This window comes from Rhizobium sp. WYCCWR 11146 (assembly GCF_013591995.1).
Lineage (GTDB): Bacteria > Pseudomonadota > Alphaproteobacteria > Rhizobiales > Rhizobiaceae > Rhizobium > Rhizobium indicum.
The window spans coordinates 1-54,104 of sequence record NZ_JACCEY010000024.1 but is presented as its reverse complement, the minus strand read 5'-3'; the positions used below and the strand labels follow the sequence as shown (position 1 = coordinate 54,104).

The window sequence follows — 54,104 nt, the reverse complement described above, 5'->3', positions numbered from 1 at the left end:
GTCGGCATCAACACCGGCGAATGCATCGTCGGCAATATGGGCTCGACCCGCCGCTTCGACTATTCCTGCCTCGGCGACAGCGTCAACCTCGCCTCGCGCCTCGAAGGCGCCTCGAAGAATTATGGCGTGGCGCTGCTGCTCGGCGAGGAGACAGCAAGGCTGGTCGCCGGCACCTATATCGTCGTCGAGCTCGACCGCATCATCGTCAAGGGCCGCACCGTGCCCTCGCCTGTCTATACCGTCGTGCATGATGCCGACGCCGAAGCCCTTGCCGCCCATCGGGCCTTCCTCGAGGCGAAATACGCCGGCACGCTTGCGCCATCCGATCCCGCCTTTGACAGGCTGGCCGCCGATATCTCTGAGCTTGCCGGCTATTACGCGATCGTCCGCGAGGCGCTGGCCGAGGCGGGCGAGGAATGACCGAGCAGAATGCAGGCAACGTAAATCGATACTATTCCGGGCGCGCTTCCAGCGGCGCGTTCTGCCTGTACCCCTCGAAATAGCGGCCGCCATGCAGGGCAAGCTCCCGATCGGCCAAAGCCATAAATCGGGCGCCGTCGCCCGCTGCCGCCAGTCTGAACGCCGCGTCGAACTCGGCTGCCAGTTGCGCATCGAGCTTCTTCATGAGGCGCGGCGCCCATTTTCCGCGGCCGGTCCATGCACCGCGTCCGAGCAGAATCAGGTCGGCCAGCTTCTGGTAGAGCAGCGCGGCGATGGCGGCGATCTCTTCGGGCGGGCGGGTACCGCGCAGATCATCGGCCAAATCGGTGACCTGGTAGCGCAGCATGTCGTAGTCCGCCCCGGCAAGAGGTTTCGGTCCTGCCGCCAGCATACTTGCCGCCTTTGCCTGGATGACACCTGCGCTGTCGATATCCGGTCCCAAAATGCTGCTTGTCGCCACCATGTTGACCATGATGGGATAGCCGCTGTCTGCGTCCTGATGAAGGTAGTGCGCCAGCGTCTGTGGATCGTGGACGAAGGCCTCGACCGGGAAACCATCCGCGGTGAACGACTCCCGCCAGGCTCTGTCGAGCGACGGGAATACGACAACCAGATCGATATCCGAAAAGACGGTGCCTTCGCCGCGCATGATGGAGCCGGCGACATAGGCGAATGCGGCCCCGGCATAGCGGCTGGCGATGCAGTGGCGGGCGACGGCCAGCGCCCGCTCCGCAAGAAGATATTTCTGGATATCGTCCACGATCTCGTCCTCGAATACGGGAAACGAGCGGGAACAAAAAACCCGCTCGTTTCCGGCGGGTTGGTCTTAGCAGCAATGAACGGAATTCAGTTCACGCGTCTACCACCCACCGCGATGCGGTGGTCGTAGACGTCGTCGAAACTGCAAAAGTCCTGCTCATGGCGGTAACGATACCGCTGGATAGTGATAGCGTCAATGCGCCGGCCAAGGAAGCTTCCCCGACGCGCCGATTTCCGTCTAAGATGACCCGCAAAGCAAGACTCGAAACAGGAAGAACCCGCCAATGCCCCATCCCGCCACCGTCATTCCGCGTCCAGCACCGGTACTGCTGCCGGTGGACGGCAGCGCCGAGCGTTTTCCGGTGCGCCGCGTCTATTGCGTCGGGCGCAACTATGCCGACCATGCGATCGAGATGGGCCATGATCCCAGTCGCGAGCCGCCCTTCTTCTTCCAGAAGAATGCCGACAACCTGCTGCCGGCGGGCAAGGCCTTTCCCTATCCGTCGCTGTCGAACGACGTGCATTACGAGGTCGAATGCGTGCTGGCGCTGAAATCAGGCGGCGCAAACATCGAGGCCGCGGACGCGCTCGACTGCGTCTATGGCTACGCTGTCGGCATCGATTTCACCCGCCGCGACCTCCAGGGCGAGGCAAAGAAGCTTGGTCGTCCCTGGGAGGTTGGCAAGGCCTTCGAACATTCCGCCCCTATCTCCCTAATCGTTCCGGCAAGCCGCCTCGGCCACCCCGCTGAAGGCAAGATCTGGCTGGAACAGAACGGCAAGCGCGTGCAGGACGGCGATCTCAACCAGATGATCTGGAAGGTGCCGGAGATCATCGCCGAACTGTCAAAGCTCTTCACTCTCGCACCCGGCGATATCATCATGACCGGCACGCCCGCCGGCGTCGGCGCGGTGGCCAGGGGCGATCGCATCAATTGCGGCATCGACGGCGTCGCCACCCTATCGGTCGAGGTCGTCTGAGGAGAGAGCAATGCCTGTCTACGCGCTTGGCGGATCGACGCCGAACCTGCCCGCCGCCGGCCTCTATTGGATCGCCCCGGATGCCAACATCATCGGCCAGATCGAACTCGGCGAGAATGTCGGCATCTGGTTCGGCGCCGTGCTGCGCGGCGACAACGAGCCGATCAGCGTCGGCGAAGGCACCAACATCCAGGAAGGCGTGATGGCCCATACGGACATGGGCTTCCCGCTGACGATCGGAAACGGCTGCACCATCGGTCATCACGCCATCCTTCACGGCTGCACCATCGGCGACAACACGCTGATCGGCATGGGCGCCACCATCCTCAATGGTGCGAAGATCGGCAACAACTGCCTCGTCGGCGCCAATGCGCTGGTGACCGAAGGCAAGGAATTCCCCGATAATTCGCTGATCGTCGGAGCACCGGCCCGGGTCGTGCGCACGCTCGACGATGCGGCAGTCGCGGCCATCCGCCGCTCGGCCGAAAGCTACATCACCAACTGGCAACGCTTCGCCAGGGATCTCAGGCAGATCGGGTGATTGGGTAACTCAGCGGCGGGTGGCGAAGCACCCTCTCCGCTCACCAGACTCCCGGAATCCAGCGCCAGCGCACACGCGCCGTATACTCCGCATAGCCTTCGAGGCCCTTGCGCAGTTCGGCTTCCTCGCCGAGCGTGCGGCCGAAGAGGACGACGACGAGCAGGCCGGCGGGGATCAGCGCGTAGAGCGATCCAAGCGACAGCGCCATGCCGGCGCTGAGCACGATGGCGGTTGCGTATCCGGGATGGCGGATTACGGCGTAGGGTCCAGTGTCGATCACCTTGTGGTCGCGGTCGGTCTGAATGCGCACCGTCGGCTCGAAATGCCGGTTGACCGATTGCGCCCAGGTCAAGCCGAGATAACCTGATGTCATCAGGAGATAGCCGATAAACACGACCCAATCGGGCTGCGGTGCCCAGTGGAAACGTCCGTCGTCGAATGCGCCGACCGGAAGAATGGCGGCAAAGAGAATGATCGTCAGCGTCGCCACCACGGCGTCCCAGGATTTGGTACCTTTCTGGTATCGGCTGCGCGCCGCAAACAGCTCCGGATTCGTCCGCCAGATCCAGATGATTGCGACAGCAGTCAGCACAAGGAACAGGCCGAGAAAAATCCACCCGCGCGGCCAGTCGAGCGTACCCGCCGGCCAGAACAGCGCTACAAACATGACGGCAATGGTGATGGCGAGCGATCCGAGCGATGGCGCCGCGGCGAATGAGTGACCGGGCCGAATGTCCCGCTGCGTCATGATCGCTCTCCGTTCCATTACAGCGCCGCGCGTCCTTTTAGGCGCGCAGAAGGACGCTGCACATGGCGGATTTCATTGAAAAAATCGCCTTACTCGGCGGCTTCGAGAAACTGGCTGTTTCGTGAAGAGGAGGCAAGAGCCTGAACCCTGGCTTCCGCCTTGGCGATCAGCTGATAGAATTCGTCCTGCGCTTCGACATCCAGCTGAATGACGGCATTGACGTCGTCGGGCGTATCGCAAACGCAGGCGACCGCAGAAATGGGACAGATACCGCCGGGATAACGTCTGCCGGTGCCCGTATAGGCACGACGTCCCCAACGCTCGGAATAGACCGTCTCTTCCCGCTCAAGCTGCAGGATCGTTCCCTTGCAGGCAGTCACGATAGCCGCCTTGCCGTAGGCGAACCAGTGATAGTTCAGCCTCCGGAGAATATATTTGCCGGTGATATCTTCGCCAGCCAGTTCGGCAGGGTTTTCAATCATTCTAATCATGACGGCTTCCTCAACGTTTAAACAATATCCGTCATGTCTTCGCGCGCAGCAAGTCAAAAAACGCTGCTTTTGGAGACACTTAGTCACAAAGTGTTTCCGATTCTTACATTAACCACGCGCCGAGCACCCCCTTGTGCACACAATTCTTCGTCGAATTTCCCGCAACCTGCTACCGATTTCGTCATTGTCCCGAGGTGGCAGTCACGTCAATGTCCCCTTGTGTTTTTCGGCGCGGGCTCGATATGTCCCCCTAATTGGTCCGAACACCGCGCCGTTTTTCACCCCACGAAACGGCCGGCTGTTTCGCCAGTTGGTCACCGCAGGAGAATTTCATGGTCGACGCGATCAACCCCATCTCCGCCACCGCCGCGTCCGAACCCACCAAGGTCGGCACCAGCACCTCGATCGGCTCCGAACCAGACAATGCCTGGGTCGCCGCCCGCCAGTCGCAGATCACCGCCGATCAGCTGGCAGCGAAGAAGGCCGTGGAGAAGGAAGCCGCAAGCGGTCTCATCCCGCACGCGGATCTGATCGTCAACGACGAGGAGCATCCGCAAAAGCGGCACGGGCATGCGGCATCGGACGACGGGGAAGAGGCCGGCGAACAGGCGGAACAGCCGGTCTTGTCAGGCGAAAGCGATCGGATCGGCACCCGGAATTTCGACGACGATACGCCCTTCGGCGAGCGTGTCGCCATCATCTGATCAAGAGCGCACCAAAATCGCGCCTCCACATCACATTGATGGCATTCATCCTCAACTTGGTCCGAGAAGACGATCAGCAAAAGCGCTGCCAGACGCTATGAATGCAAGCGCTGCAGCGCTTCACGGGCCAACGCGTCCACCCCTTCCAACTGGTCCGTCTTGCTCGGTCGATCTACCAGCCTCTGGAGGTCGTTCTCAAGTGCTCGAAGAACTTCGACCGACAGTTTTTCGACAATCAATTGAAAGCAGAAATACTTTTGAGAGGAGTCCGTTCCTCGGAGAACGCGCAACAGCGGATCAACAATTGGCGTTCCAAGTGTGACTAGAAAGCGAGCCAGGGGTTGCGCAATCGGCCAGTTGCCGTCCGCAGTCCACGCCAGCAAGTCATCCAGGATCGGAGCGATCGCAGGATAACCAGCGCTCTCGATACCAGAAAGAGCGGCAATGTCGTGCTTGTCACGAGGGACAAGGCTCTCTGCATCGAACACGCCAATCACTCCATCTCGTTGGGCCTCTGCCCACCTTGAAGCTGGGCTTCGATTGCCACTTTATCGATAACCGACCAGACCTCGACGATCTTGCCGCCGCGAAATTCGTAGATGACGTTCTCGGTGAAGGAAAGGCGCCTGCCGTTCACATCGAGGCCGAGGAATTTTGCCTTCGGCCTGCAATCGAAGCCGAGCCTGCAGGCGATATATGGCGGATCGCAAAGCAGCGTCAGCACCTTGAAATAGAGATCGGGAATCTCATCGAAGTCCCGCTCAAGCATGGCGACGTAACCCGGCAGCCCGAGCCGCCGGCCGTTATGAACTGCACCGTCGCCCACAAACTGCCCGAGATTGGGCCAGTCCTGCCTGTTCAGGCAGGCGATGTAGCCGCGGTATATCTCCGCGAGTTCTGTTTTCGTCACGCGATCGCCCCTGGCTTGGATTCTCAGGCAAAGATAGCGGAATGCAATATCGTAAGAACTGGAAGAAGCCGAAGAAAAGGCGGAACAACCAAATCGGCACCCACGACTTTGATGACGACACTCCTTTCGGTGAGCGCGAGGCGATCGTCTAGCGAATGCGAGGAAGCTTACGCCGCGCAGGCCTCGCACAATCCGCGGATCTCGATCGTCGTCTTTTCAGGCTTGAACTTCTGCCCGCGCACCCATTCCATCAGCCGGTGGTCGACCTCGTGGTCGTGGAACTCCGTCACCTGGCCGCAGCTTTCGCAGATCGCGAAGGCGACGATGCCGTGGCTGTGGCAGTCGTCGCCCGGATGGGCGCAGGCGACGAAGGAGTTGATGCTTTCGAGCCGGTGCACCACGCCATATTCGAGCAGCTTCTCCAGCGCCCGGTAGACCTGCAGCGGCGCGCGAAAACCGTGGTCGCGCAGCTTGTCGAGGATGGTATAGGCGCTGAGCGGCCCTTCGGCCTTTTCGAGCACGTCGAAGACCAGCGACTGGTTCTTGGTCAATTGCGGTGTCGTCATGAGCCTTGTCCTTGCATGACCGCGCGGTGGCGCCTGACGGGAAGCAGGCTGAGAATGAAGAGGATCAGTGCCGCGACCACGATCGAGGGGCCGGAGGGCGTGTCGTAGGTGAGCGAGCCGAACAGCCCGCCGACGACGGCCGCCGCCCCGATCAGCGAGGCGAGCACCGCCATGATCTCCGGCGTCGGCGAGAAGCGCCGGGCCGCAGCCGCCGGAATGATCAGCAGCGAGGTGATCAGCATGATGCCGACGATCTTCATAGCTATGGCGATGACGACGGCCATCAGCAGCATGAAGAACAGCCGCGCCCGCTCCGGCTTCAGCCCCTCGGCCTCGGCGAGCTCGGCATTGACGGTCGCAGCCAAGAGCGGCCGCCAGAGCCAGGCCATTGCCACGAGCACGAACAGCCCGCCGCCCCAGATCAGCGCGATATCGGTGGTGGAAACGGCAAGGATATCGCCGAACAGGAAGGCGATGAGATCGATCCGCACCCAGCTCATGAAGGCGACCATGACGAGGCCGATCGCAAGTGTGGCATGCGAGAGAATGCCGAGCAGCGCATCGGCCGACAGCGCCTGGCGTTTCTGCAGGAAGAGCAGCAGCACCGACACGAGGGCGGCGACGGCGAAGACAGCCAGTGTCAGGTTGAGTTCGAAGAGCAGCGACAATGCGACGCCGAGCAGCGCTGAATGGGCGATCGTATCGCCGAAATAGGCCATGCGCCGCCAGATGATGAAGCAGCCGAGCGGCCCCGTCGTCAGCGCCAGGCCGACGCCGGCAAGGATGGCGCGCACGAAGAAATCGTCAAGCATGGCGCTCTCCCGCTTCATGCGCGTGCGGATGGGCATGGTCAGGATGATCGTGATCATGTTCATGACCGGCATGCCCATGCTCATGCGCGTGCGCATGGCTGCCGTCATGCGCGTGATGGCCGTCGTCGGGGTGGCAATGATCGGTTACCGTGCCGTCGGCATGCTGCACGCGCCCATCAGGCAGATGTGTGTGATCGTGATGATGGCTGTAGACGGCCAGCGTCTGCGCCGCCCGGCTGCCGAACAGGCGCACATATTCCGGGCTGCGGCTGACGGATTCAGGCGTGCCGCGACAGCAGACATGGCCGTTAAGGCAGATGACCGTATCGGTTTCGGCCATGACGACATGCAGGTCGTGCGAGATTAGCAGGATGCCGCAGCCCGTCGCATTGCGGATCGACTTGATGAGGTCGTAGAGGGCGATCTCGCCGGAAAAATCGACCCCTTGCACCGGCTCGTCGAGGACCAGCAGATCGGGCTTGCGGGCAATCGCCCGGGCCATCAGCGCCCGCTGGAATTCGCCGCCGGAGAGGTGCTGGACCTCGGCATCGAGCATATGGGCAATGCCGGCGGATTCGAGCGCCGAGAGCATATCGCGCTCCGGCAGCGGTCCTGTCAGCGTCATCAGCCGGCGCACCGAAAGCGGCAGCGTCCAGTCGATCGACAGCTTCTGCGGGACATAGCCGACCTTGAGGCCGGCTTTGCGCTCCACCCTGCCCTCGTCGGGCTTCAACACACCGATCGCCGCCTTGGCGCTGGTCGATTTGCCCGAGCCGTTCGGCCCGATCAGCGTAACGATCTCGCCGCGCGATACGGAAAAATCGACACCGCGCACCAGCCAGCGACCGTTGCGCAGAATGCCGACATCTTCAAGCGAAACCAGCGGTTCGGCCCTGATACCGGCGGGGGTCTTTGCGGGAGAGAGCATCAAATTTTCCGAAAGTGCTGTTGCGTCCTGCTATTGCACACGTTATAGCATAACGCAATTGATGTAATAACATAACAATTGCAATTCAAGGGAAGCATATTGATGAAACGCGCCTTGGGGCCTGCCCTTAAAATCTTGGCCCTCCGAATGCCGGCCTTCACAATCCCGGCCCTGGCGATCCCCGCCCTACTCTTTGCTGGAACGATGCGGGCAGCCGATGCGCCTGTCGTCGTCACCTCGATCAAACCGATCCATTCGCTGGTTTCGGCGATCATGCAGGGAGTCGGCGAACCCGAATTGATCGTCGATGGCGCCGCCTCCCCGCATACCTACAATCTGAAGCCATCGAATGCTCGCGCCCTCCAGGACGCCAAGGTGATCTTCTGGGTCGGCCCCGGCCTCGAGGCCTTCCTCGAAAAGCCGCTGCAGGCGCTGGGCCGGGATGCCAGCATCGCGGCTCTCGACGACGCGCCCGGCCTCGTCAAGCTCCCCTTCCGAGAAGGCGGTGCCTTCGAGCCGCATGATGACGCCCCGGAGCACGAGAGTGCTTCCGATCAGCATGATGAGGCTGACGCCGCACATCATGTTGATCCCGGGCACGCCGGTGAACATCACCATGATCACGACCACGATACATTCGACACCCATCTCTGGCTCGACCCGATGAACGCCAAGGCCATGGCGGCCATGATCACCACGACGTTGGTCGCCGCCGATCCCGCCAATGCTCTGACCTATCAGGGCAACGCCAAGACGCTGGACGACAGGCTGGATGCGCTCGATACCGAGATCAAGGGCATGGTTGCTCCCGTCAAGGACAAGCCCTTCATCGTCTTCCACGACGCCTACCAATATTTCGAGCACCGCTACGGCATCCGCGTCGCCGGCTCGATCACCGTCAGCCCGGAAACCATTCCCGGTGCCGAGCGTGTTTCGGAAATCCACCGCAAGGTCGGCGAACTCGGAGCCACCTGCGTCTTTGCCGAACCGCAGTTCGAGCCGCGCCTCGTCAATGTCGTCATCGAAGGCACGCGCGCCAAGTCAGGCGTGCTCGATCCCGAAGCGGCAACACTGAAGGCCGGTCCCGATCTCTACTTCAACCTCATGCGCGGCATCGCCAACAGCATGAAGGACTGCCTCTCCAGCGCATGAATCTCATGCGCCGCTCCGCGCGTCCTGCCGGACACGCGACGCTCCAGGAGAGCTGAGGCGGAAAAAGGCGGACAACCCCGTTCCGCCTTTTTTCGGCGCGTTAAATGTAATGATATAACATTAAATACGAATCTGATGAGGTTCCCATGGACAATAGACTTCCCGTCACGGTGCTTTCAGGCTTCCTCGGCGCCGGCAAGACGACGCTGCTCAACCACGTGCTGACCAATCGCGAAGGCTTACGCGTCGCGGTTATCGTCAACGATATGAGTGAGGTGAATATCGATGCCGCCCTGGTGCGCGACGGCGGCGCCAATCTCTCCCGCACCGAGGAACAGCTCGTCGAGATGACCAATGGCTGCATCTGCTGCACGCTGCGCGACGATCTGCTGAAGGAGGTGCGCCAGCTCGCCGATCAGGGCCGCTTCGATTACCTCTTGATCGAATCGACCGGCATCGCCGAGCCCTTGCCCGTCGCCACCACCTTCGAATTTCGTGACGAGAATGGCCAAAGCCTTTCCGACGTCGCAAGGCTCGACACCATGGTGACCGTCGTCGACGCCGCCAATCTGCTTGCCGATTATGCCTCGGCCGATTTCCTCGCCGACCGCGGAGAAACGGCCGGCGACGGCGACAACAGAACCATTGTCGACCTGCTGGTCGAGCAGATCGAATTTGCCGACGTCGTGGTGCTGAACAAGATCGGCACGGCAACCAATGAAGAGCGCGACGCCGCGCGCAAGATCATCACCGGCCTCAACCCGGATGCAAAGCTGATCGAGGCGGATTTCGGCAAGGTCGCCCTGCAAGACGTGCTCGGCACCGGCCGCTTCGATATCGACAAGGCCGAGACCCATCCGCTTTGGTACAAGGAACTGCACGGTTTCCGCGACCACGTGCCGGAGACCGAGGAATATGGCATTCGCTCCTTCGTTTATCGCGAGAAGCGGCCCTTCCATCCGGCAAAGCTGCAGGCCTTCCTCGATCGGGCATGGCCAGGCGTGGTGCGCGCCAAGGGCTTCTTCTGGCTGGCGACGCGCCCGCACCATGTCGGCGAGATCAGCCAGGCGGGCGCGATCGTGCGCACCGGCAAGATGGGCCTCTGGTGGGCGGCCGTACCCCGCGAACAATGGCCTGAGGAACCGGCCTTCATGCGCGCCATCGGCCCCTATCTCGACCCCGTCTGGGGCGACCGCCGCCAGGAAATCGTCTTCATCGGCGCCGATCCGATGGACGAAGCCTGGATCAGGAAGGAACTCGACGCCTGTCTTATCGGGACAGACGCCTTTGCGCCCGAGCACTGGCGCGACCTGCCCGATCCTTTCGCCAGTTGGAACAGGCGGGCGGCATGAAGGCGCAGGCAATCAAACGCACTCTCTGCGTCTGTACCGAATGCGAACCGCTGCCGCCGATCGAAGGACTTCATCCGCTTACGCACGAGGAGGGTACCGACGCTGAAGTCGGAAGACCAAGAGGTTTTCTCGGCATCATTGCTGAAAGGGTCATGCCGTCGCGCAGGCAATCCTGAAGCGGGTCATAGCCGCCGCCAGCTGAAGAAGAGGAGGAAGGGCGCGAAACTGCTACACGCCCTCCCAGAATCAAAAAGGCGGCCGAAGCCGCCCTTTCCTGATCTACCGACCGATCAGCGACCGGCAATAATGCTGGAGATGATGCCGCTGGTGACGCCGATCAGCAGGTAGTCGTTATCGGCCCGCACCCAGCGATAGCCGCGGGGCGGGGGCGCCAGCCGGTAGCGGCGGTAGTCGTTGACATCAGAGAACCGGCGACGCTCGCTGGCATTGACGCGGTATCCCCTCTTCCAATGCGACCGGACGACCGTCTTTTTGACGACCACCTTCTTCTGCACGACGATCGGCGGACGGCGATGATCGTCGGCGCTGGCCTGGGAAACAACCATCGGGGACAGAAGAAAGGAGGCGGAAAGAAGAGCTGCAAAAATCTTTTTCATGTGGGTCCTCATGTTGGGCACGTGACCAAACTAGGGCCGAAAAGATGAACCGAAACTGAAATAAAAATTAAACTTTTGTAATGAAATCCGATAGCTACGGGTCTGAGTTTATATTTTAGATTAAACTTATACACGACGGCGAATATTCTATCGCCACAGATGGGGCATCGGCGCGGCCGGCCAGTTCGTCCTTGGAAGCCCTTGGCAGCGCATCGGGGCGGGATTGAAGAAAAGATAGTTGCGGGCATCCGAGGATGAGGCTAGGCGCGGCGCGCCCTTCCTGTGCCCATCGCCTGGAAGACGCCGCCGTGGAGGGTTGCTGCTGATGGCGGCCGGCGGGCGGCATGCCCTCCATTCGATATCATATCTATCGCCCAGAGGTGCTCGCGATTTGGCATAACGAGATGCATAAACTTGAAACGGGCGCATAATCGAATTCGAAGCGACGCATTTTAGGAACAGGAGAATTCTGCATGTCCCGCGAGGGGACGATCAGATCAAGACAACGAAGACCACAATGGAGGAAAACATGCCCGGTATCAGCATGCGCTACATCGTCGACGACGTCGACGCCGCGGTGGAATTCTACACAAGACATCTCGGCTTCTCCGTCGCGCTTCGTCCCGCACCGAGTTTCGCCATCCTGACCAGGGATGGTTTTCGTCTGTTCGTCAGCGGCATGACGGGACCGGGCGGAGCATCTCAAGCAATGCCCGACGGGCGAAAGCCGGAGCCTGGCGGATGGAATCGTATCCAGATCGAGGTCGGAGACCTGGAGGCGAAAGTCACCGCACTGCGCCAAGCTGGTGCGCGCTTCCGCAACGAGATCGTGCAGGGCATCGGCGGCAAGCAGATCCTGCTCGATGATCCGGCCGGAAACCCGATCGAACTCTTCGAAGCGCCCAAGAGATGAATGGGGCGACGTCGGTCATGCGGTTCACCAAGCGTTTTACGCTTCGCATCGGTGAACCGCATGCATGATCCCGGTCATGCGGTTTGCCACGCATTTTGCGGCCAGCATCGCAAACCGACGCAGTATGTCGATTACGACAGCCGGCTTCGGCATCTCTCGCCCCAGGACGAGCCGGAACGCCTTGCCACCGGTGTGCGAGCGTGTAGTTTCGGATTCCCATCAATTCGAAGGCAGGGAAAACATGTCCGATTCCGCCGGCGGGCTCTCCGACTATGTTGGGATACTAGCCGTGTTTCTTCTCGTCGCCGCCAATGGCTTCTTCGTTGCCGCCGAATTCGCCCTGGTGTCGGTCAGGCGTAGCCGCGTCGCCGAACTCGCTGCGGCAGGCCGCATGAACGCCTCGGCACTTCAGCGCGCCGTCGACAATCTCGACTCCAACCTTGCAGCCACCCAGCTCGGCATCACCATCTCGTCGCTCGCGCTCGGCTGGGTTGGAGAACCGGCGCTTGCGCACCTGATCGAGCCGCTGCTGTCCTGGTTGCCCGGGCAATGGGCGACGGCGGGCGCGCATACTGTTGCCGTCGTCATCGCCTTCGTCATCATCACGGCCCTGCATATCGTGCTCGGCGAGCTCGCGCCGAAGAGCTTGGCGCTTCAGCGCAGCGAGGCCACTTCGCTTGCCGTGGTGCGTCCGCTCGGTCTGTTCCTGGTGCTGTTCAAGCCGGCGATCTTTGTCCTGAACGGCATGGGCAACATGGTGCTGCGGGGCGTCGGTCTTCGCGCCGGAACCGGCGAATCGTCGTTCCATTCGCCGCAGGAGCTCAAGCTGCTGGTCGCCGAGAGCCAGGAGGCCGGCCTTCTCAACCAGGTGCAGCAGCAGCTCGTCGAGCGGGTGTTCAATATCGGCGACAGGCCGATCTCCGACATCATGACCCCGCGTCTCGACATCGAATGGTTCGACGCCGACGACAGCGAGGCCGAAATCCTGAAGACCATCCGCGAATGCAGCCACGAACAATTGCTGGTCGCCCGGGGCTCGATCGATGAGCCGATCGGCATGGTGTTGAAGAAAGACCTTCTCGACCAGGTTCTCGACGGCGGCAAGGTCCGGCCGATGGAGGTGATCAAGCAGCCATTGGTGCTGCATGAGGGCACCTCGGTCGTCCGCGTGCTCGACAGTTTCAAGGCCTCACCCGTTCGCCTCGCCATCGTCATCGACGAATATGGTAGCCTCGAAGGCATCGTCACCCAGACCGACCTGCTCGAAGCCATCGCCGGCGACCTGCCGGGATCCAACGAAGAGCCCGACATCGTCGTCAGGGAAGACGGTTCGCTCCTGATCGATGCGATGATGCCGGCCTTCGACGCCTTCGAACGGCTCGGCCTGCGCGATCGTCCGGATGCCGATTTCCATACGCTGGCGGGCTTCGCGCTGCATCAACTCCAGCACATCCCCGAAGCCGGAGAAACCTTCGTCTTCGACAACTGGCGCTTCGAGGTGCTCGACATGGACGGCATGCGTATTGACAAGATGCTCGCGACGCGCATTACCGCGGATGGGGCAGAAGCTTAATTCACCGCCAGCGTCCAGAGCATCCCCGCAGCCGCGCAGGCTAGCAGCGTCGCGATCACGGAAGCCTTGAAGCGGAAGATCGCTGTCGCCGCGGCGGCAGAGAGCGCCATTGCCGCCGGCACGGCCGATTGCAGCACGGGAATGTCGAGCCGCAAGCCGCCGAGGTGAACGGTCGCAACCTCTGCAAACAGCGTGTGCAGGGCAAACCAGATAGCGAGGTTGAGGATAACCCCGACCACCGCCGCTGTTATGGCCGACATCGCGCCGGCGAGCGCTATGTTGCCGCGCAGTTTTTCGATGAACGGCGCGCCGAGGAAAATCCAGAGGAAACAGGGCACGAAGGTGACCCAGCTCGTCAGTATCGCCGCAAGCGTTGCAGCAAGCATCGGGTTCAGCGCTCCCGGATCCCGGTAGGCGCCCATGAAGCCGACGAACTGGACGACCATGATCAACGGCCCCGGCGTCGTCTCGGCCATGCCGAGACCATCCAGCATCTCGCCGGGTTTCAGCCAGCCGAAATGCTGCACGGCCTCCTGCGCTACGTAGGCAAGCACGGCATAGGCCCCGCCGAAGGTGACGACCGCCATTTTGCTGAAGAAAAGGCCGATTTCGGTAAAGACGTTATCAGCACCGAAGGTTGCGTAGAGCACTGCCAGCGGCGCGAGCCAGAGGGCAAGCAGCACGGCCGAGATGCGCAGCGACCAGGCGAGATTCGGGCGCGCATGCGCCGGTATGCCTTCGCCGAGCGCCGACTCGGCATCCGACAGCACCGGGCCGCTTCCGGCCTTATGGCCGCCGCCCGTCTGAAAGGCGGCAAGCCCGAACCTGCCGCCGAGGAAGCCGGCAATGCCGGCCGCGAGCACGATCAGCGGGAACGGCACATGGAGAAAGAAGATGGCGATGAAGGCCGCGGCCGCGATACCGACCATGACGCGATTCTTGAGCGCACGGCCGCCGATGCGGATGACGGCCTGCACCACGACGGCAAGCACCGCCGCCTTCAGCCCGAAGAACAGACCGGCGACGATGCCGACGTTGCCGTAAGCCGCGTAAATATAGCTGAGACAGAGGATCGACAGGAACCCAGGCAGTACGAACAGCAGGCCGGCCACCAGACCGCCCACTGTCCGATGCATCAGCCAGCCGATATAGATGGCCAGCTGCTGCGCCTCGGGTCCGGGAAGCAGCATGCAATAATTCAGCGCATGCAGAAAACGGTGCTCACCGATCCATCGCTTCTCGTCGACAATGATCCGGTGCATGACGGCGATCTGGCCGGCAGGGCCGCCGAAACTCAGGGCGGCGACGCGCAGCCACACCCTGAAGGCATCGCCAAACGAGACACCGTGATGATACCCTTGTCCCGCGTCTTCCTCCGCCATTTTGCCACCGGGCGCATTATCCGTCATCTCGACCATCTCATGCCCTCTTCTTCGGCGCCGGCCAGTTGTGGGTTTCCTCGGTCGCATCGCGGCACCAGCGGAAGAAAGCGTCGTAGAGAAGCATCCCGGCCTCGAGCTGTTCCAGATCGTCGGAATACATCCTGGAGAGACCGAGCGAGGCGGCCAGCAGGCCCGCCGCCTCGGGCGCGAGATCGAGCCTTGCGGTATCCGCCGCCCTGACGATCCGCGCCAGGCGCAGGAGCGGCTCCGATGCCAGCCCGAACTCCTCGACCATGACATCAAAGGTGCAGAGTTCGCCGCGATGGCTCCAGAACACGTCATCGATATCGAAGGGCACCGCCCCGAAGCGCTCGCTGACGGCTAAAACCTCAGGCGCCGGCACGAACAGGAATACGGCGCTCGGATCGACGAAGCGCCGGATCAGCCAGGGACAGGCGATGCGGTCGATCTTCGGCCGCGCCCGCGTCACCCAGACCGTGCGCCCCTCGGCGTCGCGTTGCGGCAGCTTTTCGTCGGGCACCGCCAGTCCTCCCGCAATCCAGGATTCGAAGCCGCCTTCGAGGCTCTCGGCGTCGATACCGGCATGGCGGAGATAGGCGGCGACGCCATGGCTGAGCTTGCTGCCTTTCTGGCAGACCACGACGACGGAATCGGCATCGACGCTGCCCGCCCAGGATCCGACCTCGGCATGACCCCGCCGGATCGAGCCCGGCACCAGGCGCGGATCGAGCGTGAAGTCCTCCTCGGTGCGAACGTCGATAATGCAAGGCGCACCGGGGGTTCCAATGAGGCGGTTGAGCTTGTCGGGAGAAATTTCGAGAAATGACGGCATGACGCGTCCCTCCGTTGATCGGTTTTACTGGACGCGATTCTTCAGCATGACGCCTCGTGGGGTGATCGCGACCCCATGCAGAAATCATTCGCAAACAGACCCCGTAGTGTCAAGCGCATTGCGCCATAGCGGCGTGCCGTCCACCGGCGGCCTGCCATCCGTGAATGCACCCGATCAGCCGGCAGCTCTACCACCCGGGTCTCTGCCGGTCGCCCCAAGCAGATGAGGGGTGAGCGGCAAAGCCGCGAATGTACGGAACGCCGGTAAAGCGAGAATAATGAATACGAAAAGCCAATCAGCACAAGCGCTTCGGCCCAGAACGGAACAAAATGCCCACTTCTGCATTCTTCTGTCACCGAAAGAGGAGAAAGTACCATGACGTACGACCCCAATAATGCCAACGACCCGAACCGCCCGCTGAACCCAAATCTGGATCTGCGCACCACGCCGAGCGCGCGCAGCAGTAATACCTGGGTTGTCTGGGTCGCTGCATTGGCCGTGATCGCTGTCGCTGCATTCGCCTATTCGCAGTGGAGCACCCCCGGCACATCTCCGGACACGACAGCTTCCACAACCCAATCAGAGCCGGCGCCGGCCAAGCCGATCGCTCCGACTGACAACAGCGCAACGCCTGCACCGGCACCAGCACCGGCCACTCCGCCGGCTGCCCCTGCCCAGCAGTAACCGCTGTTTGGCCAGACGAAGCCGGCCCAGTGCCGGCTTCCTCTCTGCTGCGAGCTCTTGAAGCTTTTTAAGTAAACCCTATTTAAGGGATACTAAATCTGTCTCTGACGGCTGACCACGGATGTACTGGCAGCCGTTATCGAGACCGATCCAGGAAGGTCGGTGCGAGTTTCGCCCGGCCTTTTTCTTGACCCTATTGGCAACGCCGGGATCGGGATATTATTTCGGGATCCTGTTTTCGGGATCCTGTTATAGAAGGACTGCGGATCGTACACGCACTCGTAGTCGAGGAGGCAGAGCTTGCCATTGGCATCACTTACTCTTGCGGTGTCGTACTTGTCGCCGAGATTGCACCTGGCCGGCGGATAACGGAAGCTGCGTCCGCCAAAGCCCATGCGTACAAAAACCGCCTTGTCCTTGCGGATGATCTGCGCAAGCTCTTCGCAACTGTGATCCCTTGCATTGACCTCCACCGCCTCGACGGCAAGAGCGACGGACGGAAACAACAGTGCGACGGCCAGAACAACGCTTTTCATGGAAACTCCTGAATGTGACCGAGCGAAGGTAGGGCATCGCACCGCAGGCCACCAGTGCGAGAACCGCCGGAATTATACACCGAGCATGGCGGCCTTGCCTTTTTACCTCCCGGCATGCTTGAGAAATCAGCTAAGGCACGAGCTCTGTGAAGGCAGCAAGGCCCAGGTGGACGGGCAATCCTTCGCTACTGCTTCTGCGAGGGCATCGCTACATCCCGATCCATTAAGATGTTTGGTCCACGCTGCCGGCCATGAAACCGACGTTTGGAGGCAGACACCTTGCATTGCCAGAGACGGAGCGGACAAGGGCCGTTCCAGCTCCGAAGGTCGATGTCGCCCGCCGGAAGCTTCGATTGGCCGAAAACCAGGCGTTACGCCAAAAACGCGACCTTGGTGCTCTTGATCGTCACAAAGATTGCGGTTGCGACTATTTACGTCCTTAGACTAAACGCCTCGCATTCCTTCCAGGAATACGCACCGCCCATAGCAGTGATGGCGGCCCTGTCGTTTTTCATCGTCGCAGCTCTCTGGCTCGCCGGCATGAAACTGAGCGGCAGCGATTGAGGCACACACAAAGAACAATTTTCGAAAAGCGCGATGCGCTAGGGAAAATTATAGGGCGACGCAGGGTCGAAGACGCAGGAATAATCAAGGATGCACTGTTTTCCACCTGCATCGCGCAAACTGGTGGTGCTGCGCTTATCGCCCATGCTGCATTGGGCGGGTGGATAACGAAAACTGCGGCCGCCGAAACCGACGCGGACAAAGACCTTTTTGTTCTGGCGGATGATCTGCGTAAGCTCGCTGCAGCTATGCTCGCTCGCTTTGACGTTCATCACGCCTGCGGCAAAGGCAGGCAACGGCAGAGACAATGCGACGGCAAAAATAACGCTTCTCATAGACCCCTCCCGATACGCGAAAGGGAGATAGGGCGCACGACCGACGCGGCCAGTCCTGCGGACGGCGCCAACCATGCCGCTCGCTTCGAGAACAGTTTCCGGCAGGCCGGAAAATCCGGCCTGAGTTCGAATATATCAATCTTTTCAAGAAAAATGGTGGGTGATGTAGGGCTCGAACCTACGACCCGCTGATTAAGAGTCAGCTGCTCTACCAACTGAGCTAATCACCCGTTCGCGCTTGGCTGCGCGGTGTGACGGGGCGTATAAACAGGATCGGCAGCCTTGTCCAGCGCATAGCCGAAATTTCTTTGGTTAATCGCGAAGATTTTTCGGTTTGGCTGAAACGCAGCACATAACCCCGAAAATCGGAATCGATTTTCGGAAAGGATTATGCGCGGATTCAAAGTGATAGAGCGTCCTTAGCGCGTCCTGTCGGACGCGCGGCGCTCGATGCATGTCGCCCAAAAGTGCGCAGCGGTTTTGGGATAACGACTTGCATAAAACAAAGACTCAAAGCGCGTCGCGTGAATGCGGATTGACCCGACGCGCTTAAATCAAAGGTCGAGCGTGCCGCTGGCCAGCCGCACTGCCTGGCCGCCGATCCGCGCGTTGGAGATCGCCCCGCCGTCGACATCGATATGCAGGTGGATGAAGGACGGCCGGCCCATCTCGACCCCCTGCTCGATCATGATCGGATGATGCCCGTCCGTCAGCCGGTCGAAATGGTGGATCGCGCCCGAGAGTGCGGCCGCCGCCGAGCCGGTAGCCGGATCTTCGACGATGCCCATGCCGCTTGCGAACATGCGCGCATGGAACTTCGCCACGTGGTTGACGCCGCCGCGGCAATAGACATAGGCCGAGGCAAGCGCGCCATCGACAAAGGGCACGATCTTTTCCCAGAGTTGCGGATCGAATTCCACCCGCTGCGTGGCTCCGACATCGTGCACCGGAATGAGCAGGAAGGGAACGCCGGCGCTCCAGATCGACGGGACGTGATTTTCGAAGCCGATCTCGGTCACCTTCAGCGATAACGCATCGGCGATGCCGAGCTTGTCGAGTGGCATGATGGCGGGCTGCGATTTGCGCGGCAGGTCGAATTCGGCAAAGCTCGCCTCGCCCTCCCTCAGCCGCACGGCGCAGCGCACCGGCCCGACATTTTCCTCAAGCACCGTGACGAGATCACGCGTTGCAGCACCGTGCGCCCGTTCGGCCAGCGCCACCGCCGTGCCGACCGTAGGATGGCCGGCAAACGGCAGCTCGCGCCCAGGCGTGAATATCCTTAGACGCGCCGCATAGGCGGGGTTGGTTGAAGGCTGCACGAAGACCGTCTCCGAGAGATTGATCTCCCGGGTGATCGCCTGCATCGCCTCGTCGCTGAGATTGTCTCCGTCGAAGATCACCGCCAGCGGATTGCCCGCGAGCTTTCGATCGGTGAACACGTCATAGACGCTGTAGCTTCGCGCCACATCGGCCTCCCTGAATCGTCATCGCGCCGCCAACCTGCCCGACCGGGCGAACGAGTGCAAGGCGCTAAAACGCTTCACGTCAACCGGATTCACACGACGCGCTTTCGATCTTTACGTGATGCATGTCGTTATCCCGAAACGCTACATGGCTTTGGGCGGCATGAATCAACTCCGCTCGGCCTTACCGAAATACCAGTCGATCACAGGCAACATGGCGATGTTATAGGAATGGGCGGAGGGATCGGCCGAGCGGATCGCCACCGCGCCGGCGATCTCCTGGTCCTCGGCGACGAGCATATGCCGCTCGATCCGCTCGATCATCTCGTCCGCCGTCATGTCGAAGCGGAATAGCCGCAGCAGCGTCACCGTGCGCTTGTTATGGGTGGCGAACAGCCCCTCACCCGCGACAGAGTCGGCAAGATCGAGCCCGGTCTCCTCATGCACCTCGCGGCGCATGTTCGCCTCGATGTCGCAACGCCCGTCGACGATATCCTCCGGCTCCAGCGAGCCGGCGGCGAAATACACCTGGCCGGGATTGGCGGTATGGGCGCCCATGCGGATCGCCACCAGCGCGCCGTCGGAGGTTTCGAGCACCGGATAGGCGAAGATGTGAACACCGCCCTGACGCTGCGGCTGTCGGCGCCACCACATGAAGGCGGAAAAAGGAATGACGTGGCCCTCGCCCGCAATCCCGTTTTCACTGAGGGCGAGCCGTTGCTGAAACACCATGCGCCCGTCGAACAGCGCCGGATTGGCGGCGGTCTCCCGCGCCCAGTTCTCGCGGATGGCTGCATCCTCGGTAGCGACCAAAGGATGGGGACCGGGCAGAATGCGCAGATCCACGCCGGCAATCGGGAAGACCGTCGCCTCCGGCGGCCAGCCGGCGAAATCATCGGAAAAATTGATGTTGGTGAAATTCGCGTTCAAATTTGCATTCATGGGAGATCCAGTGTCATGACGACGGGGCAGTGATCAGACGCCTTCGGCCTGTCCCAGCCGGTGCGCGGATAACGCTCCACCTCCTGCCCCGGCGGGAAGATGGTGCGGTAGGGCTGGCCGCTGCGGATGATTTCGGGCAGGCGGCCGGCATTATGGGCGGCAAGTGCTGGCGAAAGCCAGAGATAGTCGAGCTGGCAAAGCCACTGCTCCTGCGGCCCGCGCGCGTGATAGAGCGTCCAGCGGTCGAGGGGTTCGCGGCGGCGCACGACATTTTCGGCAAAGCCGTCGCTACTGAAAACGTCGAGCGCGCTTTCGGTCTCGTTCTGATGTTCGAAGCGATAACCGGTGCCCCGGCGGCCGATGACATCGACACGCTCCTGATAATCGTTCATGTCTCCGCAGATGGCGAAGCTCTTCGTACCGGTTTGCTCCGCACCGAAGCGATCCTCGATGATGCGGCGCACGGCGCGCGCCTCGGCGCGGCGGATCGGCATGGTCGACTGCCGCCCGTCCAGCCCGTCGCGCGGATTGCCCATCGACTTGAAATGCACGACGTAGAGCGAAAATGGCCGGCCGCCGATCAGAAGGTCGAGCTCCAGACAGTCGCGCTTGAAGATCTTGTCGTCGATGCGGTTGGTGAGCACCAACTCCTCATTGAAGAGATCGAGATCGCGATAGGTCGTCATCGCATGGCTACGAATGTCCCTCAGCTCGATCTTCTGGCCGTCGCGCGTTTCCTCGCGCATCAGCACGGCAACATCAATGCCGCGGCTGTCATTGCCCTCGACCAGGTATTTCTGGCGGTAGCCGTTTCCGACCATCCGGAAGAGATAGCCGTATTCGAAGGCCTGAAGGGCAGCCATGTTGTCGATTTCCTGCAGGCAGAGGATATCGGCGTCAGCGTCGGCGATCGCAAGGGCCGACATCTGCCGCGTGTCGTCGGTCGCAGCGATCACCCGCGCCTGCTCGAGCTGCTGGTAGACACCCTCGCTCGACACTTGGAAAAGCTTGATGACGCGGTCCTGGCGCAGCTGGTTTCGGAAGCCGGTGAAATCGAAACGGGTGAGAAGATTTTCGACATTGAAGGTGGCGAGGCGAAGCGACATGGGAAGGATCCGGTTGCGGGCAGTACCTTATCCGGCAATAGCCGCGGGAAAAGATGGCAGGGCAAAGAAATATGCGGATAATCACTCCTCCTGGAGCCCCAGAGGCGATTGCCTGTGACTTGGGCCGCAGACATTCCGCCGCAAGCCTCCGATAGTTCTCCGTAGAGGACAATCGTCGTTCCGGCGCGGGGGCATTTCATGAAGCGGGTTCTTGCATCGTTTGCGGTTCTGACGTCTCTCGCCGGCGCGGCCCTTGCCGACACTTACGGCGCCATTGCCTACTCGCCGTCGACCCACGCCATCGGCTGGTCCTATGCTTATGACAATCGCGGCGACGCCGAAACCGTCGCCCGGCGCATTTGCGATAGCAGCGCGAACGATTGTCGCATCGCCATCTGGTTCCGGAACGGCTGCGGCGCGGTGGCCGTCGGCCATCGCAGCGGCTGGGGCTCCGGCTGGGGTAATGATGGCCGCGAGGCCCAGCGCCAGGCGATCCGCAGTTGCAGAAAGCAAACAGGCAACTGCCGCGTCATCCGCTGGCAGTGTTCGGAGAGCGAATGACACTGGCGAGGCGCGGTGTCTCAAAGCCGCCACGCCGCGCGCACCGATAGTCTGAGGCTGTCACCCGTCCGGACGGGAAAGCGGGAATAGGCCCGCAGCACCCGACTGTCGGCGAGGACCAGCTTCAGCGCATAACGCTCGCCCTCGAAGAGAACGGTCTCGACCGTCGCCGCGATCCCCGCGCCGGCGGCAATATTCTCGCAAGAGACGATGACATCCTCCGGCCGAACGAGGACATCCATCCGGTCGCCGTCGGCAGTACTAACGGCGGCACCGGCAAACATCGGCTCCAGCGCCTGCCAGTCGAAGGCCCTGTTGTCACCAGCGGTACGCGGCAGCGTCACGATCGTGCCTCGCCCGATCAGCCCGCCGACGATGCGCCCTTCCGGCCGTGCGTAGATCTCCGCCGGCGGCGCCACCTGCAGCAGCCGCCCTTCCGACATGACAGCGACGTCGGTCGCGAGCGCCATCGCCTCGCTCTGGTCGTGGGTGACATAGATCATCGTCGCGCCCGAGCGCTGGTGGAACTCGCGAAAAGTCTCCTCCATTTCCTGTTTCAGGTGTCGGTCGAGATTGGCAAGCGGCTCGTCGAGCAGCACGACGTCAGGCGATGTCACCAGGCAGCGGGCGAGCGCCACGCGCTGGCGTTGGCCGCCGGAGAGGTCGGCGGGCCGCCGTTCGGCGTAGTCGGCGAGCCGGACGGTGCCGAGCGCGTCGCGCACCTTCGCCCGGTAGGCCTCCCCCGAGATTCCGCGCACTTTGAGAGGATAGCCGACATTGTCGGCAACACTCATATGCGGCCACAGCGCGTAGGACTGAAAGACCATCGCCATGTTGCGCTTTTCCGGCGGCAGCGACTGCGCGGCATCGGCAAGCAATCTCTCGCCGAGATGGATCGAGCCGTCGCTCGGCGTCTCGAAACCGGCGATCATCCGCAGCACTGTCGTCTTGCCGCAACCGGAAGGCCCGAGCAACGCCAGGAAGCCGCCCTCGCGCACATCGAGCGAAAAGCCACTGACGGCGGCCCGGCCTGTACCGAAATCCTTGCCGAGCTGGTTGAGGATCAGCCTCGCCATGGGATCACTCCTTTCGGCAGTCGTTTCGCCAGAAGCTCGAGCAGCAGCATCAGCACGACGACCATGAGGACGACGAGCACCGAGAGCGCCGAAGCAAGGTCCGAGCTGCCGCTATCATCGAGATTGTAGATGGCAACGCCGAGTGTCTGGGTGCCGGCAGACCAGAGCAGCGCCGAGATCGTCAGCTCGTTGCAGGCAATCAGAAAGACAAGGATAACGGAGGCGCCGGCGGCCGGCGCAATCAGCGGCACGATGATATCGGCAAGCCGGCGGAAGAAGCCGGCGCCGGAAAGCCGTGCGGCCTCCTCCAGCGCCGGATCGAGCTGGTGGAAGGCGCTGACCACGGGTTTCAGGCTGACGGCGAAAAACGACGAGAAATAGGCGATCAGGATGATCCAGATCGTGCCGTAGAGCGAGACGTGCAGGATCGGAATCGGTGCTGCGAACACCAGGATGAAGCAGACCGCCATGACGATGCCGGGCAGCGAATAGGGTATCTCGATCAGGCTGGAGACGATGCGTGACAACGCGTCCTTGCGCCGCGTCAGCGTGTAAGCCGCAAGCACTGTCACCACGAGGAGACCAAGCGCGGTCGCGCCGGCAAGCGACAGCGAATTGATGAAGGCGGTGCGCGTCACAGCCTGCCTGAACAGGATCTCCTCAAAGGCATGCAGCGACATGGTCTTGAAGGTGAGCGGCACGCCATAGGCCGGCACCAGCGCGCCGGCGACCAGCGCGAAGAAGGGTGCTGCCAGCATGAAGAACAGGATCGCCCAGACGAGCGGTGTGAAGACCAGCCGCCAGGCGCCGAGTTCGAAGGCCGCACTCGCCCCGGATAACCCGATGACGCGGTAGTCGCGGCCGCGCAACGCCCGGTCCTGGATCACCAGCCCGACGACCGAGATGATGGCGATGATCGCCGAGAGCACGGCGACATCACCGAAGGTGCGGCTGGTGAAAGCGGAGAACTTGGTGAAGATCAACGTCGGCAGCGTGAAGATCGAGGCCGGAATGCCGAGAATGGCGGGAATGCCGAAATTGCCGGTGCAGGAGACGAAGGAGATCGCCGCTCCTGCAATGATGCCGGGCAGTGACAAAGGCAGGATGATGTCGCGGAACACCCGCAGGCTGGAGGCGCCGGAAAGCCGTGCGGCTTCGACGCCGTCGCGGGGCAGCGTCATCAGCCCGGCCCGAAGCGCCAGATAGATCAGCGGCGCATGCTGCACGCCATAGAGCAGCGCGATGCCACCCACCGAATAGAGCGGCTGCGGCGAGCCGAGCGGCGGGGCGAGATGCAACGCCTTCAACAGCGGGCTGGAGGGGCCTGACATCTGTACCCAGGCAAGCGCCGTCACCTGCGGCGGGATCATCATCGGCAGCACGAAGAAGAAGCTGAGCAGCCCCTTGGCGCGGATATTGGTCAGCGTCAGCAGGAAGGCAAAGAGGCAGCCGATGACGAGCGAGATCGCCGTGCCCAGAATGGCGGTGACGACGGTGTAATAGGTCGCCGACCACAGCGACGCCTCGCTTAAAACCGTCATCACGCCGCCATCGGCAAAGGCCGCCATTCCAACCATGCCGAGGCGGGCGAGCGGCAGCACGCTGAGGATCAGGACGATGATGACGACAAAAGGAAACAGCCAGGCGGGCTGGCTGTTTCCGGTTTTGATGTATCCGTGCATGAAAGGATCAGTTCGAGCCGTAGATGCCCGAGAAAGTCTTGAGATCCTGGTCGGTATTCTTCAATGCTTCGGCCGCCTTGATTGGCAGGACTTTGATGGTGTCGCGCGCGGGGAAACCTTCCGGCAGCTTCATGCCGTTGCGGGCCGGGATGTAGCCGAGCTTCAGGAAGCCTTCCTGGCCCTTTTCGGAGAGCACGTAATCGACGAACTTCTTGGCGGCATCGGCATTTTTGGTGCTGGCGAGGATGCCGACCGGCTCGGTGACGGCCGAAACGCCTTCGCTTGGGAAGACGAATTCGACAGGAGCGCCCTTGGCCTTCTCGCGGATCGGCAGGTAGTCGACGACCATGCCATAAGCCTTTTCGCCCGAGGCGACGGACTTCAGCACGGCGCCGTTGCCGCCGGCAGCGATCGCGCCATTTTCCGCGAGCGACTTGTAAAAGTCCCAACCGAGTCCAGGAACGGCGGCAAGCGTCTGGGCGTGGATGAGGGCCGCACCCGAGGCAAGCGGGCTCGGCATGGTGACGAGGCCTTTGGCTTCCGGCTTGGTCAGGTCCTTCCAGCTCGCAGGCTTCATCGCTGCCGAAGTATTGTACATGATGCCGGTGGTGATCAGCTTGGTCGAGTAGTAATAGCCGTCGGCGTCATAAAGGGCGGCGTCGTACTGAGCAGCCTCCGGTGACTTGTAGGCGAGCAGCTTGCCGTCTTCCTTGAGGCGCTCCAGCGTCACCACGTCGGCGATGAGGAGAATGTCGGCGACCGGGTTGCCGGCCTGGATCTCGGCCTGAAGCTTCGCCATGATCTTCGGCGTGCCGTCGCGCACCCAGTCGACCTTGATATCGGGATTGGCTGCCATGAAGCCATCGACTGTCGCCTGCGCGTCCTCGTTCGGCTGGCTGGTGTAGAGAACCAGGTTTGCGGCCGAAGCCGGAATGGCAAAGAGGCTCGCGGCGACAAGGGCTGCGGCGGAGACGATCGTTTTCATGGGAGGGATCCTCGATTTCGATACCCCTCCCTTATTAGGGGTCGTTAACAGAGATGTGACACGGCGCGGCGGTTGGTCCACGCCCTGCACCACAGCTTTCCCATCAACCAGTTGTGACCTCGCCACGCTCGCCTCGTTGAGTTCACCGAGGATCAACTGCAGCAGATGCTTGACCAGCGGGGCCCGCCCCGCCGATACGTCGCGCAGGCAGAGCCGGTCATGGCCCGCGGACAAAACCTCCGCGGCGGCCGGCCACGGCGCTCACACGCCGTGGCCCCTCGGATCGAATACTACTTTGCAGCTTCTTCGATCAGTTCCGCCACCTTGTCGGGATGCGACACCATCACGACGTGGGAGGCGCCATCGACCACCACGGTCCGCTTGGAGCCTGCCCGCTCGGCCATGAAGCCTAGGGCTGCGGCCGGGATGTTCTTGTCGCCGGTGCCGTAGACAAACCACGACGGCAACTTCTTCCAGGCGGGCTCGCCGGATTTTTCGGTCAGGGCAGCCTCGGTGACCGGACGTTGGGCAGCCGCCATCAGGGCCGCCTGTTCGGCCGGCACGTCGCTGGCGAACTGATCATGGAACTTGGCCTGGTCGATATAGAGATCGACGCCGCCGGCGCTGAGCTTTACCGGGGCCGCAAGCGCTCCGCTCAGCGTACCGCCCGGAAACTTGCCGGCGAGATCTGCGACCGATTCTCCGGCATCCGGCGCGAAGGCCGCGACATAGACCAGCGACCTGACGTTGTCGTGGCCGTTGGCCGCGGTCGAAATGACCTGGCCGCCATAGGAGTGACCGACAAGGACCACAGGGCCGGCGATGCTGCCAACCACGTCGGAGACATAGGCAGCGTCGTTGGAAACGCTACGCAGCGGATTGGCGGCTGCCACGACAGAAAAGCCATCCTTGCGCAGGATTTCGACGACGCCGTTCCAGCTGGATGAATCGGCAAAGGCGCCATGGACGAGGACAACGGTCGGCTTGGCCGGCTGGGCAACGGCAGCACCGGAAAGAAGAGCGCCCACCAGGGCGACGGCAGCAGCAAACTTGAACATTGGTCATTTCCTTTCGTCGGTTGAGTTTCAAAGGAGCCGAATGGGGAGCCACAAGGGACTTCACCTGCTTGCGCATCCGTTGACGCAGCAAACCCCTGCAGCTTTCCGCGTTCGGTATATAGTTTGTCAGCGATTTCTTTGTACGCGATCTAAGTAAGTCATCTCGCCTGGCGAGTCAATAGCTTGCAAACAGATCGCGCACAAATTATATTGAGATCAAAGGAGAGCGTCATGAAAGACACCACATCAAATGATCTCGCTGACGTGCCCAAGATCGATGAAATGCTTTGCTTTTCGATCTATTCGGCAAGCCACGCCTTTAACCAGCTTTACCGTCCCCTGCTCGACGAGCTGGAACTCACCTATCCGCAATTCCTGGTCATGACCGCTCTGTGGGCGCGGGACGACCGCACGGTGAAGGATCTCGGCGAGACACTTTTTCTCGACTCCAGCACCCTCACTCCGCTGCTGAAGCGGCTGGAAAATGTCGGCCTCGTCACCCGCAACCGAAATCCCGCCGATGAGCGCCAGGTGCTCTTGCGCCTGACGGAGAAGGGACTGGCCCTCAAGAGCCGCGCCTCCCATGTGTTCGACTGCATCGGCAAGGCTGTCGGTCTCGACGCCGAGACTGTCAGCAAGATTCGGGACGCAATCGCTTCGCTTCGCGACAATATTCACAAGAAGGACAAGCAGGAGAGCTGACGTGGCCTCCACCACGTCGACGCTGCGCCAAGACAATTTCCGTCGACAAGCCGATGACATATTGTACGATCTGCCGCTCGGCTCGTGATCGGCCATAGCCGCCGCATGGCCGGAAGATGCCGACGCTCAGAATCTCGCCTAAGCCTCACGCAGCCGTGAACGCGCAGCCATTGCCATCTCCGAGCGTTGAGGTACGTCAGTCTTTTTTAAAGGGAGGAATTTCAATGGAATATCGTTTGCTAGGCCGTTCCGGCCTGAAGATTTCGACTTTGACCATGGGCACGATGACCTTCGGCGGTGTCGGCTGGGCGAAGACCGTCGGCGACCTCGGCGTCTCCGAGGCGAAAAAGATGATCGATATGTGCATCGATGCCGGCATCAATCTGATCGACACCGCCAACGCCTATTCCGACGGTGAATGCGAAAACATCATCGGCAATGTGCTCTCCGGCAAGCGGCCGCAAGGCGTGTTGCTCGCCACCAAGGCCCGCTTCAGCATGGGCGACGGACCGAACGACCAGGGTCTGTCGCGCTACCACCTGATCCGCGAATGCGAGGCGAGCCTCAAGCGCCTGAAGACCGATGTGATCGACCTTTACCAGGTGCATGAATGGGACGGCCAGACGCCGCTGGAAGAGACGATGGAAGCCCTCGACACCCTGATCAGGCAGGGCAAGGTGCGTTATGTCGGCTGCTCGAACTATTCCGGCTGGCACATCATGAAGGCGCTCGGCATCGCCAACGAGCACAGGTATCAGCGCTTCGTCAGCCAGCAGATCCACTATACGCTGGAAGCCCGCGACGCCGAATATGAACTGCTGCCGATCTCGATCGACCAGGGCCTCGGCGTGCTGGTCTGGAGCCCGCTCGCCGGCGGTCTGCTCTCCGGCAAGCATCGCCGCAACCAGGCAGCGCCCGAAGGTACGCGCCAGTTCGCCGGCTGGACCGAACCGCCGATCCGCGATGAGAACCGCCTCTGGAATATCGTCGAGACGCTGGTCGCGATCGGTGAGGAACGCGGCGTCTCGGCCGCACAGGTGGCGCTCGCCTGGCTGATCGGCCGCAAGGCGGTGACCTCGGTCATCATCGGCGGCCGCACCGAAGCCCAGTTCCGCGACAACATCGCCGCCGCCGAGCTGAAACTCACGGATGAGGAGCGCAAGCGCCTCGACGCGGTCAGCCTGCCACCGGTGATCTACCCCTATTGGCACCAGTTGAACACGGTTAGCGACAGGCTTGGTGAAGCCGATCTCGAGCTTTTCGGTCCGCATCTGCAGCAATAGGCGATAGCGGAGCAGCATTGCACGGCGGAAGACAAAGCATGTCGCGCAAAAGTGTGCAGCGGTTTTGCGACCACGACATGCTCAAATCAAAGACCTAAAGTGTGGCAGGCAAATCTGAAAGATCGCGCCATACTTTAGCCGTCACAAAAGATGCACTTTCGCCGTGTTACCGTCAGATCCCGCCACCCCCGCGAGGTTCTCCATGCTGAAGAATTACAAGGTCCTGAAGGGTACGGCGAGCGCACTCGCCCTCGACGACGACAACGATCCCCATATCGAAATCCGCATCGAGGCGAACGGTGTCAGCTACCGCATCGCGCTCAACGTCCGCTCCAAGGAATCGCCGCACGACCTGCTCTACGCCAATATCGTCGATTTCAAGCACCCGGCGCTGACGGAGGCGCTCGAAGCCCTGCCGATGGGCCTGACCGATATCCGCAAGGACCGTCCGGAGCTTGCGATCGACTATGTCCGCAGCGGACTGATCGAGCGCGAGGACATGAATGTCGCGCCCTTCCAGCTATCCGGCCCGAAGAACGACCTGCGCGATTTCATCGAGCCGATCGTCCAGGAAGGCATTGCCGATTCCGACGTGCATTTCTATGCCTTCGGCGAGGCCTGGGGGCCTGAAAACAACAAGCCGGACCAGTATTTCCGTTTCGAGCCGGGCAACGGCATCCACGACATCCACATGAACCAGGGCGACGGCGGCAGCTTCAAGGCCACCAACGGGCCGAACCAGGACGGAGCGCTGCTCGTCCATTTCAATGATACCGACGAATGGGCGGCGATCTTCCTCTGCTTTCAGTCGCAGAACTGGAACACCGATGCGGCGACCGGCCATCCGGTTTCCGACAGCCGTGGAGGCCAGGGCCGCGGCGAAGGCACACGCCGGCCGCAGCCGATCGTCGCCTCGTCGCTACGCATCGTCGCCGCGCTGATCAACCCGGTCAACGGCGAAGGCGGCACCGAGGCCGAAACGGTGACGATCATCAACCGCTCCGACATGGAGGCATCGCTCGAAGGCTGGAAGCTGGAGGACGAAAACAGCAGGACCCAGACACTGTCGGGATCGCTGAGCGCAGGCGAGGTGCGCACCATAGCGCTCGATGCGGCAGCCGGCGGCCCGCAGCTTGCCAACCGGGGCGGCGACATCATTCTGCGCAATGCCGACGGCGCCGTTGCTGATCGGGTCGGCTACGGCAAGAGCGAGACGGCGAACGAGGGCTGGACGACGATCTTCTGATCGGCGCCCTGCCCTTGCTCCGTCAGCCGGGCGGCTGGAATCAGCTGCCGATTTCGGCCGAGATCAGCGCGCTCAAGCGGCCGATGCCGTCCTCGATCATCTGCTCGTTGGCGCAGGAGAAGCTGACGCGGAAGGTGTTGGCGCCGGAACCATTGGCGAAGAACGCCTTGCCGGGCACGAAGGCGACCTTGGCGGTTTCGAGCGATTTCGCCAGCAGCTTGGCGCCGTCCATGCCCTCAGGCAGCGTGATCCAGATGAACATGCCGCCTTCCGGCTTCGTCCAGCTGGTGCCTTCAGGCATGTATTTCTCAAGAGCGGCCAGCATGCAGTCGCGGCGTCGGCTGTAGGCGGCCTTGATCTTGGCGACCTGCGCGTCGAAGCCGCGCTCGGCGACATCTGATATCGCCATCTGGTTGATCGTCGAAGAATGCAGGTCGGCCGCCTGCTTCATCAGCACCAGCTTGCGGATGACGGGCGCACTGGCGACGATGAAGCCGACCCGAAGGCCGGGCGCCAGCGTCTTCGAGAAGCTGCCGCAATAGATCGTGCGCGTATCGTTGATATGACCCTTCTCGGCGATTTCGAGCGCCAGGATCGGCGGGATCGGATCGCCGTCGTAACGCAGCGACTGGTAGGCCGCATCCTCGATGACGGCGATGTCGAGATCTTCCGCCAGTGCCAGGACCTTCTTGCGGCCGTCAAGATCGACGGTTTCGCCGGTCGGATTGGAGAAGTCAGTGGAAAGATAGGCGAACTTTACCTTGCCGCCGGCAGCGGAAGCGGCCGCGCGGTAGGACTCGGGCGTGCGGTTGCCGTTCGGCGTCAGCTGGTCGTAGGCCGGTTCATAGGCATTGAAGGCCTGCAGCGCGCCGAGATAGGTCGGCCACGTCACGAGCGCGGTGTCATCAGGCGACAGGAAGAGCTTGCCGAGATAATCGAGACCCTGCTGCGAACCGGACACGATGAAAACGTTATCGAGTTCGCAGGGGATGCCGAGAGCCGCCATCTGCCCGACCAGCCATTCGCGCAGCGGTTTGTAGCCCTCGCTGACCGAATATTGCAGCGCCGAGTTGACGGCGGCGCCGTCGAAGATATCGGCATAGGCCTGCTTGAATTCCTGATGGGGAAACAACGCCGGATCCGGAATGCCGCCGGCGAAAGAGATAATGTCGGGCCGGTCGAGAAGCTTCAAGAGCTCGCGGATCTCGGATGCGCGCATGCGCGACGAGCGCGACGCAAACATGGTGTCCCAGTTCAGCATGGGGTTTCCTCGTATTTTTCTATTCCCCCAGCAGACCATGCCGGAGAATTTATGTCAACAATACTGACCTATTTTCTTGTCCCTGTGACAAGAAAGCGATTATTCCCCTGATCGATGCCGAAACCGCCTGATTCAGGCCTTTCCAAGACCAGCCCGGCGGCAGTAGTGTCGCCGCCACTATTCAATGTACTATCAAGGTGCCAGCAATGACCGCGACGACGACCTCTCCTGAAATCAAAATCGAATTGCACAAGTCTCCCGTCTCCGACGCCGACCGCATCCAGGCACTGGAGACGCCCGGCTTCGGTAAGGTCTTCACGGATCATATGGTCCTGGCACGATGGACTGCCGACAAGGGCTGGCACGATGCGAAGGTTACGCCGAGGCGTCCTCTGGAGCTCGATCCTGCAAGCGCCGTGTTACACTATGCTCAGGAAATTTTCGAAGGCATGAAAGCCTACAAGGCAGACGATGGCCGGATTCTGCTCTTTCGGCCCGAAGAGAACGCCCGCCGCTTCGCGCAGTCGGCGACTCGCATGGCTATGCCTCCTGTGCCCGAAGAACTCTTCCTGAAGGCGGTCGAAGAACTGGTCCGCGTTGACAAGGCCTGGATTCCATCCGGCGACGCCAGCCTCTACCTTCGCCCCTTCATGTTCGCCAACGAGGCGTTCCTGGGCGTTCGTCCAGCTCAGGAATATGTCTTCTGCATCATCGCCTCCCCGGTCGGCGCTTATTTCAAAGGCGGAGCGAAGGCGGTTTCCCTATGGGTAGAGACCGAATACACCCGTGCTGCCGCCGGCGGCACCGGTGCTGCAAAATGCGGCGGAAACTACGCAGCAAGCCTCGTGGCGCAAGCCGAGGCGGCGAAGAAGGATTGCGATCAGGTCGTCTTCCTGGATGCGGCAGAGCATCGCTGGGTCGAAGAACTCGGCGGCATGAACGTCTTCTTCGTCATGAATGACGGATCGGTGGTGACCCCGCCTCTTGGCGGTACGATCCTGCCGGGTATCACCCGGGCCTCGGTGATCGTGCTCGCTGGAGAAAAGGGCTTGCGCGTCGAGCAGCGTCCCTACTCCTTCGCGGAATGGCAGCAGGACGCAACCAGCGGCAAGCTCGTCGAAGCCTTCGCTTGCGGCACTGCCGCGGTCCTGGCGGGCATCGGCCTGGTCCGGCATGCCGGCGGCGAGTTTCTGGTCGGAGACGGACAGACCGGCAAGTTGACCAGCGAACTGCGCCAGCAGCTCGTCAGCCTGCAGAAAGGCGTAACGAACGATGAGCGCGGCTGGACGCGCCTTATCCCGGCCTGAACTCCGGACGTTCCACACGAACGGCGGCGTCAACACCGACATGGTGGGGGCGCCGCTCTCCGGCTCGCCCGCAAAGCCGCCGGGCTGGCGATCTATTCCGCCCTTCTGCACGATACGATGTTCTTCGAGCCGACAGCCATTAAGCAATCCGCGAATCTCTTTCGAAACCGGGCGCCGCCCTTATTTTTGGGCCGAGGCAGCCGGGAAAACCCATCGTCAACTTCCCATTTGGCGACCGGAATAGCATCAACGCCAAAAACGGTTCGCCATTGACCGATGCCAAGTTAATTCTTACTATCTAATAATCGATAGAGGAAAGGTAAGAATGGCAACCGCAACCCTCTCTACAAAATTCCAGATCTCCATTCCCAAGGAAGTGCGCGAACAACAGCACTGGTCGGCGGGACAGGAATTCGTGTTCATACCCAAAGGCAAAGGCGTATTGCTGATGCCGGTCCCGACGCTTGCCGATCTTCGCGGCATCGCCGAAGGCGCAGACAAGAAAAACTACCGTGACCGGAACGACCGTTTCTGATGCGCGTGATCGACAGCTCCGCATGGATAGAATGGCTGACGAAAAGTGCTGCCGGAACCAGGCTGCAGGCTGAAATCCCGGAACGCGATCAATGCATCGTTCCGACGATCGTGCAGCTTGAGCTTTCCAAATGGCTGGCACGCGAAAAGGACGAGGAAGTCGTAGACAGCTTCATCGCTTATACCGCGACATGCATGGTTGTTTCTCTCGACACGACGCTTGCTCGCCGTGCTGCCGAAATATCGGCAACCCATAAACTCGCCACCGCCGATGCGATCATTTATGCGACCGCGGAGCGCCATGATGCCGATATCCTGACCTGCGACGCCCATTTCAAGGATCTCGAACGCGTCATCTATATCGATAAAAAAGACTGATCCGCATGTGACCCAAGCCCTCGACGGCCGGGCACAACGCTTCTATCACAAACTGGGAAATGATAATCTGGCATCAGGAATGGCTGAAAACCGGCATGTGCGGGCGGCACCGAATCCAATGGCGAAAATGACGATCTCGCTTCCGGATCATCTGGCGGAATACGTCGAAAACCGTGTCGCAAGCGGTAGTTACAGCAGTGCCGGCGCATTCCTGGCGGAGCTTATTCTGAAGGATCAGCTCCATCATAAGCTTGACGACGAGGAACTGCGCAACATTCTGAGACAGGCTGAGGAAAGCGGCCCGAGCGAGCGACGCATTCCCGACATCCTGTTGGAAACGAAGGCAAAGCTGCGTGACAACCACCTATAGGCTGACCCAAACCGCCTACTCTGTGCTATCGGGCATCGACGAATATGCTAGCCTCAATTTCGGCGAGGCGCAGGCAGACGCCTATCTTCTCGACTGGGACAGGATTTTCGTGCTTCTTTCGCATGCTCCCTCCATGGGAGAAGAGTGCGACGAACTCGGCGCTGGCCTTCGCCGCCTCCTCCACATGCGTCACGTCGCCTTCTACCGGGTGACATCGGAAGGGATTGTCGTCATTGACATCATCGACGCCGACCGGCTTCCTGAACGACATCTCCAATCCAACCGACGCCCACGATCGGCCGAGCAGCATGCCTCTTGACTGCACCTCCGCCTTCTATGAGGAAAATGCCGAGACATATGCCAACCGGGCGCGCAGCCTGCCGAAGCAGCAGCTCGATGCCTTCCTCGCCGGGCTTGCGCCGGGTGCGGCAATCCTCGAACTCGGCTGCGGCGGCGGGCAGGACAGCGCCTATATGCTGTCGCAGGGCTTCGATGTGACGCCGACCGACGGCTCCGCCGAACTTGCAAGACAGGCCGAAGCGCTGATCGGCAGGCCCGTCAAGATCATGCTGTTCCAAGAACTCGATGCCGAAAGCGCCTTCGACGGCGTCTGGGCGCATGCGAGCCTTCTCCACGTCCCACGGCCGGAATTGCCTGATGTTTTCACCCGCATCCGTCGCGCGCTGAGGACCGGCGGCATCATTCACGCGAGCTTCAAGGCCGGGGACGCGGAAGGCCATGACGGCTTCGGGCGCTATTACAACTTTCCGTCCGCCGAATGGCTGTCAGAACTGCTGACGAAGGGCGGCTGGCGCAACATCACTATCGGCGAAAGCGACGGCAGCGGGTATGACGGCAAGCAGACCCGCTGGCTCAGGGTGAGCGCCCAACGATAAAGGTCCTGAAGTTTTCGCACCTGTCTTATCGCAACAGCTCAAGCATGCTGCCTAAAGTGCGCCACAACGCCAGCAATACACTATGCCGCACGAACTGCCGCAATACTGTCATTCCGGCGACCCAAGGCGAGAAGGCAGCCGCCGCAATTCCGCGATTTCATCAAGCAGGCGATCTACAAGCCATTGCCGCTCGGGCGATATCGCGTCAATCAGCCCGACGAACGCATTCTCGACAAGATCGCCTTTGAGCCATTCAAGGACGAGATGGCGCCTCTCCGGCGCGACATCCTGCCAAAAGCCACTGCCTCTATAGATACTTTTGATATCGACGCCGGTGAGTTGAATGAAAGCATTCGGTGTCGGCTGCTTCACCCAAAGACTCAGGCATGCCTGGAACTGAAGATCGAGCTTTGCCATCGCCACTATCCAGTCCCAAGCCAACGCATCGAGATCAGGATCCTGCAGCCTCTTGTATGCCCAGGCCGAATAGAAAAGATTCGCCACGGCTGTCTGCTCAGCTATCGGCCACTGCTGCCAGTCGCACAATAAAAGCTTGGAAGCGATAATCGGAGGCTCGAAGCCATACGCGGAAGGGCTGAGGACGGCACAATGGAGGATACGCGGCAGGAAGTGCTTGAAATCATCCGCCGAGCCAACAGTCGTTATAGCGCTTGCCACATACCGGCCCAACTCTGCCGCATCGATCTCCCGCAAAGGCGCTGATTTGAGTGCAGCGAGAATTTTCTCGGCGTCGCGTAGCGGCGAAGCGTCCAGCGAAGATGGGAACGGATATTCTAGAAATGCTGGATAGAGCGCCCTGAGGCTATCTTCAAGGTCCTGCTCTGCCGAGCGCATGATCGCTTCAAACACATCAGATCCAATATAGCGGCTACGGACGCACGAATGGCAAAAGAGGCCGGCGCTTTCACTCCGGCCTCCCAGTTTCATTTCACCGGAACCGCTTAGTTGACCGACTTGTCGACCAGCTTGTTCTTGCCGATCCAGGGCATCATGCCGCGCAGCTTGGCGCCGACTTCTTCGATCGGGTGGCTGTCGTTCAGGCGGCGGATGCCCTTGAAGCGCGAGCCGCCGGCGCGGTATTCCTGCATCCAATCGGACGTGAATTTGCCGGTCTGGATGTCCTTGAGGACGCGCTTCATCTCGGCCTTGGTCTCGGCAGTGATGATGCGCGGACCGGAGACATATTCGCCCCACTCGGCCGTGTTGGAGATCGAGTAGTTCATGTTGGCGATGCCGCCTTCATAAATCAGGTCGACGATGAGCTTCACTTCGTGCAGGCACTCGAAATAGGCCATTTCCGGCGCGTAACCGGCTTCAGTGAGCGTTTCGAAACCAGCGCGGATGAGCTCGACCAGACCACCGCAGAGAACGACCTGTTCGCCGAAGAGGTCGGTTTCGCACTCTTCGCGGAAGTTGGTTTCGATGATGCCCGAACGGCCGCCGCCGACGCCGCAGGCGTAGGAGAGAGCGAGTTCAAGCGCATTGCCGGAAGCGTTCTGGTGAACGGCAACGAGGCAGGGAACGCCGCCGCCCTTCTGGTATTCGCCGCGAACTGTGTGGCCCGGGCCCTTCGGTGCGATCATGACGACGTCAACCGAAGCCTTCGGCTCGATGAGACCGAAGTGAACGTTGAGGCCGTGAGCGAAGGCGATGGCTGCGCCATCGCGGATGTTTCCAGCGATGTCGGCCTTGTAGATGTCGGCCTGCAGTTCGTCCGGGGTCGCCATCATCATCAGGTCCGCCCAGGCGGCAGCTTCGGCAACCGTCATGACCTTGAAGCCATCGGCTTCGGCCTTCTTGACGGTCGGCGAACCGGCCTTGAGTGCGATGACGACGTTCTGGGCGCCGCTGTCCTTGAGGTTCAGCGCATGGGCACGGCCCTGCGAACCATAGCCGATGACGGCGACCTTCTTGGCCTTGATGAGGTTGAGATCGGCATCACGATCGTAATAGACGCGCATTTGAAGTTCCTTCCCTTTGCTTGTCTTGTTGACTGTCATTAAAGCGGAATCAGCCGAGAACCGGCATCTCCGCCAGAACCTTGTCCGTGCCATAAAGCCTGAGGAAGGCGGTCACCGCCCTCTCCGCCTGGCGTGCGGTATCCTTGAGGCCTGGTTCGCCGAGCAGCATGCGCACATGCAGATCGGAGACAACAAGGCCGTAAAGCGTGTGATAAGCCTCGTCGGCATCGGCAAAACGCAGGAGCCCTGCCCTTTTGCCGGCGTCGATCAGCGCCATGGCGCGCCGGTCGATCTGGCGACGGCCGCGCTCGAGCAGCAGCTTGCCTAGTTTCGAGCCGTCGCGGTTCGACTGCCCGATCGCCAGCCGGTTGAGCGCCAGCGAGACGTCGCCGGCGAGCACCTCCAGCAGGTCACGCGCGAAAATGACGACATGGTCATGTAGGCTCGCCGCCGTCAGCCGCTCGCCGTTGCGCTCGAAGGTACGCACCTTGCTCGCCTGATAGGCGATCATCGCCGATAGCAGCCCGTCGCGATCGCCGAACCATTTGTAGAGGCTTTCCTTCGAACAATTGGCAGCACGCGCCACGCCCGAAGTCGTCAGCGCCTTCTCGCCGCCATCGACGAGCAACTGCAGCGCCTGCTCCAGAACGGCGTTCTGGCGCGGCGAAAATTCGCTCGGCTCTGCGGTATCGACGGACACGATCATAGCTCCCATATACGTACCGTACGGTACGGTTCGTGAGGTTTATGCGATAAACCGATCAGGTCGTCAAGAAGCCTGGATAGATTTTTTTAATACGTGAAACCGCGATGAAAGACCAGAATTGGATAGGCGCGAATCCTCGGCGATCGCATAATGTCGCGCTACGCCATTTGCCCGGAGGCTTCGATGTCACGCCTTTCTGCAGCCCTTCTCCTGCTCGGAGCAATCCTCCTTGCCGGCTCAAGCGCTCTCGCGCAGTCCGAAAGCGACGTCTATAATCGCATCGAGGAACTGCACGGCGATGCAGCAAGCTTCGACCGGCCGCTGCGCCAGCTTGTCAAGGCGATGCGCTCGGGCGAAGCCGAGACCATCGCCGGCCTTGCCGAATACCCGCTGACGGTCAAGGCCAATGGCGAGAGCTACGACGTCGAGAGCGCTGAGGATTTCATCGACAATTTCGATGATCTCGTGACGCCGGAAACGCGCCGCGCCGTCGGACGCCAGCAATACGAGGATCTATTCGTCAACAGCGACGGCGTCATGCTGGCCGGCGGCGCCGTCTGGATGGGCGCGATCTGCGAGGACAACGCCTGCGAGGCGAGCCATTGGGCGATCATCGCGATCAACAACTGATGTTTGTCGAGGGGAAAAGGCAATGAAATACCGGATAGCCGCCGCGGTCATGATCGCAGCTCTTGTCGTCGCAGCCAATGCGCGGGCCGCCGAAACGCGCTGCGGCTGGATCGAGAATCCGACGCCCGCCAACTGGTGGCTGGAGGACGCGGAGAACACCTGGACGATCATGACCCAGGGCGACGATGCCGGCGAGGTGGAAGGCATGGAGCTGATCTCCGACATCTCCGAACATGACTATGTCAGAACCAACGGCAATTACGGCTATGCCTGCGCCTGCATGAGTGTGGAAACGGATGGCAAGGACCGCATCACCCGCATCCTCTCCTTCCGTCAGCTAAAGCTCGCCAAATGCCGTGCCGACAAGGCACTGAAATTCCCCGGCTGATCCAAGAAACGCCGGAGCCTATGATGCCGAAGCGCAACCGGCAGGGATCACGAGAGGCTGTGCCGGCATCGTCTTGTCGATCGCGTAAAGCTTTGCGAAACCCGCATCTTCGACCAGCATCAGGCCCGCCGGCATCAAGGTGCCGACATAGCGGTCGGGGATATCGGCATTGGCGACGAGGATGAAATCGAAACGCCTGCGCCAATCCGACAGATAAGGCGTAAAGTTTCTATATTCCTGCATCATTGCCGGGCATGAAAGCACGCCGATCGACAGCAGATTACCCTCGGGAACCGCGATCTCAGACCATGGCGGCAGAACGGACAACGGCTGCTTGCCTTTTGCCGTGAAGAGCGTCGGCACAAAAGCATGCGAGAAGGGCACGGCAAGTGTCGGCAGGTGCCGGAAAGTATCCAACCCCCAGGCAAAATGCCGGTTGGAGTGGGCAAGACTGCTCACTGTCTCGGGTTCATGTCCCAGAGGCAGAACGGCTGCACCGGCCGGCACCTTTTTAAGCACAGTCTCGACGGCGGCAACATCCTTCTGTGCCAGCCACCAGTTCCAGCCGACCCAGCCGGTGCGGCCGAAGACTGCGAGATTGATGATGAGCGCCAGCAACAGCGCTTGCCGGCGCGTGAGATTGGCGAAGGGGCACACCATCGCCATGGCGACGAGCGCTGTCATGATCGGAAAGCGCCAACTGATCCATCCGGTGCCGAGCATGTGGCGAGGCGAAACACAGGAGAGCAGCAGCAGGCCGCAGGCGGCGACGGCAAGCCCCGCATGCATGCGGATGTCGCCCGCGCGGACGGCACGCGTGCAGATGAGGATCAGCGGCAGAACCAGCACGACATCCACCACCGGGACATAAGTCGTGATGGCGGAGAGCAGATTAAGGACGATCAGGATGATACCGTCGTTCCAGGCAAGGCCGAGGCCGTTGCCACCGGCGTTGGGCAAAGCCGCCGTATGGAGATAGAGCGCGAGCGGCGGCAGGACGCAGGCGCCGAGCGCCAGCGCCAACCGGCCGGCGAGCCTCATCAGACCCGCCTTCGACCGCACGATATCGATGCGCCAGGAAAATTCGAGGCCGCAGACGATCGCCATATAGAAGCCAAGCGCGAAGAGATGCATCACCGTCAGCAGCAGCGCGGCGGCGAGCCGCCAGGCAAAAACCAGGGCGGGATTTCTGCGCTGCAGCAGCAGATCGACGCAGGCGAAGAACAACGCCATGCCGAGGCCGATCTGGAAGTTGATGAAGCCGCCGATCATGGTAGCGCACCAGCCGAGCGACAGCATGGCGGTCTGCCAATGGTGCCGGCCGCCGAAAAGCGCGCGGTGCAGGCCGATTGCCCCAAGCGGTGGCAGCACGATCGCCAAGAAAAGCAAAGCCCGTGCAAGCCTGTCTGCGCCGACAAGCGGCCCCAGCCAGGTGGCCAGAACGTCGATCCCGACATTGGTGAAGGTGCGGTTCCAATCGACCGCATAGATCTCGGGAAACGGCTGCTCGCCGATCCCGCCCGAAAGGAGCCAGATACGGGCGTAGTGATTGGCGTAATCGAGAACCGGCGGAAAGGGAAACAGGAGAACCAAAGCCGCGGCAAGCCCGACGAATGCGACGATCGCAACGGTGGAATCCTGCCTGGCGATCGATTCCTCAGGCCCGGCTGCGGCCACAGCAGGCGCGGCAATCCGGTCCATTATCCAATCCGGCTGTTCTTTTGCGAGCGCGGCGGCTCTTCGGATGCAAAGGCCGCATCCAGCGCGGCGCGCTTATCGCTGGCGCTCATCTCCGAGAAAGCGATCGACAATTCTGCGTGTTCACTGCCGCGCACGATCGTCTCGACCATGAACATTGGCCGCTTCTTGCTCTCCTGTACCAGACGGCCGAGATACTCGCCGATGATGCCGATGCAGATCAGCTGGATAGCGCTGAAGACGCTGACCGCGGCCATGATCGACGACCAGCCGGTCACCGTCTCGCCCTGCAGCCAGCGAATGAAGGTGTAGACGAGCAACGCGATCGCAACGCCGGCGCTCATCATGCCAAGCCAAGTGCTGATGCGCAGCGGCGTCGTCGAAAAGCTGGTGATCGCATCGAGAGCGAAATTGATCATCTTTCGCAGAGGATATTTCGTCGTGCCGGCAAAACGGGCGTCACGCTCGTAGGGGAGAGCCACCTGCCTGCCGCCGATCCAGCTGACCATGCCGCGGATGAAGCGATCGCGCTCGGGCATCGCCAGCAGGATATCGACGACGCGGCGCCGCATCAGCCGGAAATCACCGGTATCGCGCGGAATGGTCACGGAAGCGAGCTTGGACAGGGCGCGATAGAAAAGCGAAGCGGAGGCCAGCTTGAACCAGCTTTCGCCCTGGCGGCGCGTGCGCTGACCGTAAACGACGTCGGCGCCGCGCTCCATGATCGGCATCATCATCAAAAGCAGCTCTGGCGGATCCTGAAGATCGGCATCGATCAAAAGCACGCGCTCGCCCCGCGAGGCGGAAAGACCCGCCGTCGACGCCAGCTGGTGACCGTGATTGCGCAAAAGACGCACACCGAGCACCTGCGGCACATCAGCCGCCAGATCCGAAATGATCTCCCAGGTACGGTCGGACGAGCCGTCATCGACGAGAATGAGCTCGAAGGCATCGCCGGCAACGCTCTGAGCAGCCGCGGCAGCGCGGCGGCAGAACTCGTGCAGCCCTTCTTCCTCGTTGTGACAAGGCGCGACGATGGAAAGAAATGGGACTTGCGCCATGCTGACGTCGGTGCCTGCTTGATGTTTGACGCCAGACTAGCGACGAAAGGTCAAACATCCTTTAACGATTGGCTCCCCATCGCAAGGCCGACCTCTTTCTTCTCTGCAGCCAGCGGGCCGTCGCTTTACTTTCGCCGATCGGACAACAAAACTCGACAATACACGTCGTTAGACGCGCGGCTGATTATTCCGCCGCCATAACCTCGCGGGCGCCGTCGATATCGCGGGCCGGCGAGGCGCCGTAAAGGCGGCTGTATTCGCGGCTGAATTGCGACGGGCTTTGATAGCCGACCCGGTGACCGGCCGTGCCCGCATCAAGGCGCTCCACGAGCATCAGACGACGTGCCTCGTGCAGGCGAAGCTGCTTCTGATACTGCACGGGCGTCATCGCCGTGACCGACTTGAAGTGATGATGGAAGGACGACACGCTCATGCTGACGCGGTCGGCAAGGTCTTCGATGCGCAGTGGCCGCGCGAAATTCTCCTTCAGCCATGCGACGGCGCGCGCGACCCTGTTGCTGTGGCTGTCTGCAGTTGCGATGTTGATCAGCCGCGCACCATCCGGCCCGGTCAGCACCCGGTAGAGGATTTCCTGCTCGATCAGCGGCGCCATGGCAGGAATGTCGCCTGGACGATCGAGCAAGCGCAGCAGGCGAATGGCAGCATCCAGGAGTTCCGGCGGAGCGACGTTCACCGCCATCCCGCGCTGCCCGTCGGTATGGGCGGCCGGGCTCGGAATATCGATGCGGCTGAGCAACTCCAGCAGCTTTTCCGAGTCGATTGCCAGTCCCAGGCAGAGATGCGGAACCTCAGGGCTCGCCTCCGTGACGCGCCAGGCGACCGGCAGGTCGAGCGAGGTCAGCAGATAGTCACCAGTTCCATAGCTGATAAGTTCCGTGCCGAGGCGCAGGCTCTTGGCTCCCTGCAGTACAAAGGCAAAACAGGGCCGGTAGCTGCTGTGCAGCGGATCGCTGGGCTTGGACCGACGGCTGATGTGAAGATTGCCGATATCAGTCGCAAACTCGCCGTCACCAGCCGCGAAGCGCATCGCGATATCGACAATTTCCTGATAGGGGCTGAAGGGCAAAGTCATGCGGCAACTCTTTCTGTCAACTGTCTGACGCCGGCGATACCGCTCTTATCTAGAGTGCCCTGGCCATTTCGCAAACAGGCCGGCGCCTCACTTTTGCAGGATCGTGCAAAAAGCTGAGAGGATCGCTCTAACCCTCTGACGCAGTTCCGGGCAATAGTCCACCATCTCTTTCAACCCCCACCACAATCGAAAAGGATGGTTCCCATGCCCATTGCAAGAGGCTACGCCGCGACCGACGCTTCCAAGCCGCTGACCCCTTTCACCTTCGAACGCCGCAACCCGAACCCCGATGACGTCGTTATCGACATCAAGTTTGCCGGCATCTGCCATTCGGACATCCACACTGTCCGCAACGAATGGAAGAACGCCGTCTATCCGATCGTGCCGGGCCATGAGATCGCCGGCATCGTCTCGGCTGTCGGTTCCGATGTGACCAAATTCAAGGTCGGCGATCGCGTCGGCGTCGGCTGCTTCGTCGATTCCTGCATCGGCTGCGCCGAGCGCGACCTCGATCGCGAACAGTATATGCCGGGGCTCGCCGGTACCTACAACGACTTCGAAGCCGACCGCAAGACACGGACCCAGGGCGGCTATTCCGACTCGATCGTCGTTAGGGAAGGCTATGTCATGTCCATTCCGGACAATCTGCCGCTCGATGCCTCCGCGCCGCTGCTCTGCGCCGGCATCACGCTCTATTCGCCGCTGCGCCACTGGAATGCCGGCCCCGGCAAGAAGGTCGCGATCGTCGGCATGGGCGGTCTCGGCCACATGGGCGTCAAGCTCGGCGCCGCCATGGGTGCCGATATCACCGTTCTCTCCCAGAGCCTTTCCAAGAAGGAAGATGGGCTGAAGCTCGGCGCCAAGGAATATTACGCCACCAACGACCCGGAGACCTTCACGAAGCTCGCCGGCACTTTCGACCTGATCATCTGCACCGTCAGCGCCGAGATCGACTGGAATGCCTATCTCGGCCTCCTGAAGGTGGATGGTTCCTTTGTGGTGGTCGGCGCGCCGGAAAACCCGATCCCCGTGCATGCGTTCTCGATCATCCCCGGCCGCAAGAGCATATCAGGCTCGATGATCGGCTCGATCAAGGAAACCCAGGAAATGCTCGACTTCTGCGGCGAGCACAACATTGTCTCCGAGATCGAGAAGATCAACATCCAGCAGGTCAACGAAGCCTATGAACGCGTCCTGAAAAGCGACGTCCGCTACCGCTTCGTCATCGACATCGCCTCGCTGGCAGCCTGAGAAAATGAGAGGCGGCTCCTTTGGGGGGCCGCCTTCTGTCAGCCTTCGCGCCCACGACGAAGTATGCACTGAGGAAACTCACGACATGCCTTCGACATGTCGATGCAGGCTCATCAGATATTCGGCACCGTTGAACAGATCGGAGCCTGAGCGTTGGCGCGAACGTGGCGGGCCGGCCATTGGGGCATAATGGTCGAAAGAGGTTTCCATGGTCCCCGCCCCGCTCGTCAGGCCCGGCAATTGCTGCTGGACGCTCTGAATCATCGCGGACGCCATGGTGCCTTCCAGCCGGGCCATGCCGTCGGCAATCACGGAATCCGTCATCGTCGCGGCAGATTTCGCAAGCAGGGTCAGCAAGCCGCTCAAGCTCTCCGCGGGCGCTTCAAGATGAAAGCGGTCGATCGGTTCGCATAGGACGGTTTGCGCGGCCGCCAGTGCATCTGCCAGCACCCAAGGCGTCAGCTGCCGGAAATCGGCGGCGGTGCTTGCAGGCGAGCTATGCCGGGCTGCCGTCATCGCCACGTGGCAATCGATGACCTGCCAGCCGAAAACGCCCTGCTTCAGCGTTTCGAACACAGTTTCTTCGACCGCCCTGTAAAAGCTGGCGGGCATCTGGCCCACGTCCACATCAAGTGCAAAGCTATTGCCTGCCCCTTCTGGACGCGGTTCGACGCGTAGACCGACGGTGCCGAGAAACGGATTGGGCTCCTTGAAGAGGATCTGCAGGCCCTCCCCGGTTCCCATAAGCCTCTCCACTAAGATGACCGTGCTTTCCTCGAACCCAGCCTCGAGACCGAAATCTGTCAGCAGGGTCGATTGGACGACTTCCTTCTGCACCTCGCCATAGAGCGATACGAAGATTTCCTCCGCATCATCGTCCCGGCGCAGATTGATCAACGGGTCCTGCTCGGCCATCTGGTTCAGCGCCAGCCAGAGCGCCGCCTTGTCGGAGGGCCTTCGGGCAAGGACGCGGGTTTCGAGGCTGGGCGGGGCAAACTGCGGCCGGCCGCTCGCGAGCAGGTCGCCACCCACCGCATCTCCGATGCGTGCGCCGGCAAGGCCGCTTACGCGCGCGATCTGCCCGGCGCAAAAGCTTGCTGCGCCATGAACCCGGCCGGCCTCAAAAACGTCGATCGCGGTCACCCTATCCGGGCCTTTCGGCAAATCCAGATATTGCCGGAGCCGGACCGTGCCTGACGTCAGATACATATAGGCCAGCTTTTCACCGCCCCAGCCGCGTTCGATCTTGAAGATTGTTCCGGCAATCGGCCCGTCCGGATCGAGGCGCCGGCCGGGCAACATCGTCGCCATGGCGGATGTCAGGGCCGGCACACCGACGCCGGTCGTTGCCGCACCTGCGAAGACAGGATGCACCAGACTGCTCGCGACCTGATCGATCAGGCAGCGTTCAAGCCTATCCGCCGTCAGGCGATCGGGCGTCAAGACGTAATCGTCCAGCAGCGCCTCGTCATTCTCCGCGAGTGCTTCGCTGAGCGGCGTGAAAAGCGGCTCGCATCCGGGAGCCAACGCCTCCACCGTGGCAAGCCTGCTGCCGGCATCGATCACGGAAGACATGGCGATGGGGCGGACGAGCAATTGGCTGGCAAGAGCCTTCAGCACGTCCTCATATTGCGCGCCGAGACGATCGACCTTGTTGACGAAGAAGATGAAGGGAACGCCAAGCCGCCGTAGCGCCCGCACCAGCACCCGCGTCTGGGCCTGCACGCCTTCGACCGCCGAAACGACGACGACCGCGGCATCCAGCAATCCGAGCACCCGCTCGACCTCGGCGATGAAATCCGGGTGACCGGGCGTGTCGATGAGATTGACGATCCTGTCGCCGATCGCAAACGACACCACCGCGGCCCTGATCGTGATGCCGCGTTGCCGTTCGAGTTCGAGAGTGTCCGTCTGTGTATTGCCGGTATCGACGCTGCCGAGCTTGTCGATGACGCCGGCGTCAAAAAGCAGTCTTTCGGTAAGGCTAGTCTTGCCTGCATCCACATGGGCGAGGATGCCCAAATTCAAAGTGCGCATGAACCACCAACTTCTCAGAATTTCGAATGTGATTTTCGTGAGAAGTGAATCGGCGCATTGGAACCTCTACCCGTTGCTAGGCTTGGATGCGTGACCCCGGTGGTTGGGAGACGCGGGCGGGATGCTAAGGGTGGGTGTGGAGATATGTCAAGCTGGGTGCATTGCATTTACGGTGCGGGCGAGCCGAGTGGTTTCCTGTGTCGGGGTTCCGTGGGATACCCCCCTCTGCCCTGCCAGGCATCTCCCCCACAAGGAGGGAGATCGGCTGGGCGCGATGGCCTCCCCAAACAACTACCGCATGGTTATTACTATACAGCAGAGAGGGACGGACGACCCAACCTCTTGCCGATCTCCACCCTTGTGGGGGAGATGCCCGGCAGGGCAGAGGGGGGTGCCACACGGCACACCCTCTCTTAACTATCCTCTGGCTTAACCCAAAGAGAGCCTACCCGTCCTCCCGCATCGTCTCCCGCTGGGTAATCAGCCGGGCGCTGTGCTGGCCGCTCAGATAGATCCACAGCCAGCTCCAGGCGACGGAAAAGCGCGAGCGGGTGCCGATCAGGAAGTAGATATGGGCAAGACCCCAGATCCACCAGGCGATCCAGCCCTTCAGCTTGATCGGGCCGAAATCGATGATCGCGGCACTCTTGCCGATCGTCGCCAGGCTGCCCTGATGCCAGTAACGGAAAGGCGTCGGCGCGGGTTTGCCGGATATGCGGGCGCGAATGACCTTGGCGACGTAACCGCCCTGCTGCTTGGCGGCAGGCGCTATGCCCGGCACCGGCTTGCCGTCCTCGCGCATGACGGACGCGGTATCGCCGACGACGAAGACGTCGGGCAGACCCGGCGCGCTCAGATCCTTCTCGACCGCGACGCGCCCTGCCCGGTCGGCGGCAACGCCGAGCCATTGCGCCGCCGGCGAGGCGGTGACCCCGGCTGCCCAGACGATCGTCCGGCTGGCAACGAAGGTCTCGCCGATCTTCACGCCGTCGGCGTTGCACTCGGTCACCGGCTTGCCCAGATGGATCTCGACCCCGAGTTTCTCCAGCGCCTTCTGGGCATAGGCCGAAAGCTCCTCGGCGAAGGTCGGCAGCACCCGCGGGCCTGCTTCGACCAGAACGACGCGGGTCTTGCGCGTGTCGATGTTGCGGAATTCCTTGGGCAGCGTGAAATGCGCAAGTTCCGCAATGATGCCGGCCAGCTCGACGCCGGTCGGCCCGGCCCCGACGATGGTAAAGGTCAACAGCGCATCGCGTACGGCAGGATCGCTCTCCATCTCCGCCTTCTCGAAGGCAAGCAGCACGCGCCGGCGGATCGTCGTCGCATCCTCCAGCGTCTTCAGGCCGGGCGCCACCGGCTCCCATTCGTCGTGGCCGAAATAGGCATGCGTCGCTCCGGTCGCCAGCACCAGCGTATCGTAACCAAGAGTCATGCCCTTGCGTAAGGAAACAGTCTTCGCGCCACTGTCGACGCCCGTGACCTCGCCGAGCAGCACCGTCACGTCAGGCCGGTCGGCATAGAGGCGGCGGATCGGCCAGGCGATCTCCGAGGTGGAGAGAATGGTGGTCGCCACCTGATAGAGCAGTGGCTGGAAGAGATGGTGATTGCGCCGATCGACCAGCGTGATTCTGACACCGGCGCCTTTCAAGCCGTTGACGAGTTGCAGCCCGCCGAAACCGCCGCCGACAACGACGACATGATGATCGCTCATGACCTACCCCTTTTGCGCCATTTCGCTCAAAGCCAATGTGGCCTTCGCCGCGATGGTTGCAACTGCCGTTTCGGCATAGCTCCCCTGCATCCCGGTCGGTAGAACCGACTCAATCGGCATATCCGACGGGGATCGCCGTGCCGCCCTTCAGAAGCTCCATCGAGATCGAGGCCGAGACGTCGAAGAGCTCGATCTTGCGGACGATCTGCTTGTAGATCACGTCGTAATGCTCGACGCGCGGCAGCACGATCTTCAGGATATAATCGTGATTGCCGGTCAGCCGGTGCGCTTCGACGATCTCGGGAATGTCGCTGATGATCCGGCGGAAGGTCTCCGTCCAATCGTCGGAATGGTGCGCCGTCTTGATGAGCGCGAAAACCGTCGTCGGCACGCCCATTTTTTCCCGGTCGAGCACGATGATCCGCCGGGCGATATGGCCGCTCTCCTCAAGCCGCTGGATGCGCCGCGAGCAGGCCGACACCGAAAGCGCCACGCGCTCGGCAAGATCGGTCACGGATATGCCTGCATCCTTCTGCAGCATGTCGAGAATGCGCCTGTCGCGATCGTCAAGCATTGCCTAGACTGGACCTCTCGCCGAATTTTTGCATGATCTCGTAAAACCACGCAAAATCATATCACGTATTTCGCAAGGATGACAAACAACGCAAACACGTCGCGCCGGAATTGCGGCATCATTCCCGACAGTTGAGAAGCATGGAGAGCATGAAGAAATGGAAACGATCGGCCTTATCGGCGGCATGAGTTTCGAAAGTTCGGCGGTCTATTACCGTGTCGTCAATGAGATGGTGCGTGACCGCAAGGGTGGCCTCGCCTCGGCCGAACTCATCCTGCATTCTGTCAATTTCGAGGAGATCGTCGCGCTTCAGAAGGCCGGCGACTGGGATATGGCCGCCCGTCGCCTCGCCGACGTCGCTCTGCGCCTGCAGATCGCCGGCGCCGGCTGCATCCTGATCTGCACCAACACCATGCATCTGATCGCCGACAAGGTCGCGGAGAAGATCTCCGTGCCGCTGATCCACATCATCGACGAGACGGCGAAATCGCTGCATGCGGCCGGCCGCAAGCGCCCGCTGCTGCTTGCTACCCGCTACACGATGGAGCACGGCTTCTACAGCGATCGCATGAAGAGCCTTGATGTTGATATCATGGTGCCTGATGCCAGCGACCGCACGACCGTGCACGACATCATCTTCAACGAACTCTGCGCCGGCAAGGTGCTCGACAGTTCTCGCGACAAGCTCATGACGGTGATTGCACGCGCCATCGATAATGGCGCCGACAGCATCATCCTCGGCTGCACCGAGATCTGCCTGATCCTCGACCCTGACCATTTGCCGCTGCCGGGCTTCGACACCACAGCGATCCATGCGCGGGCGGCGGTCGATTTCGCGCTCGGTGCAGACGAGACCGCGGAAGAGGAAGCGGCCTGATATCGCCCCACTCTTGGGATCATCAATTTAATTGACTCAGTCAACTAAATGCACAACAAAGTCTTCGTTCAGAGATCTTTGCCGGACTGCTGACAAAGTCGGCCAACACCTCTGTCGTCATGCTCGGGCTTGTCCCGAGCATCTGCAACCGATGCAGCAGATCCTCGGCACAAGGCCGAGGATGACGCCGAGTAAAGAGCGAGGTTTGTCAGCAGTCTGACAAAGATCTCCATCTGGAGATCTTGTCATGTCCGATATCGCTCTCATCGAAACCGTCCGCGATTTCAACCGCTTCTATACGAACTTCCTCGGCCTCTTGAACAAGGCCTATCTCGACACGCCGTTCACGCTGACCGATGCCCGGATCCTCTTCGAGATCGGCTCGCATGACGGCGTCAGCGCCGCCGCACTTGTCCGCGACCTGCAGCTCGACCCGGCCTATCTCAGCCGCATCCTCAAGCGTTTCCGCGCCGAGGGGCTGATCGAAACCAGCCCCGATCCGGCCGACCTGCGCAGCCAAGTCATCATTGTCACCGACCGGGGACGGGAGCAGTTCGAAGAACTCGGCCGGCGCGCCAATGCGCAGATCGCCGCCCGGTTCGACAATCTCGCCAGCGGCGAACCGGAGGCAGCAGTCTCGGCGATGCACACGATCCGCACGCTGCTCGACCCGGCAGCAAAGTCCACACCGGCCATTATCCGCGCCCACCGCGCCGGCGATATCGGCTGGATCGTCCAGAGCCAGGGCCGTTTCTATGCCGAGGAATATGGCTGGGACCTGCGCTTCGAGGCGCTGGTGGCCGACGTCGCCGGAAAATTCCTCGTCAATTTCGATCCGGCCAAGGAATATTGCTGGATCGCCGAACGCGGCGGCGTCAATGTCGGTTCGGTCCTCGTCACCAATGGCGGCGACGGCGTCGCCAAGCTCCGCCTGCTCTTTGTCGGCAAGTCAGCCCGCGGCCTCGGTCTCGGCAAGCTGCTGGTCGATAAATGCATCCGCTTCTCAAAACAGAAGGGCTACCGCGAGCTTTCGCTCTGGACCAACGATATGCTGGAGACCGCCCGCGCCATCTACGTCAAGGCGGGATTCCGACTTGTCTCCGAGGAGAGACATCGCATGTTCGGCCCCGAAGCGAACGGCCAGAACTGGGTGCTCGATCTCTGAATTTGCTGCGCCGCAGAAATTTCACTTGATTTGGAAACGTTCATTCCCTAATTAGGCGCCATGACCGTTGTCAATCTCACACCAGAAGCAAAGACCCGCAGCCGTGGCCGTCCGCGCGAGTTCGATATGGACGCAGCGCTCGATGCCGCGCTGCGCGTCTTTTCCGAACGCGGTTACCACGCCGCAGCTATCAGCGAATTGACCGAAGCAATGGGCCTTGCTTCGGGGAGCATCTACAAGGCATTCAAGGACAAGCGCGGCATCTTCCTCGCTGCTTTCGCCCATTATCGAAAACTCGGCAGACGGCGCCTGGAAGCGATGATCGCGTCTGCAGAGACCGGTCGCGAGAAGGTCTTCCAGATGGTGATGTATTATACCGAGCTCTCCTATGGCGAAGCCGGCCGCAAAGGCTGTCTCGTCGTTGGCGGCGCCAACGACTTCGCTCTGCTTGACGAGGAAGCCGCTGCCCATGTCGTGACGGCCTTTGCCGCGGACGAAAAGCTGATGGCCGATCTCATCCGCATCGGCCAGACAGACGGCACCATTCCGAAGACGGTAGACCCGGATGCTGCTGCCCTCGCCTTCCTCTGCTTTACCAAGGGCCTGCGCGTCATCGGCAAAACAGGACGCAGCAGGGAAGAGATGCTGTCCGCGGCCGAGGCCGCGATGAAGCTCGTGACCTGAACAGTCCACACCGTGGACGAGAGAAATACCGGCATTCGGTCAAGGATCGGGTGGTCGCAGCCAGCATTTTTGCATTCAATTCTTTCAATCTTTGAATACCGGAGTTTCTGATGAGCATTTCAGCCACCACGCCGGATGAGGCCATTCCCAGGGCGCTATCCCCTTGGCTAACCTTCCTTTTCGCCGCCGCCTGTGGGCTGGTGGCCGCCAATCTCTATTACGGCCAGCCGCTGGCCGGTCCCATCAGTGCCGATCTCGGCTTCACGCCTGCCGCCACCGGCCTGATCGTCACGCTGACGCAGATCGGCTACGGCCTCGGCCTGTTGCTGATCGTGCCGCTCGGCGACCTCACCGAAAACCGCCGTCTGGTGCTGATGCTGATCGCCGTCTCCGCAGTCGCGCTCATCGGCGCGGCGCTGTCGTCGACACCCACAACCTTCCTCGTCGCCTCGCTCTCTATCGGTCTTTCATCGGTAGCGGTGCAGGTCCTGGTTCCCTTCGCTGCCAACATGGCGCCGGATGCAACGCGCGGCCAGGTCGTCGGCAATGTCATGAGCGGCCTGCTCTGCGGCATCATGCTCGCCCGCCCCTTCGCAAGCTTCGTCGCCGAAGCCTCTTCCTGGCATGTGGTCTACTACGTCACTGCTGGCGTCATGCTCGTGCTCGCCGTCGTGCTCCGCGCAAGCCTGCCGGTCCGCCGGCCGACGACCAGGCTACGCTACGGCGAACTGCTAGCCTCCATGGGCCATCTGGCGCTCACCTCGCGGGTGCTGCAGCGCCGGGCGCTCTATCAGGCCGGCATGTTCGGCGCCTTCAGCTTGTTCTGGACGACGACGCCGCTGCTGCTCGCAAGTCCCGCCTTCGGCCTGACACAGAACGGCATCGCCCTCTTCGCGCTTGCCGGTGCAGCCGGCGCCATCGCCTCGCCGATCGCCGGCCGGCTTGCTGACCGCGGCATGACGAAGATCGCCTCGACGCTTGCCATGCTGCTCGGCATGGCCGCCTTCCTGATCAGCCATTTCGCCGGCGACGGCTCGCTTGGCGCTTTGCTGCTCCTGACCGCAGCGGCGATCCTTCTCGATTTCGGCGTGACGACCAATCTCGTCTGCGGCCAGCGCGCCATCTATGCGCTGAACCCGGAACACCGGAGCCGGCTCAACGGCCTCTTCATGGCAACCTTCTTTGCAGGCGGGGCGCTCGGGTCAGCGCTCGGCGGCTGGGCCTATGCGACCGGCGGCTGGACGATGACGGCCTGGATCGGCTTCTGCTTCCCGGCGTTGGCCTTCCTGCTGTTCCTGACGGAAGGACGCGGCAGTAAGGCACATCAGAATCCAGGATCGAACATCTAAAATCTTGACAGAGCCAACTTATAGATGCCCACTTTCAGGAAGCAGCGTATGCATCCGTTTGAGAGCTGCAGAATTTTCGCCTTTTTGCATGGGATTCCGACATGGAGACAGACGAAGAGAAAATCGACGATGCTGTGCTCGCATTGTTATGGCTGACGCTGCATGACGGGGATCGAGCCTGGAAGGGCTTTGACTGGGGCGTAATGGACCGTTTGCATCAGAAGGGTCTGATCGCAAATCCCGCAGGCAAGGCCAAGTCTGTCGTTCTGAGCGACGAAGGTTTGCGAAGATCGGAGGAATTGTTCCGCGCTCTGTTCATGCGGCCAACCAAATAATCGCTGTTGCCGTTTCCAGAAACGCCAAATTCGCTTGTATCAACGGTACTAGCCGCTGACGGTATCGAAATGCAAACGGGCGGCGCGAACGGCATCATGGTTCGCTTCCGCCCAGTTCAGAAGCTGCGACAGCGGCTGGTAGAGCGAACGTCCAAGTTCGGTCATCGAATATTCGACGCTCGGCGGCTTGGTCGGGAAGACCTCGCGGTCGATATAACCATCCCTCTGCAGGTCGCGCAGCGTCTGCGTCAGCATGCGCTGCGAAATATCGGGGATCATTCGCCGCAGCTCGCCGAAGCGATAAGGCCGATCCGCCAGCACCTCGAGCAGCAGCGTCGACCATTTGCCGCCGATCTGCTGCATCATGTCCCTGACCGGGCAATTGCCGAAATCGAGGCCGGCGACATCGATCTCGCGCCGCGCCCCCGGCACCCTGTTCTTCAGACTGACGACCGCGCCACTCATCTGCTGGTTCCCTTTTGGTAACGTAGAGCCGAAAAACTGCCTCCTTTACAGCGCCAAGTCAATTCCTATTCTAGCGTTACTCTCTTTTTGAGACCACAGGCACAACACAGCCAGCACAACACAGAAGGAAACGACGTATGAGCGAAATCATCCTGGTTACCGGCGCTGCCGGGCAGCTCGGCCAGCGTGTCATCCATCACCTCATCGAGACCTACAAGGTCGCCCCCGGCAACATCGTGGCGGCAACGCGCAGCCCGGAAAAGCTTTCCGAACTCGAAAAGAAGGGCGTCGTCACTCGCAAGGCCGATTTCGATGACGCGGCAGGTCTGGAGAAGGCTTTCGCCGGCGTCGACCGGCTGCTGATCATCAGCACCGACGCACTGGATACTCCTGGCAAACGCCTCGCCCAGCACAAGGGCGCCGTCGCGGCGGCAGTCAAATCAGGCGTCAAGCACATCGCCTACACCTCGATGCCGGCGCCGGACAATTCGCTCGTCACCTTCGCGCCCGATCACCTCGGCAGCGAAAACACCATCAAGGCAAGCGGCATCGCCCATACGATCATTCGCGATGCCTGGTATCACGACAACTATCTGCACGGCATGCCGCACAACCTGCAGGGCGGCAAGTGGTATAGCGCCACGGGTGACGGCAAGATCTCGACCATCTCGCGTGACGACTGCGCCCTGGCGATCGCCGCAGCCCTTGCCTCCGGCACATCCGAGAGCGCCACCTATACGGTGACCGGCACCCAGTCGCTGGACAGCCGGCAGATTGCCGCCATCGTTTCCGACGTCGCCGGCAAGCCGCTCGAAGTGATCGACGTCACCGACGAACAGCTCGGCCAGGGCATGCGCGGCGCCGGCCTTCCCGGCTTCGTCGCCGACATGCTGGTTTCTGCCGACGCCAACACCCGCGCCGGCAAGTTCGACATCGTCACCGAAGACTTCACCAAGCTGACCGGCAAACAGCCGCAGCCGCTGAAGGATTTCTTCGTGGAGCACAAGGCTGCCCTGACGGCCTCAGGCGCTCATTGAGTTTGCTGCGCCCCTGCGCTTGGCGTAGGGGCGCAGAGCGACCGGACTTTGGACTCGAAAAACTTCTTCATTTCAGATGAGTCATTCAGGGCAGACGCGCCTTGCCACTTGCGTCAAAGCGGGCAGACTTGAGAGAGGCTATCCTGTGGAATGATTGAGGTCCTTGCTTGGCTCCCTCTTCTCCCCAGCGGGGAGAAGGTGGCCCGAAGGGTCGGATGAGGGGGCCACACGGCACGCCATTCATTGCCCTTCGCTGGCGCTCAGCGCATTCGCGGCACTGCCGCTCACCCCCTCATCCGCCTGCCGGCACCTTTGTAACTTCCCTTTACCCGCTGTTGGCGCTGTAATGCCTATTGCGGTGGTGGATGGA

Annotated in this window: 60 protein-coding genes, 1 tRNA gene and 1 pseudogene (1 of these 62 running past the window's edge); 30 read left to right on the top strand and 32 right to left on the bottom strand. The window is 61.4% G+C overall.

Going from position 1 to position 54,104, the window contains the following annotated elements:
- Nucleotides 1-420 carry the end of a CHASE2 domain-containing protein gene (locus tag HX899_RS20020; RefSeq protein WP_138330624.1) on the top strand. 1,551 nt of this gene lie to the left of the window's left edge, so only the last 420 of its 1,971 coding nucleotides appear in the window; the start codon falls outside the window, past its left edge; its stop codon occupies nt 418-420.
- A gap of 31 nt (nt 421-451) precedes the next feature.
- Here the strand turns inward: HX899_RS20020 and HX899_RS20015 are convergent, their stop codons facing one another.
- Nucleotides 452-1,201, bottom strand: coding sequence for a nucleotidyltransferase domain-containing protein (locus HX899_RS20015; RefSeq protein ID WP_138330623.1), 750 nt, complete (start codon nt 1,199-1,201; stop codon nt 452-454).
- Nucleotides 1,202-1,484: 283 nt separating this feature from the next.
- On the opposite strand from HX899_RS20015, the gene HX899_RS20010 reads away from it, so the two are divergent.
- Together HX899_RS20010 and HX899_RS20005 are read left to right on the top strand one after the other, a co-directional pair.
- Nucleotides 1,485-2,180 carry a fumarylacetoacetate hydrolase family protein gene (locus tag HX899_RS20010; protein WP_138330622.1) on the top strand — a complete coding sequence of 232 codons (696 nt, stop codon included), beginning with the start codon at nt 1,485-1,487 and terminating at the stop codon, nt 2,178-2,180.
- 10 nt (nt 2,181-2,190) lie between these two features.
- Nucleotides 2,191-2,721, top strand: a complete 531-nt coding sequence (locus tag HX899_RS20005) for a gamma carbonic anhydrase family protein (protein ID WP_138330621.1) — start codon at nt 2,191-2,193, stop codon at nt 2,719-2,721.
- Nucleotides 2,722-2,761: 40 nt separating this feature from the next.
- On the opposite strand, the gene HX899_RS20000 is transcribed toward HX899_RS20005, so the two are convergent.
- Together HX899_RS20000 and HX899_RS19995 are read right to left on the bottom strand one after the other, a co-directional pair.
- Nucleotides 2,762-3,469, bottom strand: coding sequence for an isoprenylcysteine carboxylmethyltransferase family protein (locus HX899_RS20000; protein WP_173862960.1), 708 nt, complete (start codon nt 3,467-3,469; stop codon nt 2,762-2,764).
- 89 nt (nt 3,470-3,558) lie between these two features.
- On the bottom strand, nt 3,559-3,960 hold the full coding sequence (locus HX899_RS19995; protein WP_032992435.1) for a hypothetical protein: 402 nt from the start codon (nt 3,958-3,960) through the stop codon (nt 3,559-3,561).
- A gap of 332 nt (nt 3,961-4,292) precedes the next feature.
- Between HX899_RS19995 and HX899_RS19990 the strand changes: the two genes are divergently transcribed.
- Complete coding sequence (locus HX899_RS19990; protein WP_171598379.1) at nt 4,293-4,664, top strand: hypothetical protein; 372 nt, start codon at nt 4,293-4,295, stop codon at nt 4,662-4,664.
- 95 nt (nt 4,665-4,759) lie between these two features.
- Here the strand turns inward: HX899_RS19990 and HX899_RS19985 are convergent, their stop codons facing one another.
- The 5 genes from HX899_RS19985 to HX899_RS19965 form a co-directional block, all read right to left on the bottom strand.
- Complete coding sequence (locus tag HX899_RS19985; protein WP_171598380.1) at nt 4,760-5,152, bottom strand: DUF5071 domain-containing protein; 393 nt, start codon at nt 5,150-5,152, stop codon at nt 4,760-4,762.
- Between the two features lie 5 nt (nt 5,153-5,157).
- A complete protein-coding gene (locus HX899_RS19980) occupies nt 5,158-5,574 on the bottom strand; it encodes an ester cyclase (RefSeq protein ID WP_171598381.1) in 417 nt (138 codons plus the stop codon).
- Between the two features lie 167 nt (nt 5,575-5,741).
- Nucleotides 5,742-6,140, bottom strand: coding sequence for a Fur family transcriptional regulator (locus HX899_RS19975; protein WP_011652680.1), 399 nt, complete (start codon nt 6,138-6,140; stop codon nt 5,742-5,744).
- Entirely contained in the window at nt 6,137-6,952 is an 816-nt protein-coding gene (znuB, locus tag HX899_RS19970) for a zinc ABC transporter permease subunit ZnuB (RefSeq protein WP_018482892.1), read from the bottom strand. The genes HX899_RS19975 and znuB overlap by 4 nt, the downstream gene beginning before the upstream one ends.
- Nucleotides 6,945-7,880, bottom strand: a complete 936-nt coding sequence (locus HX899_RS19965; protein WP_138330619.1) for a metal ABC transporter ATP-binding protein — start codon at nt 7,878-7,880, stop codon at nt 6,945-6,947. The genes znuB and HX899_RS19965 overlap by 8 nt, the downstream gene beginning before the upstream one ends.
- 102 nt (nt 7,881-7,982) lie before the next feature.
- On the opposite strand from HX899_RS19965, the gene HX899_RS19960 reads away from it, so the two are divergent.
- The 3 genes from HX899_RS19960 (at nt 7,983) to HX899_RS35145 (ending at nt 10,560) form a co-directional block, all read left to right on the top strand.
- Entirely contained in the window at nt 7,983-9,032 is a 1,050-nt protein-coding gene (locus tag HX899_RS19960) for a zinc ABC transporter substrate-binding protein (RefSeq protein ID WP_181293177.1), read from the top strand.
- A 146-nt stretch (nt 9,033-9,178) separates the two neighbouring features.
- Nucleotides 9,179-10,384, top strand: coding sequence for a zinc metallochaperone GTPase ZigA (zigA, locus tag HX899_RS19955; RefSeq protein ID WP_181293176.1), 1,206 nt, complete (start codon nt 9,179-9,181; stop codon nt 10,382-10,384).
- Nucleotides 10,381-10,560 carry a hypothetical protein gene (locus tag HX899_RS35145; RefSeq protein WP_246697146.1) on the top strand — a complete coding sequence of 60 codons (180 nt, stop codon included), beginning with the start codon at nt 10,381-10,383 and terminating at the stop codon, nt 10,558-10,560. The genes zigA and HX899_RS35145 overlap by 4 nt, the downstream gene beginning before the upstream one ends.
- A 114-nt stretch (nt 10,561-10,674) precedes the next feature.
- On the opposite strand, the gene HX899_RS19950 is transcribed toward HX899_RS35145, so the two are convergent.
- On the bottom strand, nt 10,675-11,001 hold the full coding sequence (locus HX899_RS19950) for an RcnB family protein (RefSeq protein ID WP_181293175.1): 327 nt from the start codon (nt 10,999-11,001) through the stop codon (nt 10,675-10,677).
- Nucleotides 11,002-11,530: 529 nt separating this feature from the next.
- Here HX899_RS19950 and HX899_RS19945 point away from each other — a divergent pair.
- Both HX899_RS19945 and HX899_RS19940 read left to right on the top strand, forming a co-directional pair.
- Nucleotides 11,531-11,914 (top strand): VOC family protein, encoded by a 384-nt coding sequence (locus HX899_RS19945; RefSeq protein WP_012758163.1) that lies wholly within the window; start codon nt 11,531-11,533, stop codon nt 11,912-11,914.
- A gap of 241 nt (nt 11,915-12,155) precedes the next feature.
- Nucleotides 12,156-13,487, top strand: a complete 1,332-nt coding sequence (locus HX899_RS19940) for a hemolysin family protein (RefSeq protein WP_017961161.1) — start codon at nt 12,156-12,158, stop codon at nt 13,485-13,487.
- On the opposite strand, the gene chrA is transcribed toward HX899_RS19940, so the two are convergent.
- Nucleotides 13,484-14,905: a chromate efflux transporter gene (gene chrA / locus HX899_RS19935; protein WP_181293174.1), complete on the bottom strand. Its 1,422-nt coding sequence runs from the start codon at nt 14,903-14,905 to the stop codon at nt 13,484-13,486. The two genes, HX899_RS19940 and chrA, sit on opposite strands and share 4 nt — an antisense overlap.
- 1 nt (nt 14,906) lies before the next feature.
- Nucleotides 14,907-15,722 (bottom strand): sulfurtransferase/chromate resistance protein, encoded by an 816-nt coding sequence (locus tag HX899_RS19930; RefSeq protein ID WP_138330612.1) that lies wholly within the window; start codon nt 15,720-15,722, stop codon nt 14,907-14,909.
- A 375-nt stretch (nt 15,723-16,097) separates the two neighbouring features.
- Between HX899_RS19930 and HX899_RS19925 the strand changes: the two genes are divergently transcribed.
- Nucleotides 16,098-16,406: a hypothetical protein gene (locus tag HX899_RS19925; protein WP_003541169.1), complete on the top strand. Its 309-nt coding sequence runs from the start codon at nt 16,098-16,100 to the stop codon at nt 16,404-16,406.
- A gap of 236 nt (nt 16,407-16,642) precedes the next feature.
- Here the strand turns inward: HX899_RS19925 and HX899_RS19920 are convergent.
- Nucleotides 16,643-16,942 (bottom strand): annotated as a pseudogene (locus tag HX899_RS19920) (hypothetical protein); the annotation flags it as partial.
- Nucleotides 16,943-17,272: 330 nt separating this feature from the next.
- Here HX899_RS19920 and HX899_RS19915 point away from each other — a divergent pair.
- Nucleotides 17,273-17,506, top strand: coding sequence for a hypothetical protein (locus HX899_RS19915; protein WP_246697145.1), 234 nt, complete (start codon nt 17,273-17,275; stop codon nt 17,504-17,506).
- 38 nt (nt 17,507-17,544) lie between these two features.
- Here the strand turns inward: HX899_RS19915 and HX899_RS19910 are convergent, their stop codons facing one another.
- The 5 genes from HX899_RS19910 to HX899_RS19890 form a co-directional block, all read right to left on the bottom strand.
- Nucleotides 17,545-17,841 (bottom strand): hypothetical protein, encoded by a 297-nt coding sequence (locus HX899_RS19910; protein WP_168312913.1) that lies wholly within the window; start codon nt 17,839-17,841, stop codon nt 17,545-17,547.
- 154 nt (nt 17,842-17,995) lie between these two features.
- Nucleotides 17,996-18,071 (bottom strand) — tRNA-Lys (locus tag HX899_RS19905).
- Between the two features lie 324 nt (nt 18,072-18,395).
- The gene (locus tag HX899_RS19900) at nt 18,396-19,307 is read right to left on the bottom strand and encodes a PhzF family phenazine biosynthesis protein (protein ID WP_128401576.1); all 912 of its coding nucleotides are present in this window, start codon (nt 19,305-19,307) and stop codon (nt 18,396-18,398) included.
- Between the two features lie 165 nt (nt 19,308-19,472).
- Nucleotides 19,473-20,246: an NUDIX hydrolase gene (locus HX899_RS19895; RefSeq protein ID WP_138387217.1), complete on the bottom strand. Its 774-nt coding sequence runs from the start codon at nt 20,244-20,246 to the stop codon at nt 19,473-19,475.
- A complete protein-coding gene (locus HX899_RS19890; RefSeq protein ID WP_181293173.1) occupies nt 20,243-21,352 on the bottom strand; it encodes an endonuclease/exonuclease/phosphatase family protein in 1,110 nt (369 codons plus the stop codon). Before HX899_RS19890 ends, HX899_RS19895 begins: the two co-directional genes overlap by 4 nt.
- Nucleotides 21,353-21,550: 198 nt before the next feature.
- Between HX899_RS19890 and HX899_RS19885 the strand changes: the two genes are divergently transcribed.
- On the top strand, nt 21,551-21,913 hold the full coding sequence (locus HX899_RS19885) for a DUF4189 domain-containing protein (protein WP_171598382.1): 363 nt from the start codon (nt 21,551-21,553) through the stop codon (nt 21,911-21,913).
- Nucleotides 21,914-21,933: 20 nt separating this feature from the next.
- Here HX899_RS19885 and HX899_RS19880 read toward each other — a convergent pair whose 3' ends face one another.
- The 4 genes from HX899_RS19880 to HX899_RS19865 all read right to left on the bottom strand — a co-directional run bounded on the left by HX899_RS19880 (nt 21,934) and on the right by HX899_RS19865 (nt 26,714).
- Nucleotides 21,934-22,989 carry an ABC transporter ATP-binding protein gene (locus tag HX899_RS19880; protein ID WP_181293172.1) on the bottom strand — a complete coding sequence of 352 codons (1,056 nt, stop codon included), beginning with the start codon at nt 22,987-22,989 and terminating at the stop codon, nt 21,934-21,936.
- A complete protein-coding gene (locus HX899_RS19875; RefSeq protein ID WP_181293171.1) occupies nt 22,977-24,671 on the bottom strand; it encodes an iron ABC transporter permease in 1,695 nt (564 codons plus the stop codon). Before HX899_RS19875 ends, HX899_RS19880 begins: the two co-directional genes overlap by 13 nt.
- Nucleotides 24,672-24,678: 7 nt before the next feature.
- Nucleotides 24,679-25,656 (bottom strand): ABC transporter substrate-binding protein, encoded by a 978-nt coding sequence (locus tag HX899_RS19870; RefSeq protein WP_181293170.1) that lies wholly within the window; start codon nt 25,654-25,656, stop codon nt 24,679-24,681.
- Nucleotides 25,657-25,946: 290 nt separating this feature from the next.
- The gene (locus HX899_RS19865; protein ID WP_181293169.1) at nt 25,947-26,714 is read right to left on the bottom strand and encodes an alpha/beta fold hydrolase; all 768 of its coding nucleotides are present in this window, start codon (nt 26,712-26,714) and stop codon (nt 25,947-25,949) included.
- A gap of 231 nt (nt 26,715-26,945) precedes the next feature.
- Between HX899_RS19865 and HX899_RS19860 the strand changes: the two genes are divergently transcribed.
- From HX899_RS19860 to HX899_RS19850, 3 genes are all read left to right on the top strand, one after another.
- Nucleotides 26,946-27,416: a MarR family winged helix-turn-helix transcriptional regulator gene (locus HX899_RS19860; protein ID WP_181293168.1), complete on the top strand. Its 471-nt coding sequence runs from the start codon at nt 26,946-26,948 to the stop codon at nt 27,414-27,416.
- Between the two features lie 224 nt (nt 27,417-27,640).
- Nucleotides 27,641-28,699, top strand: coding sequence for an aldo/keto reductase (locus tag HX899_RS19855; protein WP_180193800.1), 1,059 nt, complete (start codon nt 27,641-27,643; stop codon nt 28,697-28,699).
- A 202-nt stretch (nt 28,700-28,901) separates the two neighbouring features.
- Nucleotides 28,902-29,945, top strand: coding sequence for a DUF2278 family protein (locus HX899_RS19850; RefSeq protein WP_181293167.1), 1,044 nt, complete (start codon nt 28,902-28,904; stop codon nt 29,943-29,945).
- A 40-nt stretch (nt 29,946-29,985) separates the two neighbouring features.
- On the opposite strand, the gene HX899_RS19845 is transcribed toward HX899_RS19850, so the two are convergent.
- Nucleotides 29,986-31,206 (bottom strand): PLP-dependent aminotransferase family protein, encoded by a 1,221-nt coding sequence (locus tag HX899_RS19845; RefSeq protein WP_181293166.1) that lies wholly within the window; start codon nt 31,204-31,206, stop codon nt 29,986-29,988.
- Nucleotides 31,207-31,412: 206 nt separating this feature from the next.
- On the opposite strand from HX899_RS19845, the gene HX899_RS19840 reads away from it, so the two are divergent.
- The 6 genes from HX899_RS19840 (at nt 31,413) to HX899_RS19815 (ending at nt 34,691) form a co-directional block, all read left to right on the top strand.
- On the top strand, nt 31,413-32,513 hold the full coding sequence (locus tag HX899_RS19840) for a branched-chain amino acid aminotransferase (protein WP_012758181.1): 1,101 nt from the start codon (nt 31,413-31,415) through the stop codon (nt 32,511-32,513).
- 325 nt (nt 32,514-32,838) lie between these two features.
- Nucleotides 32,839-33,048 carry an AbrB/MazE/SpoVT family DNA-binding domain-containing protein gene (locus tag HX899_RS19835; RefSeq protein WP_017961195.1) on the top strand — a complete coding sequence of 70 codons (210 nt, stop codon included), beginning with the start codon at nt 32,839-32,841 and terminating at the stop codon, nt 33,046-33,048.
- On the top strand, nt 33,048-33,425 hold the full coding sequence (locus tag HX899_RS19830; protein ID WP_181293165.1) for a type II toxin-antitoxin system VapC family toxin: 378 nt from the start codon (nt 33,048-33,050) through the stop codon (nt 33,423-33,425). Before HX899_RS19835 ends, HX899_RS19830 begins: the two co-directional genes overlap by 1 nt.
- 118 nt (nt 33,426-33,543) lie before the next feature.
- Nucleotides 33,544-33,795 carry a type II toxin-antitoxin system ParD family antitoxin gene (locus tag HX899_RS19825; protein WP_181293533.1) on the top strand — a complete coding sequence of 84 codons (252 nt, stop codon included), beginning with the start codon at nt 33,544-33,546 and terminating at the stop codon, nt 33,793-33,795.
- Nucleotides 33,779-34,114 carry a type II toxin-antitoxin system RelE/ParE family toxin gene (locus tag HX899_RS19820; protein WP_138330595.1) on the top strand — a complete coding sequence of 112 codons (336 nt, stop codon included), beginning with the start codon at nt 33,779-33,781 and terminating at the stop codon, nt 34,112-34,114. Before HX899_RS19825 ends, HX899_RS19820 begins: the two co-directional genes overlap by 17 nt.
- Nucleotides 34,104-34,691 carry a bifunctional 2-polyprenyl-6-hydroxyphenol methylase/3-demethylubiquinol 3-O-methyltransferase UbiG gene (locus HX899_RS19815; RefSeq protein ID WP_181293164.1) on the top strand — a complete coding sequence of 196 codons (588 nt, stop codon included), beginning with the start codon at nt 34,104-34,106 and terminating at the stop codon, nt 34,689-34,691. The genes HX899_RS19820 and HX899_RS19815 overlap by 11 nt, the downstream gene beginning before the upstream one ends.
- A gap of 108 nt (nt 34,692-34,799) precedes the next feature.
- Here the strand turns inward: HX899_RS19815 and HX899_RS19810 are convergent, their stop codons facing one another.
- From HX899_RS19810 to HX899_RS19800, 3 genes are all read right to left on the bottom strand, one after another.
- A complete protein-coding gene (locus HX899_RS19810; protein ID WP_181293163.1) occupies nt 34,800-35,561 on the bottom strand; it encodes a hypothetical protein in 762 nt (253 codons plus the stop codon).
- Between the two features lie 92 nt (nt 35,562-35,653).
- Nucleotides 35,654-36,673 carry a ketol-acid reductoisomerase gene (gene ilvC / locus HX899_RS19805; protein WP_003560822.1) on the bottom strand — a complete coding sequence of 340 codons (1,020 nt, stop codon included), beginning with the start codon at nt 36,671-36,673 and terminating at the stop codon, nt 35,654-35,656.
- A gap of 49 nt (nt 36,674-36,722) precedes the next feature.
- Nucleotides 36,723-37,388, bottom strand: coding sequence for a TetR/AcrR family transcriptional regulator C-terminal domain-containing protein (locus HX899_RS19800; RefSeq protein WP_020050738.1), 666 nt, complete (start codon nt 37,386-37,388; stop codon nt 36,723-36,725).
- Between the two features lie 141 nt (nt 37,389-37,529).
- Between HX899_RS19800 and HX899_RS19795 the strand changes: the two genes are divergently transcribed.
- Both HX899_RS19795 and HX899_RS19790 read left to right on the top strand, forming a co-directional pair.
- Nucleotides 37,530-38,009 (top strand): hypothetical protein, encoded by a 480-nt coding sequence (locus HX899_RS19795; RefSeq protein ID WP_181293162.1) that lies wholly within the window; start codon nt 37,530-37,532, stop codon nt 38,007-38,009.
- Nucleotides 38,010-38,031: 22 nt separating this feature from the next.
- Nucleotides 38,032-38,397, top strand: coding sequence for a DUF4087 domain-containing protein (locus tag HX899_RS19790; protein ID WP_181293161.1), 366 nt, complete (start codon nt 38,032-38,034; stop codon nt 38,395-38,397).
- 18 nt (nt 38,398-38,415) lie between these two features.
- Here HX899_RS19790 and HX899_RS19785 read toward each other — a convergent pair whose 3' ends face one another.
- The 3 genes from HX899_RS19785 to HX899_RS19775 all read right to left on the bottom strand — a co-directional run bounded on the left by HX899_RS19785 (nt 38,416) and on the right by HX899_RS19775 (nt 42,249).
- Nucleotides 38,416-40,098 carry a hypothetical protein gene (locus HX899_RS19785; RefSeq protein WP_181293160.1) on the bottom strand — a complete coding sequence of 561 codons (1,683 nt, stop codon included), beginning with the start codon at nt 40,096-40,098 and terminating at the stop codon, nt 38,416-38,418.
- Nucleotides 40,098-41,156, bottom strand: coding sequence for a glycosyltransferase family 2 protein (locus HX899_RS19780; protein WP_181293159.1), 1,059 nt, complete (start codon nt 41,154-41,156; stop codon nt 40,098-40,100). The genes HX899_RS19785 and HX899_RS19780 overlap by 1 nt, the downstream gene beginning before the upstream one ends.
- A gap of 184 nt (nt 41,157-41,340) precedes the next feature.
- Nucleotides 41,341-42,249, bottom strand: coding sequence for an AraC family transcriptional regulator (locus HX899_RS19775; RefSeq protein ID WP_138330589.1), 909 nt, complete (start codon nt 42,247-42,249; stop codon nt 41,341-41,343).
- Between the two features lie 204 nt (nt 42,250-42,453).
- Between HX899_RS19775 and HX899_RS19770 the strand changes: the two genes are divergently transcribed.
- Nucleotides 42,454-43,500, top strand: coding sequence for an NAD(P)-dependent alcohol dehydrogenase (locus tag HX899_RS19770; RefSeq protein WP_011652713.1), 1,047 nt, complete (start codon nt 42,454-42,456; stop codon nt 43,498-43,500).
- Between the two features lie 78 nt (nt 43,501-43,578).
- On the opposite strand, the gene HX899_RS19765 is transcribed toward HX899_RS19770, so the two are convergent.
- From HX899_RS19765 to HX899_RS19755, 3 genes are all read right to left on the bottom strand, one after another.
- On the bottom strand, nt 43,579-45,537 hold the full coding sequence (locus HX899_RS19765; RefSeq protein WP_181293158.1) for a translation factor GTPase family protein: 1,959 nt from the start codon (nt 45,535-45,537) through the stop codon (nt 43,579-43,581).
- A 445-nt stretch (nt 45,538-45,982) separates the two neighbouring features.
- Complete coding sequence (locus HX899_RS19760; protein WP_181293157.1) at nt 45,983-47,248, bottom strand: NAD(P)/FAD-dependent oxidoreductase; 1,266 nt, start codon at nt 47,246-47,248, stop codon at nt 45,983-45,985.
- Nucleotides 47,249-47,357: 109 nt separating this feature from the next.
- On the bottom strand, nt 47,358-47,822 hold the full coding sequence (locus HX899_RS19755) for an Lrp/AsnC family transcriptional regulator (protein WP_018482860.1): 465 nt from the start codon (nt 47,820-47,822) through the stop codon (nt 47,358-47,360).
- A gap of 157 nt (nt 47,823-47,979) precedes the next feature.
- On the opposite strand from HX899_RS19755, the gene HX899_RS19750 reads away from it, so the two are divergent.
- From HX899_RS19750 to HX899_RS19730, 5 genes are all read left to right on the top strand, one after another.
- A complete protein-coding gene (locus HX899_RS19750; protein ID WP_180193788.1) occupies nt 47,980-48,699 on the top strand; it encodes an aspartate/glutamate racemase family protein in 720 nt (239 codons plus the stop codon).
- Between the two features lie 247 nt (nt 48,700-48,946).
- Nucleotides 48,947-49,864, top strand: coding sequence for a helix-turn-helix domain-containing GNAT family N-acetyltransferase (locus HX899_RS19745; protein WP_181293156.1), 918 nt, complete (start codon nt 48,947-48,949; stop codon nt 49,862-49,864).
- Between the two features lie 60 nt (nt 49,865-49,924).
- A complete protein-coding gene (locus HX899_RS19740) occupies nt 49,925-50,548 on the top strand; it encodes a TetR/AcrR family transcriptional regulator (RefSeq protein ID WP_181293155.1) in 624 nt (207 codons plus the stop codon).
- Nucleotides 50,549-50,658: 110 nt separating this feature from the next.
- Nucleotides 50,659-51,897: an MFS transporter gene (locus HX899_RS19735; protein WP_181293154.1), complete on the top strand. Its 1,239-nt coding sequence runs from the start codon at nt 50,659-50,661 to the stop codon at nt 51,895-51,897.
- A 101-nt stretch (nt 51,898-51,998) separates the two neighbouring features.
- Complete coding sequence (locus HX899_RS19730; protein ID WP_181293153.1) at nt 51,999-52,232, top strand: DUF6429 family protein; 234 nt, start codon at nt 51,999-52,001, stop codon at nt 52,230-52,232.
- A gap of 48 nt (nt 52,233-52,280) precedes the next feature.
- Here the strand turns inward: HX899_RS19730 and HX899_RS19725 are convergent, their stop codons facing one another.
- On the bottom strand, nt 52,281-52,697 hold the full coding sequence (locus HX899_RS19725) for a helix-turn-helix domain-containing protein (RefSeq protein WP_181293152.1): 417 nt from the start codon (nt 52,695-52,697) through the stop codon (nt 52,281-52,283).
- Nucleotides 52,698-52,834: 137 nt separating this feature from the next.
- Between HX899_RS19725 and HX899_RS19720 the strand changes: the two genes are divergently transcribed.
- Nucleotides 52,835-53,734: an SDR family oxidoreductase gene (locus HX899_RS19720; protein ID WP_181293151.1), complete on the top strand. Its 900-nt coding sequence runs from the start codon at nt 52,835-52,837 to the stop codon at nt 53,732-53,734.
- The last annotated feature ends 370 nt before the right edge of the window (nt 53,735-54,104 follow it).

What these genes read in the sequence shown, in the direction of transcription:
- HX899_RS19930 (WP_138330612.1), bottom strand. Translation starts at nt 15,722, where the DNA reads ATGCCGTCATTTCTCGAAATTTCTCCCGACAAGCTCAACCGCCTCATT.
- HX899_RS19765 (WP_181293158.1), bottom strand. Translation starts at nt 45,537, where the DNA reads ATGCGCACTTTGAATTTGGGCATCCTCGCCCATGTGGATGCAGGCAAG.
- HX899_RS19965 (WP_138330619.1), bottom strand. Translation starts at nt 7,880, where the DNA reads ATGCTCTCTCCCGCAAAGACCCCCGCCGGTATCAGGGCCGAACCGCTG.
- HX899_RS19870 (WP_181293170.1), bottom strand. Translation starts at nt 25,656, where the DNA reads ATGAAAACGATCGTCTCCGCCGCAGCCCTTGTCGCCGCGAGCCTCTTT.
- HX899_RS20010 (WP_138330622.1), top strand. Translation starts at nt 1,485, where the DNA reads ATGCCCCATCCCGCCACCGTCATTCCGCGTCCAGCACCGGTACTGCTG.
- HX899_RS19750 (WP_180193788.1), top strand. Translation starts at nt 47,980, where the DNA reads ATGGAAACGATCGGCCTTATCGGCGGCATGAGTTTCGAAAGTTCGGCG.
- ilvC (WP_003560822.1), bottom strand. Translation starts at nt 36,673, where the DNA reads ATGCGCGTCTATTACGATCGTGATGCCGATCTCAACCTCATCAAGGCC.
- HX899_RS19850 (WP_181293167.1), top strand. Translation starts at nt 28,902, where the DNA reads ATGCTGAAGAATTACAAGGTCCTGAAGGGTACGGCGAGCGCACTCGCC.
- HX899_RS19950 (WP_181293175.1), bottom strand. Translation starts at nt 11,001, where the DNA reads ATGAAAAAGATTTTTGCAGCTCTTCTTTCCGCCTCCTTTCTTCTGTCC.
- HX899_RS19890 (WP_181293173.1), bottom strand. Translation starts at nt 21,352, where the DNA reads ATGTCGCTTCGCCTCGCCACCTTCAATGTCGAAAATCTTCTCACCCGT.
- HX899_RS19835 (WP_017961195.1), top strand. Translation starts at nt 32,839, where the DNA reads ATGGCAACCGCAACCCTCTCTACAAAATTCCAGATCTCCATTCCCAAG.
- HX899_RS19910 (WP_168312913.1), bottom strand. Translation starts at nt 17,841, where the DNA reads ATGAGAAGCGTTATTTTTGCCGTCGCATTGTCTCTGCCGTTGCCTGCC.
- HX899_RS19745 (WP_181293156.1), top strand. Translation starts at nt 48,947, where the DNA reads ATGTCCGATATCGCTCTCATCGAAACCGTCCGCGATTTCAACCGCTTC.
- HX899_RS19775 (WP_138330589.1), bottom strand. Translation starts at nt 42,249, where the DNA reads ATGACTTTGCCCTTCAGCCCCTATCAGGAAATTGTCGATATCGCGATG.
- HX899_RS19730 (WP_181293153.1), top strand. Translation starts at nt 51,999, where the DNA reads ATGGAGACAGACGAAGAGAAAATCGACGATGCTGTGCTCGCATTGTTA.
- HX899_RS20005 (WP_138330621.1), top strand. Translation starts at nt 2,191, where the DNA reads ATGCCTGTCTACGCGCTTGGCGGATCGACGCCGAACCTGCCCGCCGCC.
- HX899_RS19755 (WP_018482860.1), bottom strand. Translation starts at nt 47,822, where the DNA reads ATGCTTGACGATCGCGACAGGCGCATTCTCGACATGCTGCAGAAGGAT.
- HX899_RS19725 (WP_181293152.1), bottom strand. Translation starts at nt 52,697, where the DNA reads ATGAGTGGCGCGGTCGTCAGTCTGAAGAACAGGGTGCCGGGGGCGCGG.
- zigA (WP_181293176.1), top strand. Translation starts at nt 9,179, where the DNA reads ATGGACAATAGACTTCCCGTCACGGTGCTTTCAGGCTTCCTCGGCGCC.
- HX899_RS19840 (WP_012758181.1), top strand. Translation starts at nt 31,413, where the DNA reads ATGACCGCGACGACGACCTCTCCTGAAATCAAAATCGAATTGCACAAG.
- HX899_RS19770 (WP_011652713.1), top strand. Translation starts at nt 42,454, where the DNA reads ATGCCCATTGCAAGAGGCTACGCCGCGACCGACGCTTCCAAGCCGCTG.
- HX899_RS19790 (WP_181293161.1), top strand. Translation starts at nt 38,032, where the DNA reads ATGAAATACCGGATAGCCGCCGCGGTCATGATCGCAGCTCTTGTCGTC.
- chrA (WP_181293174.1), bottom strand. Translation starts at nt 14,905, where the DNA reads ATGGTCGAGATGACGGATAATGCGCCCGGTGGCAAAATGGCGGAGGAA.
- HX899_RS19960 (WP_181293177.1), top strand. Translation starts at nt 7,983, where the DNA reads ATGAAACGCGCCTTGGGGCCTGCCCTTAAAATCTTGGCCCTCCGAATG.
- HX899_RS19795 (WP_181293162.1), top strand. Translation starts at nt 37,530, where the DNA reads ATGTCGCGCTACGCCATTTGCCCGGAGGCTTCGATGTCACGCCTTTCT.
- HX899_RS19945 (WP_012758163.1), top strand. Translation starts at nt 11,531, where the DNA reads ATGCCCGGTATCAGCATGCGCTACATCGTCGACGACGTCGACGCCGCG.
- HX899_RS19895 (WP_138387217.1), bottom strand. Translation starts at nt 20,246, where the DNA reads ATGAATGCAAATTTGAACGCGAATTTCACCAACATCAATTTTTCCGAT.
- HX899_RS19990 (WP_171598379.1), top strand. Translation starts at nt 4,293, where the DNA reads ATGGTCGACGCGATCAACCCCATCTCCGCCACCGCCGCGTCCGAACCC.
- HX899_RS19975 (WP_011652680.1), bottom strand. Translation starts at nt 6,140, where the DNA reads ATGACGACACCGCAATTGACCAAGAACCAGTCGCTGGTCTTCGACGTG.
- HX899_RS19780 (WP_181293159.1), bottom strand. Translation starts at nt 41,156, where the DNA reads ATGGCGCAAGTCCCATTTCTTTCCATCGTCGCGCCTTGTCACAACGAG.
- HX899_RS19760 (WP_181293157.1), bottom strand. Translation starts at nt 47,248, where the DNA reads ATGAGCGATCATCATGTCGTCGTTGTCGGCGGCGGTTTCGGCGGGCTG.
- HX899_RS20000 (WP_173862960.1), bottom strand. Translation starts at nt 3,469, where the DNA reads ATGACGCAGCGGGACATTCGGCCCGGTCACTCATTCGCCGCGGCGCCA.
- HX899_RS19925 (WP_003541169.1), top strand. Translation starts at nt 16,098, where the DNA reads ATGACGTACGACCCCAATAATGCCAACGACCCGAACCGCCCGCTGAAC.
- HX899_RS19720 (WP_181293151.1), top strand. Translation starts at nt 52,835, where the DNA reads ATGAGCGAAATCATCCTGGTTACCGGCGCTGCCGGGCAGCTCGGCCAG.
- HX899_RS19825 (WP_181293533.1), top strand. Translation starts at nt 33,544, where the DNA reads ATGGCGAAAATGACGATCTCGCTTCCGGATCATCTGGCGGAATACGTC.
- HX899_RS19830 (WP_181293165.1), top strand. Translation starts at nt 33,048, where the DNA reads ATGCGCGTGATCGACAGCTCCGCATGGATAGAATGGCTGACGAAAAGT.
- HX899_RS19875 (WP_181293171.1), bottom strand. Translation starts at nt 24,671, where the DNA reads ATGCACGGATACATCAAAACCGGAAACAGCCAGCCCGCCTGGCTGTTT.
- HX899_RS19785 (WP_181293160.1), bottom strand. Translation starts at nt 40,098, where the DNA reads ATGGACCGGATTGCCGCGCCTGCTGTGGCCGCAGCCGGGCCTGAGGAA.
- HX899_RS19885 (WP_171598382.1), top strand. Translation starts at nt 21,551, where the DNA reads ATGAAGCGGGTTCTTGCATCGTTTGCGGTTCTGACGTCTCTCGCCGGC.
- HX899_RS19855 (WP_180193800.1), top strand. Translation starts at nt 27,641, where the DNA reads ATGGAATATCGTTTGCTAGGCCGTTCCGGCCTGAAGATTTCGACTTTG.
- HX899_RS19865 (WP_181293169.1), bottom strand. Translation starts at nt 26,714, where the DNA reads ATGTTCAAGTTTGCTGCTGCCGTCGCCCTGGTGGGCGCTCTTCTTTCC.
- HX899_RS19740 (WP_181293155.1), top strand. Translation starts at nt 49,925, where the DNA reads ATGACCGTTGTCAATCTCACACCAGAAGCAAAGACCCGCAGCCGTGGC.
- HX899_RS19845 (WP_181293166.1), bottom strand. Translation starts at nt 31,206, where the DNA reads ATGCTGAACTGGGACACCATGTTTGCGTCGCGCTCGTCGCGCATGCGC.
- HX899_RS19860 (WP_181293168.1), top strand. Translation starts at nt 26,946, where the DNA reads ATGAAAGACACCACATCAAATGATCTCGCTGACGTGCCCAAGATCGAT.
- HX899_RS19735 (WP_181293154.1), top strand. Translation starts at nt 50,659, where the DNA reads ATGAGCATTTCAGCCACCACGCCGGATGAGGCCATTCCCAGGGCGCTA.
- HX899_RS19800 (WP_020050738.1), bottom strand. Translation starts at nt 37,388, where the DNA reads ATGGGAGCTATGATCGTGTCCGTCGATACCGCAGAGCCGAGCGAATTT.
- HX899_RS19940 (WP_017961161.1), top strand. Translation starts at nt 12,156, where the DNA reads ATGTCCGATTCCGCCGGCGGGCTCTCCGACTATGTTGGGATACTAGCC.
- HX899_RS19815 (WP_181293164.1), top strand. Translation starts at nt 34,104, where the DNA reads ATGCCTCTTGACTGCACCTCCGCCTTCTATGAGGAAAATGCCGAGACA.
- HX899_RS19995 (WP_032992435.1), bottom strand. Translation starts at nt 3,960, where the DNA reads ATGATTAGAATGATTGAAAACCCTGCCGAACTGGCTGGCGAAGATATC.
- HX899_RS19915 (WP_246697145.1), top strand. Translation starts at nt 17,273, where the DNA reads ATGTCGCCCGCCGGAAGCTTCGATTGGCCGAAAACCAGGCGTTACGCC.
- HX899_RS19880 (WP_181293172.1), bottom strand. Translation starts at nt 22,989, where the DNA reads ATGGCGAGGCTGATCCTCAACCAGCTCGGCAAGGATTTCGGTACAGGC.
- znuB (WP_018482892.1), bottom strand. Translation starts at nt 6,952, where the DNA reads ATGCTTGACGATTTCTTCGTGCGCGCCATCCTTGCCGGCGTCGGCCTG.
- HX899_RS35145 (WP_246697146.1), top strand. Translation starts at nt 10,381, where the DNA reads ATGAAGGCGCAGGCAATCAAACGCACTCTCTGCGTCTGTACCGAATGC.